Raw genomic sequence first — 57,671 nt, 5'->3', positions numbered from 1 at the left:
GCACGAACCCTGGAATCTGATCCGCGGCAGCGTGTCGGATCTGCTGGACGTCGACATGAACAACGCCGCGCTGCTGGAAGTGGCGCTGTCCGGTCGAGCACAACTGCTGGTGATCGATCGCCTGAAACCGCTGGTCGATTATCTCAATTCCGGCCGCTGCCGCATTACGGGGCGAGTCGGGTTTGTGTCGCTGGAAGACGCTCAGAAACCGGTCGGCACGAATCCCGCTGGCTCATCATCTCCGCCCGCGGAAACCGCTCCGCCGGCGGCCGACGCGGACGACCTGTCGCAGATCGGGACCTGGTCGGGAGCACTCGCGCTGGGCGCGTTCGATGACAACTGGCTGGGTTCCGAGCCTGCCGGTTCCGTTGCCGACGAATTCGCTCCCGAACTGAACGTCACCTGGATCGATGGCAGCGAAGACGGTGCGATCACGCGTTCGGTGTTTTCGTCAGAAACCGCCGGCGCCGGTCTGCTCGCCGGCCGGCCCGGTGTGATTGGTCGAGCCGACAGCCTGGCGCGATCACCCGTTCGATTGCCCAACCTGGCGGCTCACCTGCTGGCTGACACCTGGATCGTCGAATCCCTGGCGGACGCGCTGCGACTGGCGGCCGAGGTCGGCGACGAAATCCGGTTCGTCACACTGCAGGGTGAGCTGATCGAAAAAGACGGCACGCTGTTCGCCGGAAATGTTCGTTCGGAATCCGCCGTGCTGTCGCGAAAGAGCGAACTGCGACGCCTGCGGAATGAACTGCATCGCATCGAACACCTGATTTCCGAACGAGACCTGCGTCTGCAGACACTCGTCACGTCCATTGAATCAACCGACAGCGAACTTCGCGACCGCCGGGCCGCCGTGGAATCCTGCGCGGGCGAACTGCGCGGCTGCGAGCGGCAGCATTCCGACACGCTGCGAGAACTCAAGGCAGCCGACCAGCAGTCCGAAAAGCTGGTCGAACAGCTTCAGATGCTGGATACGCAATCGGCCATGCTGCGTCAAAGAATTCAGGAAACGGAAACGCGGCGGCAGGCCGGCGATGAACAGCTCGGAACACTTCAGCAGTTGATCGAAGACGCCGGGACAGCACTGCAGACTGATCGGCAACAGATCGAGACTCTGGAAAAGGAACGGACGGACAAGAGTCTGGAACTGACACGTTCCGAAGAACGCGTATCCGGAATTCTGGAGGCACTGCAGCGGCTGAAGGAAGACCTGCAGCAGCGCCTGCTGCAGCAACAGGAAGCTCAGCGGCGCCTGACCAGCGGACAGGAACGGCTGGCGGAACTGAATCTCAGCACGCTGAATGTGCGCGCGGAAATGGCCGAACTGCAGGTGTTCGATGAGCAGCTTCATCACCAGATCCTGCGCCGCAGCGATGCCCGCAGCATTCTGAAACGCCGCCGTCAGGAAGCCACTCAGGCCGAACAACAGGCGCGAGACGTCTGTCGTCGCCACGAGACTCAATTTCACGAACTGGAACTGAAGATTCGCGACATCGATCATCAACTGGAAACCGCCGCCGAACGCATCCGCGAGGAATTCCAGGTGGAAGTCGAAGAAGCGGTCGCCGCTGGGCGTTCGGCCGTCGCGATCTGGCTGCGGGAACACGAATCAGCCGCCACAGCAGATTCGTCCGGCGAAGTGAGCGACGAAATCCCTGCGACTGACTTCCCGGAACAGCACGGCGCCGACGAGGCGGCAGGCGAAGACTCGGCGATCGACGAAGAACGGCCGTCGGATTCTGCGTGGCGGTTTGCTCCGGGACAGAACCCGGACTCAAGCGACGCCATTCTGCGCGACGAACAGCAGTACGCGGAAATCCGCGACGCCATCGATCAGCGCGTGAACCGCCTGCGACGTCAGCTCCGGAAGATCGGCAACGTCGGCATGGAAAGTCTCGATAACCTGACAGAACTCGAAACACGTTTCCAACGGCTGCACACTCAACTGAAGGACCTGGAAGCCGCGCGCGATACGCTGCGGGAGATGGTCCGGAAAATCAACGTCGAAAGCCGCCGCATGTTTCTGGAATCCTTTGAGTGCATTCGCGGCCACTTTCGGGAACTCTTCCGGCGACTGTTCGGCGGCGGCGAAGCCGACGTGATTCTGGAAGATCCGGACGACGTTCTGGAATGTGCCATCGATGTCGTTGCGCGTCCGCCGGGGAAGGAACTGCGCAGCATCTCCCTGCTAAGCGGCGGTGAAAAGACGATGACCGCCGTGGCGCTGCTGCTGTCGATCTTCCGCAGCCGGCCGAGTCCCTTCTGCATTCTGGACGAAGTCGACGCGGCTCTCGACGACGCCAACATCGGGAGATTTGTGGGAGTGCTGAAGGATTTTCAGAACGAAACTCAGTTCATCATGATTACTCACCGCAAGCCGACCATGGCGGTGACCGACGTGCTGTACGGCGTCACGATGGAAGAAAGCGGCATCAGCAAGCGGCTGTCGGTTCGGTTCGAAGAAATCGACGAACACGGCAACTTCGTTCCTCGCGGCCAGGAACGATCCCGCGCGGCGTAACTCTTTGCGACTTGCAGCGAGCCACAATTCGCAGCGAGCGGCGCCAGCAGCTCCATTAGCCCCGCACGGGAGAAATCCGTTGCCCCGATGAAGGGATGGGCAGCGAAACTATACCGCGAGCGGGGTGGAATGAGACATTCGGGCTCGCGGGAGTAAGAAGAGCGAAAAATATCGGCGTCCGCCGCGGCGAGTATAAGCGGTGAATTGACGCATCCCCTTGTGGTCTGCCGCGCTTGTATCACTTCGGCGAAATGGGAAAACGAGCCTTGAAAACGTCGTTTCACGGATAGACTATCGGCTTGTTCGGTACCAGGGGCCGCGGCGTTACGCCTGCTTCGCGCGGTGAGTGCTCCCTCCTTTGCTTTTGACACCTTCTTGACTTGCATTCTTCACACGGAACCAGCGAAGCGCGGATTCGCGTATCCCCGATTTTCGCAGCAGCCTGATTGTGCATCAGCGCGATTCGATCAGGGCTGACTCACGATTCGGAGCGGCGAATTCCTGGTCCGGTGACGTTTCCGTCTCACGATTCGGGAAGGATGTTTGTCATGGTGTTCAAACTTTGCAGAAGTCTCGCGTCCTGGCGTGGCACTGCGAAACGGTGTTGCCTGGCCGTGATCGCCGTCGTCCTGGTTGCAGGTCAGGCTGCCGAATCGCAGGCCGCCGGTAAGTCCAAGCGCCGTCCGACAGTCGATCAGCAGTTGCGGCGACTGCTGCAGCGGCAGGACGTTGGTCCGCTTGATCCCGGACCCGCGCAGGATCCGGCGCAGGTGGCGCTGGGTCAGGCACTGTTCTTCGACTGGGAACTGAGCGGCAATCGTGACACAGCCTGCGCGACATGCCATCACCCGACACTGGCTACCGGCGACGCGCTGTCGGTGCCGATCGGGACGGCCGCCGTCGTGGCCGGCGCACTGGGGCCGAACCGTCAGATCGGCGACGGTCGCAATTTCGTGCCGCGGAATGCTCCGGAGATCTTCAATCGCGGTTCCGGCGAGTGGACTTCGCAGTTCTGGGACAGCCGTGTTCTGAAGACGGACAGCGGCTTCGTCAGTCCGGCCGGCGGCAATCTTCCTCCCGGGCTTCCAAATGTGCTGGCCGTGCAGGCCATGTTTCCCGTGACGTCCCGGGATGAAATGCGGGGCAACGCCGGAGACGTCGGGTTCACGGGTGAAGTCAACGAGATCGCCCTTATCGATGACGCTGACCTGCCGGCGATGTGGGATGCTCTGATGGCCAGACTGCTGGCGATTCCCGGATACCAGGACCTGTTTTCCGCCGCGTATCCGGGTGTTGATCCTCAGGACCTGGGATTTGAACACGCGGCGAAAGCGATTGGTGCGTTCGAAGCGGAAGCCTACACATTTTCTGACAGCCCGTGGGATCGTTACCTGAACGGAGACAACCGGGCGCTGACGGCCGCCCAAAAGCGCGGAGCCCTGCTGTTCTACGGTCGAGCGAACTGTTCGCGCTGCCATGCCGGTTCGCTGATGACTGACCAGCAGCACTACAACATCGGCGTTCCTCAGCTTGGTCCGGGAAAAGGGGCTGAGGCTCCGCTGGATCACGGCCGGGGCCGCGAAACCGGTCTGCGGCGCGATTACTTCCGCTTCCGGACTCCGCCGCTGCGGAACTGTGAAGTGACGGGACCGTACACGCACAACGGAGCGTATCGCGATTTGCAAAGCGTGATTCGGCACCATTCGTTCCCGCTGATTTCTGTGATCCTTTACAACCCGGCGGAACATCTCGATCAGTTGGAAATCCAGTCGACGTATTCGCTGTGGAATCAGATCGAAATGCTGTCGAACATCGATTACCGCAAATTGCCGGGCTACCTCTCGAACCGTGACGTCCGCGACCTGGTCAGCTTCCTTCAGTCGCTGACGGCTCCGAACCTGCAGGAACGACTGAACGCCACGATTCCCGATTCCGTCCCCAGCGGTCTGCCGCTGGATCAATAGCCGAACCGGTGACCGCACCGTTTCGCGGCAGCGTCGGAAAGGTCATCATGCACACTGCGAAGGAACGGGTGACGGCGATTCCGGCCGACGGATGCCTGCAGTTCAGGCAGATCGCGGTCCGGAATCCCGTCTGCGGCGAGTCTATCCGCAAACAGGACAGATAGCGTGACACTGGACCCGATCGAGTTTCGACAAACAACGCCTGCCCGCTGCCCGGAAGCTGCATCTGGTGGAATGCAGACCAGCGGCATCGAACGTTGGCTGTTTCCGGCACGCCGGGTGCGAGCCTGGCTGTTTCTTCCTGCCGCGATGGCCGTATGTTGCTTCGGCAGCGCCGCGGCACAGGAGTTCGACCTGCAGCCACCGGGCGACCGGGAATTCATCAGCGACCACGCCGACCTGATCGCTGAGTCCTCCGAAGCGAAAATCCGCAAGGTCTGCCAACAACTGCTGAGCGACAAGGCCACACCGATCCTTGTTGTCACAATTGAATCGATGGGTCAGCACGGGGGAGCGAACATGTCGATCGAAGCATTCGCTGCCGTTCTGTTCAATAAGTGGCAGATCGGCCATGCGACGCTGAATGGCCGGAACTGGAATACTGGAATCCTGCTGCTGGTTTCCAAAGGCGACCGCCGGGCACGGATCGAATTGGGAGCCGGCTGGGATCTGTCGGAGAACGACACCTGCCAGCGGATCATGGATGAGTACATCATTCCGCAGTTCCGCGCAGGCGACTACTCCGGCGGCATCGTGGCCGGAGTCGAAGCGCTGGACAAGATGGCTCGCAAGCTGGAACTTCCGAGTCGCCCGCGCCCGGCGTCGCATTATGTCCTGATGGCCGTGTTTGTCGGACTGGCGATCTTTACGGCCGTGTCGCTTTACCGGCGAGGTTCCAGCGGCTGGGCCTGGGTGTTTTGGGGCGTTGTGTTCACCGTTGTCGGAACCGTCCTGTATCACGCGTTGCGCAGTCGCGGCGGCAGCAGCAGCGGCGGGTTCGGCGGCGGATCGTTCGGTGGCGGATTCTCCGGAGGTGGCGGGGCGAGCGGTTCCTGGTGAGGTTAAACGTTATGCAATCCGCGTCGGAATTCTTTTCTGCCGAACAGCGGGCTCAGGTGGCTGCGTGTGTGACGTCCGCTGAGTCCAAAACCGCGTGCGAGATTGTTCCGGTCGTTGCGTCTGCGTCCGGACGGTACGACCGAGCGGAGGACATTGCGGGCCTCTGGCTGGCTATCGTTTCCGCGATTGCGTACTGGTGGATGATGCCGCGCACGATCGACACCGGTCGCTGGGGTGGTCTGTCCACGACAGCTCAGACCGCCATTCTGATTGTTGTCATGGTGGCCTCGTTCGTGGCCGGTGTCATCGCCGCCAGCCACATCGGCTGGCTGCGAAGGCTGTTCACACCTCGCCGGCATATTCAGGAAGAAGTCAATCTGCGAGCCCGGCAGTTGTTCTTTGACCGTCGCGTTCACCACACGGCGGGTGCGACCGGAATCCTGATCTACATTTCGCTGTGGGAACACAGGGCAGCGGTGCTTGGCGACAAAAACGTTGTCGACACACTGGGACAGCCGTTTCTGGACGACCTTTGTCGACAGCTCACTGAACTGTTGCGCCGTGAACATCCGACCGACGCAATTTGCCAGGTTGTCAGCGCAGCAGCCGTTCAACTCGCCGAAAAAATCCCCCGCACTGATGACGACGTGAACGAGCTGGCCGATGCACTGGTGCTGATCGACTGATGCGAGTTCTCTGGTCACCGCAAAGCCGTTTCCTGCGACATTGGCACCGCTGCTGGCTGTCACATGCCGGCACCCGACGTGACCACGCATAGCGGTAGTTGTTCTGTCCGTCGGGAGTTCGGAACACCGCAGTGTGGGGAACGTCGCGTCGGTTGTGACCCATCCGCTCCAGCAGTACGATCACGCCCAAATTTCGTTGATCCGTCGCTGAAACTCTGTCGTTGGCTGTTCGGCTGGCCGGAGTCCGCCGGTTCGCGCATCCGGCATTCTCAGAAATCCTCGATCAGGAAGTTCATCATGATCATTGGCAAAATCTGGCGGTCCATCGCGGCTCAGTTCAACAAGCTGGCCAACTTCTTCTGGACGGCAGATCCGATCGCGCAGATGCAGTACGAGTACGATCAGGCCATCGAACAGCTGAAATCCGGCAAGGACGGTCTGGCTCAGTATCGGGCACTTGTGGAACGTGTCGCCCGCCAGGTGGACGGCGACAAGAAGCACGTGGCTCAACTGGAAGCCAAGGTCAAAGCCTACCTGCAGGCCGGTGACCGCGAAACGGCTTCAAAGTTTGCTCTGGAACTGCAAAAGGCCAAAAACGAAATGGCCGAAAACGTGACGCAGCTTGAGATGCACGAAAAGGCGTATGACAACAACGTCCGCAAGATCAAAAACGCCACGAAGAAAGTGCAGGAGATCAAGGACAAGATCAAGAAGTACGACGCAGAACTGAAACTCAGCCGCGCCGAAGCGGAACTCGCCGATCTGGCAACCAGTTTCAATTTCGACGTCACCACCGACCTGGGTCAGATCGAATCCGTGCTGCAGGACAAGATCGACAAAAACCGCGCCAAGGCACGCGTCGCGGCCGACCTGTCGGACGAGGGCATCGCGGAAATCGAACGCGAAGCCGCCATGGAATCCGCTCTGGCCGAAGACGCGCTGAAGCAGTTCGAAATGGACATGGGCCTGATCACGCCGCAAACCGCAAACGTCGGCGAAGAATCCAAGGATCTGGGGCCGGCTCAGAGGCAAACGGAAGTGAACTAAGTGCCGTCGTACCGAATTCGACGACCCAGGAAGGCCGTTGTACTGAAAAACCAATGACCGATCCCTCGCAACCCGCAGCACTCTCGCCTTCCGCGGACCTGCCGGACTGGTACCCGGCCTGGGCACGAGAAATCGCGGAACAGTATTTTTCCGGCAACTCGTGCTTTTTCGTCCTGCACGGAAACGTCCACGATCTGGTTCCGTGCGAAAACGACGGCAAGACCGAATTCCTGAGTCTGACGTCGTTTCTGGGAGAATATCTGTTTGGCCGCTGGGACATTGTCCTGCAGCATAACCTGAGCAAAGGTCTGCAGGCGCTGGCGGGAAGAAACTCTGACCGCCACCAGACCATGATGCGGGAACTGACCGGGCTGTTCGGGCATTACAGCAACTGGTCTCGCAAACCGGACGACATCCTGCTGACGCTGGATCAGATGATCGAGCGTTACCTGATCGAATCCGATTCGGCGAAACGCAGACGTCTGGCGGTGGTGTTTGACTTCGGTCAGTATCTCGTGCCTCCCGGGGATCCGATGCAGATTTCCGGGACGATCGCGTCGCGAGTCGTGCGGTTTCTGGACTGGGCTCGCAACCCGTACATCCGCCGAGTGAACATGGCCTTTTGCCTGGTGTGCGAAAGTCTGTCCGAAGTGAATGAGCGGCTGACTCAAAGCCCGTACGTCACGACGATCGAAGTGCCGATGCCCGATCGTGACGCTCGGCAGCGCTTCGTGGATGCTCATTCCGACAAGGTCAGCTCCGGCGGCGACGATGAAAAACTGACGGCCGCTCAACTCGTCAGCAACTCAAACGGCCTGAGTCTGTTGAGCCTGGAACAGTTGCTGTCCCAGACGGCTCGCACAGGCGGAGCGACCAGCCGACAGTTTCGAGCGCTCAAGAAGGTGGCCATCGAGCGGCAGTGCGGCGGCTTTCTGGAATTCGTCGAACCGAAACACACACTCGATCTGGTCGTCGGCCACGAAGCGGCGTGCAGTCGGCTGAAGCAGGACGCGAAACTCATCGGCGACGGTCACGAAGACGCGGCCCCGATGGGCTACCTGATCTGCGGCCCGGTCGGCACGGGAAAGACGTTTCTGGCGGAATGCTATGCCGGGTCGATTGGGATTCCGTGCGTGAAGCTGAAAAATTTTCGATCGAAGTACGTCGGCGAATCAGAAGGCAACCTACAGCGAGTTCTGACGGTGCTGCGAAGTCTCGGCCCGGTCATCGTCATCATCGACGAAGCCGACGCGGCTTTGGGAGACCGCAATCAGGAAGGCGATTCGGGCACCAGCGGCCGAATATTTTCGATGATTGCTCAACAGATGGGCGACACTCGCTATAGGGGTCGCATCATGTGGATGCTGCTGACCTGCCGTCCGGATCTGCTGCCGATCGATCTGAAACGCCAGGGCCGGGCCGAAGTTCACATCCCGCTGTTCTACCCGGACAACGAAGACGAAATCCGCAGCATGTTCCAGGTGATGGCTCGCAAAAGCAGCGTGAATCTGAATGCAAAAGACCTGAAGCTGGATGACCGCCACAAAGAACTCAGCGGAGCCGACATCGAGAGCGTCGTCCTGACGGCAAGACGCGTCGCTCTGCTGGATGGTCGCAACGCCGTGAACCAGGCGGATCTGGAAAAGGCTCTGTCCGAATTCATCCCGTCTGCTCAGGGACTGGAAAAAGACATGCAGGAGCTGGCCGCCGTACTGGAATGTACACAGATGGATTTCCTGAACGCAGAATGGAAGGAAGCTCTGGAATCGGACGGCGGACGGTCGCAGTTGCAGCAGCAGTTGACGAAGATGCGTGAGATTGTGGAGAGTCTGTGAGTCTGACGCTTAACCCGCGTTCGTTCTGGATCCCAAACTCCTGTCTGGTTCTCGGTCCCAAACTCCAGTCTGGGACCGCATATCCCCGAAGCTCCGCTTCGCCGAATATGGGTGACCGCCCAAACGCTCATCGGCAAAGCGGAGCTTTGAGGACAGGAGTTCCCAGGCTGGAGCCTGGGAACAAGTATGAACGAGCCAAGAACCGCGATTGAACTCCCCTGATGTAGCAGGCGAACGATTTCTGATTCGAGTCCGCACGAGACAGATTTCCGACGGCTTCGCCGCACAACCTGCTGAACGCAGGATGTGGTACCCGATTCGAGAACCTCAACGAAAGTCATCTCATGGCCCGTCAAAGCTGGATCGATCCCGATACCAACGAACCTTTGATCGACGATTATGCCAAACACCTGGACGGTTTCCTGCGAGCGTTCCAGGACGGTGTGATTTCCGATCAGGAAATCAGCGAACAGGAAGCACGACTGCTGGACCTGATGAAGGAAGTCGAACCGACGCTGGACGACGCGACTCACGGCAGAGTCACGAAGCTGCTGTGCGAACTGACCGCGTACAACATCATGCAGTTGACCTACGAAATGCAGCAGGCCCGCGCGACGATGTTCCGCGGCTGACGCAGTCACCCACAGGTCGCTGGCGTCGAATGTCAGCACGACGTCACCCGGTCTGAACCATCGGCGGCCGCGCTGATCGCACGCGATTCAGGCATTTGCATTACGCGCCTGCGTCGTCCGGACCGTCCGAGTCGCTGGACCGCTCGGCGTTCCTGTCGAGAATCTGTCTGCAACCGATCGGCGGCGCTTCAGGTCGTCGGTGGCCGGCATTTCGGGAAGATTTGTACAGCATTCTGAATGCGGGAACGTAGTTTCGGGCACCGACGGGGGAGACTCCCGGCCAGGAACGGTCGCCCGTCCACCTGGCAGACTTTTCATCGCTCGTTTTTCGCGTCTTCGCGTCGTGCGGTCCGAGAATTCTGCGATTTTCCGAAATTTCCAGGCGGGCCGGGGCTATGCACTTCGCTACTCTGCCTGGAGGAGGTTGTTATTGCATCCGGGCCAAACATCTGAGCGTCACAGTTAATCGCTTCCAGACATTCGTATCCATTACTCCCACAGGTTTGGCCAAATGGCACTTCGTCAGAAACTCAGTCTGTTCCACGCAAAGGTACGCCGCCGACGCACCGCTCACCTGCCGATGGCTACGTTGTCGGCGTCCGAGGTTCTGGAGGTGCGTCAGTTGCTGACGGCTCAGGTATGGGACGCCCCGACCGAAGTCACGTTCAGTGTTGCTCCTGACGGGACGGAAATCTCCGGGAAGCTGAGTTCGTTCCACGCGGCGTTTGCCGGAGTCGGTACCCCCGAGGAACTGAACGCCGTGATTTTCGAGGCGTTCCAGACCTGGACTCAGCACGCCAACGTGAACGTCGGCCGCGTGTCTGACGCGGGCCAGGCGTTTGGAGTTCCCGGTCCGGCCCAGCACGACGACCGGTTCGGGGATATCCGGATCGGTGCCATTCCGATGTCGTCCGAAGTGCTGGCGGTGTCGGTGCCTCATGACGGGCTGACGGCCGGAACCTGGGGCGGTGACATCGTGCTGAATTCCGAATTTCAGCCGGAAAGTCTGCAGCAGTTTCGTGCTGTCGTGCTGCACGAAGTCGGACACGTGCTGGGACTGGAGCACAGCCTGGATCCGCAGTCGGTCATGTATGCTCACAACGACCCGACCATCTCGCAGCAGCCGACGGCCGACGACATCGCGAATCTGGTCGCTCTCTACGGACAACGCATTGGCGCCGAAGATGCCGCTCGGCCGAATGATGCAATCAATCGCGCGACGTCCATGCGTGACGGCAGCTTTGAGGGGACCTACCCGCTGGTCCGGTACGGCGACGTGTCCACCGACTCGGACATTGATTATTTTCGGCTGGATCCCGTCGATCTCTACAACGGTCCGGTGACGGTGCATCTGATCACCGATGGCGTCAGCCTGCTGCAGGGAAAACTGACGGTGGTCGATCGGGGAGGCAACCTGATCGCCACGGCGACTGCCAGTCAGCCTGGCGGCGACGTCACCATCTCCCTGCCAACACTCGGCGACAAACGCTGCTACCTTCGAGTCGAAGGCGCCGCGCCGGAATTCGCCACCGGGCGATACCTGCTGGTCGCTGTCTTTGACGGCGTGAGTACTGTCGGTATCGAAGCGATCGGACCAGAGGCCAAACGCGATCTGAGTTTCCTGACGACGGACGCAGTCGGTGAATTGCTGACGTCTCAGCAACTGCCCGTTTTTGAAGACGACCTGCACCTGAACGACACGCTCGGAACGGCCACGACTCTTCAGACAATTCCGGGACGCGTCGAATTCACCGCCTATGAATACCACGCGACAATTTCCGATCAGACGGACGCAGACTTCTATCGAATCAGAAGTCCGCGAGCCGAAGTCGGGGCCAGCGTGCTGACCGTCACCGTTCGCGTTTCTGAGCGGCAGACGCTGATCCCGGATTTGCAGGTGCTGAATGCAGCAGGAACCGTCCTTCGAAGTCAGGTGATCGCCAACGGAGGCGGATTGTACACGATTCAGGTTACAGGAATCGTCTCGGATCGGCGGTACTTCATTCGTGTCGGCGGAGCTGAAAATTCCGCGCGATATCGGACCGGGAACTACGAACTGAGTGCCGCGTTTGGAACCACAGAAGTTCAGCAATTCGAGTTCCTGAACGGGCGCGTCAGCGCGGAGAGTTCTGAACGGTACATGGAAATGGACCTTCAGCTCACAACGCTTGTCAGTTACGCGCTGAAGACGGAATTCGTATCGCCTCCGACGTCACCGGTTGCCACGCAACTGACGCTGTTCAATGCAGACGGTGAGGAGCTGCTGCGGATCGTGAACCTGGACGAAACCACGCGCACCGCGAATGCCGTGCTGCTGCCGGCAGGGCATTACTTTGTTCGCATCGCTTCCACAACACCGGATGGCAGCCCCATTCCGCTTGTGCGATTTCGGTTGCTCGGGCGAGCCATATCCGATGAAGTCGGCCCGATGGGAACCAGTCCGATCGATGTACCCCCGCCTCAGGTACCGGAGTCGGAATACCAGTTCTATATGAGCTATACGCCGCCGGTCACGCAGCCGCCGGATCCGCTGGTTCCTCAGCAGCAAAATCAGGATCCGTGGACCTATGTCCCAACTCCGCTGGATCCATTCATCGACTACGAAGACTGGTACTGGCAGTTCCTCTGAGAACCGTGCCGAAGCTACTGCTGCACGATCGTCTTCCGAGTCTCCGGCGTTTGAGCTTCGACGTCATCGGCCACGGCCCGTCGACAGGCACTTCCGGGACGCGGCCGGCGGTGCCTATCTGCCACCCATCGCCGGGCGGTTGTGGAACTGGCGCTTGTCGGCAGAAGGTGTCGGACAGCAATCGCCGTTGAGCGGCATGGCGTGGCGGTCACGGGGAAACGAAACGGCTTGCGGTAAACGGCCAGGCTCCGGTTCAGCGATTCGGCGCGGCCAGGATCTGCGTTGCCGTCAACAAGTTGCGGAACTGTGGCAACTCCTGAATGGCCTTCAGGTCGGTATCGGTTGCCGCCAGTCGGCCGAGAGCCGGGTCTGCGCGAAAGCTGTTGGCCAGATGACGAAGGCATAAGGCCTGATCGGCCGGTTCCTGAGTGGACGTCAGGGCGTAGATGCAGGCGACCTGGTATTCGACCATCGGTTCCGTTGATTTCTTCATCGCGTCGACAGCGTCCGCGACAGCTTCGTCGCGATTGTTGTTCCGAGCGTACAGGACACCGCGGCCGGACCAGAGATACGCGTCGTCGGGAAACGCGGTCATCGCTTCGGTCAGCACGTCGATCGCCTGCCGCGGTTCGTGCAGGTATTCCGACAGCACCATCGCCTTGTTGCGAAATGCGTCATGCGATCGGGGATCAATCTGCAGAGCAAGCTCCAGATCGGCGAGCGCCGCGGACGGGTCGTCCTTCAGCCGGTAGATCGCCCGTGCCGCGCAGCTGCGGGGATCGGTCGGTGCGGTACTCATGGCCGTCTCACGATCAGCCTTCGCCAGGTCGGCATGACCCAGCGACTCATGGACCTCAGCGCGAAGCAGATAGATGCGAGTTTCCGGAAAGCCGAGTTCCACGGCACGGTCAAGATCGGCAAGCGACTCTTCGTGCTTTTGAATCTTGCGGAAGCAGACTCCCCGGCTGAAAAACGCCGATGACGATTCCGGCCGCAGTTTCAGAAACCGGTCAAAGTCGTGGATCGCGTCGGAATATTTCTGCAGCAGCATGCGACAGACGCCGCGTTGGTAGTACAACTGCGGAGTCTCGGGCCGCAGGGCGATGCAGACCGACAGATACCGGTCGGCCTGGTCGTATTCTCCCGCCGCCCGCTGTGACAGCGACTGCAGCAGCATCAGGCCGAAGTTGTCCGGTCGATCCGGAGTCAGCGGCGCCACGATCTGCAGCGAACGTCGCGGCTGCCGATTCATCAGTGCCGCGACCGCGTCCAGATACTGAGTCCACTGTGACTCCGAAAGTTCTCCGTCAGCAATTTCTTTGCTCACTGCCGTTTCGGTGCTGTCGTCCGCTAATCGGGCGGCCAGAGATTCCGGTTCCAGAATCGCAGTGCGCAACAGCTTTAGTTCCGCCACGGCCCGCTTCAGCCGAACCTGTTCGGCCGGTTCCAGAGACTGCACCGCGTTCTCTTTCGACCAGTCGGAATTCGCGCTGTCAGGCTGGAATTGCTGCAGCGCCGCTTCGATGGCGGGCGCGGCATCGGCGTCAGACGCTTCTCCCAGCGCAGCCGCCATCGCGTCCGCTCGAATGCCGGGAAGGCTGTCCATGAATTCGTTGTACTTTAATCGGGATTCGGTCTTCAGAAACGTCTGTTCCCGCAGCGACCACGCCAGCAGAATGCCTGCGATCCCCACGCCCGCCACACCCGCGGCGGAGCTTGCTGACGTGAGTCGCGGGTGCCGCGTTCGCCATTTGCTGATGCGCTGCCGAAGTGACCGGTTGCGGGCATGTTTCAGGGGCAGCCAGGCCAGGTGCCGGTCCAGATCTTCGGTCAGATCGGCGGCCGTGGCGTAGCGTTTGTCGGGATCCGGCTGCATGCATTTCAGGATGATCGATTCCATGTCGGCGGAAATGCTGCGGACGTGTTCACGCACGTGCGGCTGCGTCGTCCATCGCTGTTCGATCATTTCGCGGCTGCTGACACCGGTAGTAGAAAACGGCAGTCGACCGGTGCAAAGTTGAAACAGGACAACTCCCAGCGAAAACACATCACTGCGGCCATCGATTTCGCGGAAGGAATCGAGCGCCGCGATCTGCTCCGGACTCATGTAGGGCAGCGTTCCGCCCACCATGCCGTCCTCGCGGCGGTCCGGGCCCGAATCGACCGAAAGGTTGAAGTCCAGGATCATCGGCTGGCCGTGTTCCGTCAGCAGCACATTGGCCGGCTTCAGGTCCCGATGAAGAATTCCCCGTGCGTGTGCGTGGGCAAGTCCTTCCGAAAGCTGCCGCGCGATCCATGCGACGGAGCGTTCGAAATCCATCGCGTTCAGCGGAGACTCACTGGCCGGATCGGTGCGAGCTGTGCCGCGGTCGGTCTCCGCGCTGCCGGCGGTGACGGTCGGCAGACGGCGCTTCAGGTCAAAACCCGCCAGAGTGCTGTCATCCAGCGCGTTCACGGTGCTCAGAAATTCGTGGCCGTCCGCTTTGCGAGCGGCGTCGGACGACAGCGCCTCAATCAGGTGACGCAGCGTCGTCGCGCCGAAATACGGCATGCAGATCACGGACGCGTCGTCCAGATAGTCGACGGAATAGACGGGCACGATGTTCGTATGCTGCAGTTGTGCCAGTCTCTCCGCTTCCCGAAGCCGCGCCGCGGACACTTTCAGCACGACCAGCCGATCGGACAAAGCACGCTGTTCCGCCAGAAACACGCGAGCAAACGCTCCGCGACCAAGTTCGCCAACCAGACGGAAATTCAGCACGTCCTGCCCGGCGGTCATTTCCACGGCACACTTCGGCATTCCGGCCGGTCCGTGCGAACCGCCGCGAATCGATTTGCGGGACGTCCGGGCCACCGAAGCCGGCCAGTCAGCGACATCGATTCCGTACTTTTGTGCGTATTCCTCCGGTGCTGCGGGGTTCGCGGAATGCAGCCGAAGTCGGTATTCCTCGAAAGCAATCGGTGCGATTTGCTGCGGTGACGCGAACGCTTCCGGAAACGCGTCACGGTAATCGTCCAGAGACGCCGGTTCCTGGTTCGCAAAGCGGAACTCCAGATCGACGCGAATCAGCTCCTCCAGAACCGCCGGATAGGCCGGGTCATCCCTGGCGGGAAGGAAATCTTCCAGCCGCGGCCGGTCGCCTTCGTGGAGCGCGTCTTCGAATGCTTCAACCGTCGTTTCGATGTCGCTGACGACACGTAGGTCCGGAGAATTCAACGGCCTGGCTCCTCATCAAGTTCTTTCTTCAGCAGTTCCCGGAACGCCTGCAGCGTGCGTTCCACGGACCGCTTGGAGCGTTTCGTGGCGTCCGCAATTTCCGCGACGGGAGTCCCGTCCAGCCGAAGCTGAATGATTTGCCGCTGACTGGCAGTCATGGCCGCGGTCAGATCTTCGATAACCAGCCGCAGTGTCGCTTCTTCAAACTGTTCTTCGGCGGCCGAATTCCCCGCGTCGGCGTGTGCCGGATTCAGCCGTTCGGTGCGACTCAGGTCCCGCTTGGCGGCTCGATGATAGACGGCGGCGTCGCGAATCTTGTACAGACTGATCACCAGCAGCAGTTTCCACAATTCGTCGTCGTCCGGAACCTGATAGTGACCTTCCTTCGCGCGGCGAAAAAACGTCCGGAAGACCGACTGCACGATATCTTCCGCGTCGACACGGGCTCCCAGTGCCTGCCCCGTCTGAGCTTTCGCAAGTCCCTGAAGCCGCTTCGCGTAACGAACATACAGCCGGGTGGCCGCGTCCTGTTCACCGGACTGAAACCGTCGCAGCAACGACTGATCGGACGGTTCGTGGGACGTTGAATCACTCAACTGGTCAGCCTCTTTCATCATGCCAGCAAGGACAGAACTCATTCGCGGGACATCCCATCTGCCGGAAGCAATTGATTCTCGCGGGACAGACGCGCGGCATGCCGCCTCTCTTCCGCTGTCGCGGTGCCACCGGGAATGAGCACATGACATCATCCGGCACCGATCGAACCGTCTCAACCGTGAGCAGCGAATTTCAGTCGCTCCAGCCGCCACGGGAAATGTCAGAAAATTCCTCACCACACGAGACATCCGAGTCTGTTCACGTCGACGGAACAAACCGAAAAATTTCTGGCGGACACCGAGGGCTGATTCGGCTCTACCGGTCGCCGGCGAAGAGTTTCGCCGCAACTGTCTTGTCAAATTCAGACGTGAGGAGTATCTCGGTGACCAGTTTCAAGATCGCAGGAATCGTTTGTGCATTGGCTTGTATGACTTTGGTTTCGCCGAACCCGGCAACGGCAGGCGCAGCTGGTATCAAGCTTTCCGTCCAGTTGACTCGCACTGCCGACGCGCCCCGGCTGGCGTCCGCAAAGGCAACTTACGAAAGCCGCGGCACGCGATCAAAATTCAGCGTCGAAGCGGAAGACCTGACCGGGCTGGACGGTCAGACGGCTTCGATCTTCGTCGACGGACGGCTGGTGGGTAGCCGTCGCATCCGACTGGGTGGCTTCGATCTGAACCGGGACACGCGCAACGGCCAGGCGGTGCCTGTCATCGCAGCCGGCTCGTCCGTCAGCGTTGCCGTGGGCGGAAAGACAATTTTCACCGGCACCTTCTGAATCCGACTGGAACGTGCAGATCCGTCGTGCGGCCGGCGTTCGTCCTCGGTTTTCCCCCCGGCAAAGACCGACACGAGGCCGGCTGCAGGCGGAGCTTCTCCGGTCGCGGCGTCCGTTCCATTCCCGCGAATGCGACGCTGACGCGTGCTGTGACGACCGCACGGATTGCAGCGGTTGGATCAGACTGTAGTTCCGGTGGCGACCAGGCTGCACGGCGGGTCGCCGGGCGTCGTCACGGCGTCACACATTGACCCCGCTAAAAAGAATCTGGCTGTCGCACCTGAAAGTTCCTCGGGAATTCCCCAGGCTTTGCGGCAGGCGACACATACTTCCGGGCAGTGGGCCGACAGACTCCTGCGACGCTACCGGAACGAATGATGATCGCCTTAAGCTCCACAGCAACCGACCGAATTCCAGCATCCGCATCGGCGGACGACTGTCAGAATCCGACTCCGCATCCCTTTTTTGTCGTCGGCGTCGGACGGTCAGGCACAACACTGCTGCGGCTGATGCTGAATAGTCATCCGCGGCTGGCCATCCCGTACGAAGGGCACTTCATTCCTCGTTACATCGCGGAAAGCAGCCGGTTCGGAGCACTGACGGAAAAGGCCAATCGCCGTCGCCTGCTGGAAGAGATTCTGAACGAACCCATGGTCCGCAAGTGGGATCATGTCTGGGACGCCGACGACCTGCTGGAACGATCCGAACACAACCCGACGCTGTCCGGAATCGTGGCCGCGCTTTACGAACAGTATGCCGATGCGAAGGGCAAGCCGCGCTGGGGTGACAAGTCCGAATACATCGACGGCATTCCCGGAATCAGCCGATTGTTTCCCACGGCAAAGTTCATCCACATTGTGCGCGACGGTCGCGACGTCGCGAATTCCGTGCTCAGGCTGCCGTGGGGGCCAAATGATCTGATTGCAGCCGCCACGTGGTGGAACGATTACGTCTGGGTCTGCCGCAGAATGGGTCAGATACTCGGACCGGACAGGTACATGGAAGTCCGATTCGAAGATCTTCTCAGCGACCCGGAAGCGATTCTGTCAGAAGTCTGCCTGTTTCTGGGCGAGGACTTCTCGCGAGAGATGCTGGAATACCACCGCCGACAGAAGTCAGAGATTCCAGACGATCGCAAGTGGCAGCACCAGAATTCCAACGTGCCGCCAACGACCGCGCGGGCATTCGCATGGAAGCAGGAAATGAAGCCGGTCGACGTCGCCATCTTTCAGCGGTACGGCGGACGCATGCTGGCCGAGCTGGGCTACGACCCGCCGGAAACTCCCTGCAGCAAACTTCGCATGGGATTCCGGTACGCCGGCATCGTGGCTCACAAACTGCTGGCGTCGCGCAGCGGATAGTCGTTCACGGCCGGTCGGCACCCCTGTCGTATCCGCGCAATGAGGCAGGCGTCCGGTGACCCGGAAGCAGCTTTGTTGTTTCGCATTGACGCTCGTTCGGTAAACTGAGTGTCATGTCGAAATCACCGGGCTTCTTCGAAATCGGGCGAATGATGCAGCGTTCTCGACCGGGCCGGCGGCTATTGTCCTGCGGACTTGCGCTGGTCATGACCGCCAGTGCCGCCTGCGCTCAAGGCAACAACGACAGCACGGCCTCCGCGGACGGACGTCAGGCAGCGTCGCAGGCCGTTTCCATTTATCAAGAGCACGTCAAACCTGTGCTGCGACAGCGGTGCTTTGCCTGTCACGGAGCACTCAGACAGGAAGCCGGGCTGCGGCTGGATTCCGCCGATCTGATCACCAGCGGCGGTGATTCCGGGCCAGCGGTTGTTCCCGGCGAGGCCGCTCAAAGTTTACTGCTGGACCGGATCTCGTCCGCAGAACCGGCCGAACGCATGCCGCCGGAACACGAAGGCGAGCCCCTTTCGCGCGAACAGATCCGCTTTGTGGAAGCGTGGATTGCAGCCGGAGCATTCGGTCCGGCGGACGAAGTGCCGGAAGCGGATCCGACCGAACACTGGGCGTTTCAGACGGTCGTTCGTCCCGACGTCCCGCAGGTGTCACCGGACTGGGCGATGAATCCCGTGGATGCATTTCTTGCGGCCAGCCAGCAGCAGCACGGCCTGCATCCTCAGCCCGAAGCGGAACGCATTGTTCTTCTGCGCAGGCTGCACCTGGACCTGATTGGCATTCCTCCGACGGCCGAACCGATCGCGCAGTTCGAAAACGACCGTTCGGCTGAGTGGTACCAAGCCGCTGTCGACCGGCTGCTGAACGATCCGCGACACGGCGAACGCTGGGCACGACACTGGATGGATGTCTGGCGCTACAGCGACTGGTGGGGACTGGGTGAACAGCTTCGTAACAGTCAGAAACACATCTGGCACTGGCGAGACTGGATCATTGAGTCGCTGAACAGCGACGTTCCTTACGACGAAATGCTGCGGCTGATGCTGGCAGCCGATGAACTGTATCCGGACGATCCCGACAAGCTGCGTGCCACCGGGTTCCTCGCCAGGAACTACTTTCTGTTCAACCGCGTTCAGTGGATGGACGAAACGGTGGAACACGTCAGCAAGGGCTTTCTGGGTCTGACGATGAACTGCACTCGGTGCCACGACCACAAGTACGATCCCTTCGAACAGCTCGATTACTACCGGATGCGAGCGTTCTTCGAACCGTATCACGTCCGTCTGGATGTTGTGCCGGGAGAACCCGATTTGCAGCGGGACGGACTGCCCCGCGTCTTTGATGCGTGGCCCGATGTTCCGACGCATCGCTACATTCGCGGCGACGAAAAGAACTCGGATACATCGGTTGGTATTCCTCCCGGCGTTCCGGAGCTGCTGGCCTTTCGTGAACTCGACATCGCCCCCGTGGACTTGCCGGTGGAAGCGTGGCAGCCGCAGCGACAGCCGTGGGTCATCGATAACCTGATCGCCGCTGCTCAGCAGGAAGTCGTCGCCGCCGAACAGGCCCTGGACGCGATCGCGCCCGCAGCGACCTCCGGCGCAGAAACATCCGGCGCGACCACCGGGGCGGCCGCCGACAGCATGGACCGTCGAGTCGCAGAAGCGGCTTTGGTCCTGTCGCAGGCGAAACTGAAGGAAGTCCAGTGCCGAGCCGCCGCGTGGCGCGCTGTCTGGAACGAAGCGTCTCCGGATGTGCAACAGGCGACGCACAACGAAGCCGTCCGCGCCGCGCGAGAGTTCGCGGTGGCGCAGGCTCAACACGGTCTGGCGGTCGCAGAACGAAATGCTAAGCAGGCCGCCGAGGACAAGAAGCCTGCTGCCGTGACCGCCGCGGAGACCGCTCGCGCAACGCTGGAAGCAGCCCGTCAGGCAGCAGCGGCTGATCCAGTGCCAACAGACGCACTTCAGGAATTCGTGGGCGCGAAATGGACGGCGACGCGGTTCCTGAATTCCGGTGCCGACGATCCGGCACCGTCGTTTCTGCCGCAAAGCACCGGACGACGATCGGCGCTGGCGCGCTGGATCACCGACCGCAGAAATCCGCTGACCGCGCGCGTGGCCGTTAACCACATCTGGATGCGACACATGGGTGAGCCGCTTGTGCCGGCCGTCTTTGATTTCGGACGAAAGTCAGCGGCGCCGACTCACCGGAAACTGCTGGACTGGCTGGCTGCCGAATTCATGGACCACGACTGGGACATGAAGCATCTTCACCGGATCATCGTCAGTTCGGCCGCATACCGAATGAGTTCATCGACCGCCGGCGCGAAACACAACCTTTCCATCGACCCGGAGAACCGCTACTGGTGGCGACGCACGCCCGTTCGGCTGGAGTCTCAGGTTGTGCGCGATTCGCTGCTTTCACTGGCGGGAACGCTGGACCCCACAATCGGCGGACCTCCGGTGGAAAACTCCGCGCAGGACACCTCCACCCGCCGCGGCTTGTATTTCTTCCATTCCAATAACGACCGCAATCTGTTTCTCACAACATTCGACGAAGCGCTCGTGAAGGATTGCTACCGGCGAGAACAGAGCATTGTTCCGCAGCAGGCACTGGCTCTGACGAACAGCCGGCTGGCTCTTGACGCCGCGCAGAACATCGCGGCCCGATTGTCCGCGACGTCCCCGGACGATGCAGCGTTCGTGAAAAATGCGTTTCGAGTTCTCGTCGGCATCAATCCCGATGACCAGGAAATGTCAGCCAGTCTGGACGCTCTGAAATCCTGGCGAAGCCTGCCGGACGGTTCTGCGGACGCCGCTCGGACCAGCTTTGTCCATGTTTTGATCAACCACAACGACTTTGTGACTCTTCGGTAAATTCACGGGGGGAACAGACACAATGCAGTTTACGGATTCACCACACGGCCGCCGGTGCCGGCGAGCGTTTCTGTGCGACACCGGACTTGGCTTCGGCAGCCTGGCCCTCGCCGCGATGTTGCAGCGAGACGGCTACGGACGCGACGGAAGCCAAACGGATCCCTCGGGCCTGCCACATTTCACGCCGAAAGCCAAAAGCGTGATCTGGCTGTTCATGAACGGAGGCGTCAGTCATGTCGAGTCCTTCGACCCGAAACCGATGCTGACTCGCTACGCCGGAAAGACGATCGCTGAAACGCCGTTCGCCGATACTCAGGATCCGAAACGGCTGGCCATCGAACGCCTGGTCGTTCCCGATGGAAACGGCAATCAGCGAAACACGCTGTATCCGCTGCAGGTCGGTTTTCGAAAGCACGGCCAAAGCGGAATCGAAGTCAGCGACTGGTTTCCGCACACCGCGCGACACGTCGACCGGCTGGCCATCGTGCGATCGATGTGGACCACCGACAGCAATCACGGCGCGCAGACACAGTTTCATTCCGGCCGGCATCAGAACGACGGCGATTTCCCGACGCTCGGCGCCTGGGTGCATTACGGGCTTGGGTCTCTGAACGACAACCTGCCGCAGTTCGTTTCCATCGGGAACCGCGAATACTGGAACAAGCGCGACGGGCACTATCTGGGACCAGCGCATGATGCCGTGCCGCTGCGCATCGACCCTGACAACCCGCTGGATTTCAGTCGTCCGGCGCAAGCTGTGTCGCCTGCGGGCCGGCAGATCAGCAGAGACCTGCTTGACCGCCTTAACACACTGCGCGGACACGACTTTCCCGATGACCCGGCACTTTCTGCACGCATGGCGTCGTACGAACTGGCGTTTCGGATGCAGCAATCGGTTCCCGATGTCGTCGACTTCAGCCGCGAAACGCAACAGACGCAGGCTCTTTACGGACTCGATCAGCCGCACAGCCGCGATTTCGGAATGAAGCTGCTGGCCGCGCGGCGAATGGTCGAACGCGGAGTGCGATTCATTCAGATTCAGCACGGTGCCGGAGGTGCGGGAGCCTGGGACGCTCACGGTGCACTTCGCGCCAATCACCAGCAGAATTCACTCGCGGTCGATCAGCCTGTCGCGGCTCTGCTGGAGGACCTGGACATTCGCGGATTGCTGGACGAAACGCTGGTGCTGTTCGCCACCGAATTCGGACGCACACCCGGGTCGCAGGGTTCGGACGGCCGGGATCATCATATCTTCGGGTTCACCGTCTGGATGGCCGGCGGCGGCCTGAAACGTGGTGTTGTTCACGGCGCGACGGATGAGATCGGCTTTCATGCCGTGGAAGACCGACACTACGTGACCGATATCCATGCGACGATCCTGCGCCAGCTTGGCCTGGACTCACGGCAACTGGAAATCCCCGGCCGCAAGCGTCTTGACATCGACCACGGTTCCGCGATTGAAGAGATCATTGCGTAGTGGTCTGTCACGCGTCATTTGATCGATGCGAATGCGCGACCGACGCGCGGGAGGGCGAGGCTCCTGCCGAGCCGCGTGTGCCAATGGGCGCCCGTTGCGGCAGCGGCTCGGCGGGAGCGTGGTCCCGATTGGCACTTCCTCCCGATCACAGTGTCCGTCCGTTCCATCGGAATTCGGCTGAAAAGTCGCTCGCCCGTTCGACTGCGCCGCTGCCGACTTTGGTCAAATCCGTTTCCACCGCTTCGACGTCGCAGATATTGCTGCGCCACGGCAGCACGGACGGTACTCGTGCCGCGGCCAGCGTGCTTTGATGTGTGGCACTGGCTGTGCCAGTGCGACTGCGCTCGGAAACCGCTGACACAGCCAGTGCCAGGCAACTCATCAATTCAGTGCTGACAAGGCACTAGATCTGAGCGGCGTATTGTTCGGCGAATTCCAGGACCAGGCCGTCGATGACCTCGCGGAAGCCTTCCACTGTGGCTTCGTTCAGAAACCGGAAGTTGCTGCGGTTCAGGGACTCCCGATTACGAATGGTTCCCTTGGTGCTCAGTTCCAGAATGTGGGCGTCGGAGAATGGCTTGATCAGCATTTCCAGCCGGCTGTACAGGTTGCGATTGATCCCCTGATTCAGGTTGATGTCATCGCGGGAAATGCGAGCACCCCAGCCGGTTTCATTCACGACCGTCGAGTATTCGAATCCGGGAAAGTGATCGCACAGCCGCCGCAGACATTCTTCGATGTGCTCGCTGAGTGCCAGACGCAGGCTCGAATGGCGGCTGCGCAGTTCTTCTTCGCTGGCCTGTTGTTTTCCGGCAGCACGACCTTCGTCTTCACGAGCCTGGCGGCCCCGGTCGATGGCTTTCTGCAGACGCTGGTCGAATTCTGACATGCTGAGTTCTCTGCGAATCGCTGACGGCGACTCGATCGTCGCTTTGTGCTTCGCTGCCGAATTGTGGTGATGGTGCAAAAGGAAAGATAGAGCTGAAACCGTATCCACACAAACGAGCAACTGCATTCGAATTGTGGGAAACCTGCAAAAGCGGGTTTGAATCATTCCGGGAAAATCGCAACAGTCCGCCTGCCCAATCGACCTGCATCACCCGACTACGCACCGATCACGAAAGAGCTGTATTCATGGCAAAGAAGTCCATCGCCAACGTCGACGTCGCCGGAAAGACTGTTCTGATGCGGGTTGATTTCAACGTTCCGCTGGATGGCACCAACGTGACCGATGACCGGCGAGTCCGCATGGCTCTGCCGTCGATCAGGTCCGTGATTGACCGCGGCGGAAAGCTGGTTCTGATCAGCCACCTGGGCCGACCGGAACCCGGTCAGGATAACTCCGAATTCAGCCTGAAACCCGCTGCCGATGTGCTGGCGAAGCTGCTCGGAAAGGCTGTGATTTTCGCGACCGATACCGTCGGTCCCGATGCTGACGGCAAGGTCAAAGCCCTGCACGACGGTGATGTACTGGTCCTGGAAAATCTTCGCTTCGAAGCCGGTGAGAAGAAGGGCTCGTCTGAATTCGCAAACAAGCTGGCTGCCTTTGCCGACATCTACTGCAACGATGCGTTCGGCACCTGCCACCGCACCGATGCGTCGATGGTCGCCGTTCCCGAAGCGATGGCCGGCAGACCGCGCGTTGTCGGGTTTCTCGTCGAAAAGGAAATCCAGTACCTGACCGACGCCATCGCCAGCCCGAAGCGCCCCTTTGTGGCAATCCTTGGCGGAGCAAAGGTGTCCGACAAGATCAAAGTGATCGAGAACCTGCTTTCGATCTGCGACAAGGTGCTGATCGGCGGAGCGATGGCGTACACATTCTCGCTGGCTCAGGGACGACAGGTCGGCAAGAGCCTGGTGGAACCCGACAAGGTGGAACTGGCGAAGGAACTGATCGAAGACGGCGGCACGAAACTGGTGCTGCCCGTCGATACTCACTGCGGCGATGCGTTCAGCGAAGACTGCAACAAGCTGGTTGTGAACTCCGGCGAAATCCCCGAAAACTACGAAGGACTCGACATCGGCCCTGGCACGGCCGCGTTGTATTCCGACATTATCGAAACCGCAGGGACGGTCGTGTGGAACGGCCCCATGGGCGTCTTTGAGATGCCGCCATTCGACGAAGGCACCCGCGCGGTCGCTCAGGCCATCGCCGACAGCAATGCCGTCAGCATCATCGGCGGAGGCGACAGCGCCGCGGCTATCCAGCAACTCGGTTTCGCCGATCAGGTGTCTCACGTCAGCACCGGCGGCGGAGCCAGTCTGGCGATGCTGGAAGGCAAGAAGTTCGCAGCCGTCGAACTGCTCGACGAAGCCTGAACCGCCGCACGAAGGATGTCTCAGATCCGGACAGTGTTCGTCTGCGAATTCGGAGGTGACCTGAGCAGATTTCCCGGAACTGTTCTTCAGATCTACTCTTTTTCCTCCCGAATGCGTGGTGCTGGATATACCCGCCAGTCGTCGGCATGACACTCTGCATAACCGCCTGTGATGCCCAGGAACACACGAAGATCCAGTGTGATATTCTCCGTGGATTATCAGGCGAACCGGAGAAGGTTCGGTGAAGCGGTCTGCGGCCACAGCAGCATCGAGGATCGTCGGCACTGGCAACTGGATGTGAGCCTCAGGAACGACCAGTGCCGCCTGCGAAATTGCTGCGGTGTCCGACCCTTGCGATCTCGTGAGGCCGAGGTCCCGTCGAGCTGCCTGGTCGTGCGAGCTCCTGCGTCGGAGCAGGCAGCAACGAAAAACCACCGAAGTGCATTGTCAGCTGTCACGCGATGGGTTGTTTGCCACATGTCGCGCCGGTCGTCGTACCGCGCCGGGGCAGTGGCACACATCATGCCACGGCTGACGGCCCTCTGTCGAACCGCGACTCTGGGTACAACATCTGCCAATCGCTTCATCGACGACCGGTCGAATGTTGATCGACGGACAGGCGAACCGGTATTGGCTTATCATTGGTCGTGGTTCCGGCGGGCGATTGTGTCACGGTGTGAATCGCGAATGTCTTCACGCGTGGTTCCCCTTCACGAATCTCGCAACTCAGCTCGAAATCATAACGGCGAATCAGGATTTGCTTTACTTTGTCCGTCCGCAGATCTTCAACCCCAAGCAGTGTAATGGACACGTCCTGACTGGTGGATGTCATTCCGCTGAGCCACTGTCCGGATGTTCCGATTCGCTCGCCGGTTTCGACGCTGAACTGGTGCGTTACGGGTTCATCGAAGGCTTCGGCGACTAACTGGATGGCGTCGGGGACGACGTTCACGAACGGTATCTGCACCGAAACGCCGGACATGTAGAATATGATCTCAGTTGGCGCAAGGGACGGACTCGTATGGACGGTTACGATCGACCGCTTCTTTCCATATGACGGCGGGCGGACGTAGAATCGAAGGGTGCGGCTTTCATCTTTTTGCAAAGGTTTCGGATCGAAAGGTTGCGCCACCGCGCAACTGCAGGTTGTTTCCAGATCGGCGATGGAAATTGGCTGGCGACCGGTGTTTGTTACCGTTACATCCACGGCCACCCGCCTGCCGATGGCGTTCTGGCCGCCGATGTCGTCAAGTGAGAGGTAGATTTCCTTCGGCTCGATACTCAACTCGAACGGCTGCCTCGCTGCGTCCTCGACAATGTAGTAGCCCCCGTAAATGGTGCAAGTCAGTCCGGCTGCAAGTAGGCACAGGGTGAATGTTTGACGCGGTCTAAAACTCACCGATGACCTCCTCTCCGTGAATCGTGCCGAGCGCGCGCCAAGTTCGCAGGTCGATTCTCTCATTGATGAATCTGACACTGCCGTCGGCCAGAGCAACGTATACGCCGCCTTCGTGCCAGCTGCGAGCTGTCATCGCGCCCGCAAACACACGGAACTCATTCCAACCCTGGCTGCAATCCGGGATAACGGAATTCGGCGGAAGGCAGTGGTTGTAGGTCGTCTGTGAGGAGTCATGAGACAACCATGTCCAGCCCGCATAGGACAGATGCGGCTCGCTGGAACTGACGGCCGCACAATTAACTGCCGGATCGTTCGGCCAGTAGTTTTCTTCCGCCGTCCTTAGCACATCGCGAACGGGATCATGGACACCCGGGTCTCCATCACCCACGACGCGTTCGCTGAACATTGCGGTGTTTGACGCCCCGTCCCTGAAATTCACCGACCGGCGTGAAAACAGAAAAAAGCCAGCCAGCGATTCCTCTTCCAGTGGCCCTCTTCGCGGCCTGCCGGGCACCCACGTGGCATGAAGCCCCGGTGTCGTGCCATAACAAGCACGATAGCTGTTTCCTCCGGAGGGAACCGAATCCGACGGGCACTTAAACACAGGAACCGAAACGTTCAGCGCGAAGCCATTTGTTGCGGATGCCGGTGCCTCGATTGTAGTCCAGCCATAACGATCAATCTGTTCATACAGCGTCTGCTGGTCGAGCATACTGAGCAGTTGAACGTGTATAGACGGGTGCAGATATTCTCCAACGTGTCCTGGCGAAACTCTATGCACGTATGGATATCGCCTTGTCGCACTGCGGACTCCTTCTGTGGCCTGTGCGAGCTGTTTCAGATGCGATTCACAAGAGATTCGGCGGGCGGATTCACGACTTGCCTGCAGGGCCGGCATGAGAATGCTGAGCAGCAGTCCGATGATGAAAATGACCACTACAACTTCGACGAGCGTAAATGCCTGACGGCGTGGAGCCGGAGGCCAGGCCGCCATGATCGCAGTTTGCATTGCAGGATCCTTTCATCGCCGGTGTTCATGAAGAACTCTGCCTGGGCTCCGGAGCTGTCGGCTGTGTTTTCTGGTGTGCCTGACGCCGCAACTCGGGACAATGGACAGACTGCCATCAGGATGAATTCTGTACGTAGCATCGACTTGCCACTTTGCTCCAAATATCGAACCAGAGTTATTGCCTCCTCCACCGGGAGGTGAATTCGCCTGCTCAGCGTCGCCGAAAAGCGGCCCAGGTGCCAACTAGCAAAAGCGCCAGACCGGTGACAAAAATGGCGGTCACGTTGAACATTGACGGTGATCTGTCGGCTGGAATTAGGGGAGACGGCAACGAAGCCATTTGAGTCGGACCTGCTTCGTTACGATCTTGTTTCTTCTTCATGACCTCCAGATACCGCTGTTGAACCTTGACCAGTCGGCGTTTCTCAGAGGGTCTCTCATCCAGCATGCGTTTGAAATCCGCCGCGTCGTCGCCGTTGTACGTTTTCATGCCGGGCGCTGCCAGAGGCGTGAAGTGTACTGACTTCGGGATCGCTCCGATCGTCACGTCATGCACCTGCAGCAGATCGTGCCCCCAGAGATGCTTGTAGTCGCACACCACCGGAAACCAGACCTGTTCGCCCGTTTCCGTCGTGACTTTGCGGAACTCCTTTACGAAGTAGTTGAGTTCAATGGGCCGTCGGCACTACCGGCGGTGAACCTCACTCGCCGTGGCAGAAAGCCGTGTTGTGGGTCGAACCATGCGGATACCGGTGATGTATGTGAATCGTCCACACTGGGATTCTGGCACTCGACGCGACAGCACTTCACGCCGTCTATGGATTCCACTCCCTCCAGCCATGCATCATCCCGTTCAAGGAGATCGAGCAGCGACATACCGTTCTGCGACGGACCATCGCCGTGAAATACAAGCCCAGGAACGTTCCGACGGCGTGCGTGGACCGAACCGATCCATCGGTGGCTGTCGCCAGTGAATAGTACAGGGCAGCGTATGCCTGGCCGGATTCGGCCAGGCGATCATAACGTTTTTCCAAACGCGATTGCCATCGTAGCTGTACCAACCCTGCATGACATTTGCGTCCGGACCGTCGAAATCAAATGTCAGCAACCATTTTGGGCCGTCGATCACCCATTCCACCGGGCTTCCGGAAAGTTCGTTCTGCTTCATGGAGGCTTCCGTGAGCGAACGGTGCAACGCCGACTTCGTCCAGACCGTCGTCATCGGAGCCAGCGTCGCGGCGTATTCATTGCGGATAGTCTGTAATGTGATGTCTGCCGACTGAGCGAGTACCGGTGCCGACGCACAAATCACCCAGCGCGGCACGAAGCGAGCAGGGCAAAGTTTCCTGCCATGATTCCGATGCGATTCATGCCACGCTCCATTCAAGCGTTCGAAGAGTAGGCCGCCAGTCGCAACGTGACTGTATTGAGGCTCAGTTTGCCGCAGGCAGCGGACGGGCGCACGGGAAGTTGCGAGTCGGCGATCGACGAATCAGCAGCCAGTTTGGCGCACACTGCCGCCGGTCGATCCAACGGACGGCACCGAACCTGAAGATTGGTTACGGTACAGGCTCGGTGACTGCAGTTCCGCCACGATGCGCGGACTGTGGCCGCGGTCAGCACCGCAAGCTCATCAGAAGTTGCTACCCAAGGCATCCGTCTACCTCCGCAAAGAGGAGCAGCCGTCAGCAGACCCGCCAGATCGGCGGACCTGCCATTATACACGGACGGGGGGGGCGTCAAGGTACCAGAGACATGTGTTCCGACATCATGGAGACCGCCGGCACTGCCGCATGAATGGTATTGTCGTGCAATCCGCCGCCCGGAGACCGCGCGCTGCGAGCAGCGCGACGTCAGTCCGCTTTCCGCGCAAGCCGTCGTGCGCTCGAATCCATCACGATTGCGGACTGACGTCCGGCAGCTCGCCAACACCCGCCGCTCACCACGACACGGCAACCAACGCCGCGCGCCTGAACCCGGCAACCAGTGCTGTGCGACAGCCGCTTCGTTCTCGGCGAGACCGAACTATCGACGCAGAACACGGCGACGTCACTTGACCAGCATGATGGAACAGGAACACAGCAGGGAGACCTTGTAGCTGACCGTCCCAAGGCTCTGGATCGGATTCCGCCGATCGACAGTGTGGGACGTCATGACGATCAGGTCCACGTTGTGTTCGTCGGCGAATTCAGAAATCACGTGAGCGCGCTTGCCGGTTCTGACCTTCTGGTCGATGGCTTGCCCCGCCTGAGTGAATCGCTGAGCCAGGGCATCCATTTCCGTCCATGCCCGAGTTTCCATTCGATCATAGAACGCCCGCAATTCCTCGTCCGGCTCATCGCCCGTGTCGATGGCTTCGATCACATGCAGCAGAGACACGCGGGCCTTGTTGTCCACCGATAGTTCGAACGCAACGTCCAGAGCGGATCGGTTGCCGGGTGAAAAGTCGACGGGAACCAGGATGTGAGTAAAGCGAGGCTGCACGATTCTTTCGCTTTGCGTTTAGGGTTGTCGACAATGATGGCCGATCGACGATTCTTTCACCGGCGACCGGTGGTCTCGCTGAATCCGCCCCAACTCAATCGGTCGACTGCGGAAACGATCCTGGCGGCCGGTTACCTGAGCTGTCAGGCCGGAACTCGACCTTCGGCGGCGGTTTCGATGTCGTCGGAGGAAAAAGACTCGGTGGTGTAGCGATAGACGTGAATGTCGGATGACCAGAAGTCCTCCGGCAGTCCGGCCTTCAGTTTCAGATGGCGAAGGAACCGATCCGGACTGCTGACACTCTTCCAGACAGATGGCAGCAGCGTGCCGCGCATTGGTCCGCATTTCAGAATCAGTCCATCAATTCCGGGCCGGATCATTCTCAGCAATTCGCTCTCGTCCGAACACGGAATCCGTTCCGGCGGGCTGAGAATCGAAATATGAATATCAAGCAGGTGAGCTTCGTCCGGCCCAAGCCTGTTGAAGCGGGGATCGCGAAATGCTGCGGAAAACGCGTTCTCCGCGATGTCCACCGCCAGCGGACTCGTCGCGATGAGGCGTCCCATGCAGCCGCGCAGCTGGCCGTCTATCCGCAGTGTGACAAACGTGGCTCGCGGTTCCGCCAGCCGGCCTGGCAACTCGTCCGAACGGATCTTCAGCGGCTGCCCTGTGCTCAGACCATGATCGATCGACGCGGCTGCGATTTCCAGAAGAATGGTTCGTTCGCGTTGCGTCAGTGTTGTGTCGTTACTCGATAACATAGGCCCCGTATCCCACGACCTGACTTCGCGGTCCGGCGGTGTCGCCCGAGTTTCTCAGGTCCACCGTGCGTACGGTCAGACGATGCGTCCTCGCAACCGTCAGCAGTCCGCAGATGCCCACATATCCACAAGCGCGACTGCCGCTCAGATTGTCAGTTTGGCATCCTTCGATCATTGCCGACGTCTGTTGATCGAGTTCTCTGGCGGTTTCGTAGTCGTGGTAATGGCTAAGATCGGAACTCACCACGATCAGAGTTTCCGAACCGCCCCAGAGCACCGATAAGACCTCCGCAACATCCACCGCAGACGCAGACCCGACGCAGAACGGGACAAGCGAAAACGAATCCAGGACACATTGCAGAAACGGCAGGTGAACCTCCAGGCTGTGTTCCCGGTTGTGCGGTTCATCGCCGATCACCACCTGTGGCAGATCCCGGACCGCATCCAATGTGGCAGCGTCGATTGGAACACTTCCCAGCGGCGTCACGAATGTATCGAATTCGGGAAACGCCATTCCGCGGAACGCCACATGGTGAGACGGTCCCAGCAGAACGACGCGCCGAATTGTCTCGTGAACATGCGTCAGTTGTGCATATCCGCTCGCGGCAACCGGCCCGGAATATTGGTAGCCCGCGTGAGGCACGATCAGCGCTTTCGGATGCCTGCTGATACATCGCGAAGCGGCATCACGCAGAAAACTGTGAACGTCACGTCGCAGCAAATCTTCGTCAGCAGGATAAAAGCGACCGGCGACGGCGGGTCGGCGAACGCTGACGGTTTTGGTCATCGTCCTGACTCCTTCGGATTCTCGACAATCTGAATTCTCTCCTCTGCACATGTGGTGCCGTTCTCCGCTTGAAACGGAATGACGTTTGCAGATTTGTCAGGAGACGAAGATTCCGTCCATGCAATTGTCGTGCGGCCCGGATGCTTTGTCGCCAGCAAGTGAGATCGCTCATGGTCACGCGAACTTCTCCTCCTGCAGCGTTTCCGACGAAATACTGGCACCGCCTGGACGATGGTCGCATTCAGTGCGACCTGTGCCCGCGATTCTGCAGGCTCCATGAAGGGCAGCGCGGTTTCTGTTTTGTGCGGGAATGCCAGGACGGACAAATCGTGCTGACGACGTACGGTCGTTCCAGCGGCTATTGTGTGGACCCCATTGAAAAGAAGCCGCTGAACCACTTTTTACCGGGAACGCCCGTGTTGTCGTTCGGAACAGCGGGCTGCAATCTGGGTTGCCGATACTGCCAGAACTGGGACATCAGCAAGTCACGGGAATTTGATACTCTGGCCGATGATGCTTCGCCGGAAACCATCGCTCGGGCAGCCAGGGAACTCGATTGCCCCAGTGTGGCATTCACGTACAACGACCCCGTCATCTTTCACGAATACGCCATCGACGTGGCTCGCGAATGTCACAAAGTCGGCGTGCGTTGCGTCGCCGTTACGGCCGGCGAAGTCTGCCCGGAACCGCGTGCAGAGTTCTATCACCATATGGATGCCGCCAACGTCGATCTCAAAGCCTTCACCGAAAGCTTTTACTCGAACATCTGTGCGGGTCACCTGCAGCCGGTGCTGGAAACACTGCTGTACCTGAAGCATGAAACCAGTGTTTGGTTTGAAACAACGACGCTGCTGATTCCGGGAGAGAATGATTCCGACGCAGAGCTTGATGAAATGACACGATGGGTCGTGAAGGAACTTGGCCCGGATGTTCCCATGCACTTCACGGCGTTTCATCCCGATTTCCGGATGCTGGACAAGCCCTCCACGCCTCCGTCAACACTGGCAAGAGCACGTCAGATCGCCATGAACAACGGCGTGCGCTATGCCTATACGGGAAACGTGCGGGATGCGGACGGTGCAGCCACCTGCTGCCACAACTGCGGCCGGATACTGATTGGCCGAATGGGCTACGACATCACGGAATGGCATTTGGCTGCGGACGGTACGTGCGACAACTGCGGGCAGCCGTGCGCCGGTGTCTTCCAGCCGCAACCCGGTCACTGGGGCTCCCGCCGCATGCCTGTCCGTCTGCACGACTATGTGTGACGCCGTCGCGCAAAAAAAGAGGCCGCTTCTTCTGTGGGAAGCAGCCTCTTGTGCGGTAACGCAGATTTCTGACGACTAATCGCGATTGCGGATCGGACGTCGTTTTCGGTTCAGAGAACCTCCCGCGACAATGGCCAGGCCAAGTCCGGCGAGCGATGCTTCGTGGCCGGGAGTTTCCTGAGCAGGCTCCGTCCACCAGGCGGCCGAGTCCCAGTTCGCCATCACGGCGTCAAAGTCTTCAGCCGGTGCTTCCTCTGAGCGATCGAGGACAACCGCAGTCGGGCTGACAGCAGCAGCGCGTGTTTCCGGCTGCGGAAATTCCGCCGTCTTTACAGAAGCCGCGTCGTCAGCGATCTTTGTCGCATGGCTGTCGGAAGCGGGTGCCGCGACGTTTGGCACAATTGCCGGAGCGTCGGATTGCTGGGCGACGGATACTTCGGTCAGTCCGGTCAGAATCGCCACGGGTGACGGAGTGGCACCGGCGTCGAAGACAGGAACGCTTGCGGCGGCAACCGTGAAGTCAACGGCAGCGCTCCATTCTGAAACCTCACCGGAATCGCTGAGTGCCCGCACCCACACACGATACTCACCCGCCGCCAGAGCGGTGGTGGCCGTATAGGAATTTGTGGTGACGGCATCGCTGTAGATCACCTGGCGTGTCGGGACGTCGACACGGTTGACCCAGATTTCGTAGCCATCGACGCCCGCGATCGGTGTCCAGGCAAACTCCGGACGACTGCCTGCGACACCGTTCTGAGACGGCGACGTGACAACGGGTCGTCCCAGTTCCGGATTTCCGCTGACGACAAAATTGGCAGCGGGCGACCATTGCGACACAAAGCCCATCTCCGAGACGGCTCGGACCCAGACGACATGCCGCTGATCAGAAAGGTCTGACAGCGGTTTGTATGTCGCTTCGGGCACGAAGCGGTCGCGAACGACAATCGCACCGGTGTCTCGGTTCGTGATCCAGACGTCATAATGATCGGCTCCGGAGACTGGATTCCATTCGATTGTCGGCGTGCGATTGGACGTTCCTGCGGACGGAGTAATGATCTGCGGGGTTGCGAGCACCCCGAATGTTCGGCCGGCGCTCCAGGAACTGGCTGCGTCCATTGGCCCGAAGGCTCGCACCCACGCTCGGTAGTCGCCGCCGGGCAGATCCTGAGTCGTCTGGAAGTTCGACGTCAGCAGGTTTTCCGCGCGAATGATCGGGTGCTCTCCGGTGGTCAGATTCGTGACCCACAGGTCGTAGCGAGTGATGTCGACGACGTCCGACCAGGTGATATCGGGGAAAGATGGCGACGCGGCATTTCCCGGTCCGCCGGGAGAAATAATCTGCGGTGGCGTCGTAACGACGAAGTCACGGCCGGCGCTCCAGAACCCCGCGACTTCCTGAGCATTGTAGGCTCGCACCCAAGCGCGATACCGGCCCAGACCAAGCTCGGCCGGAGGCGTGTATTCTGTGGTGACATCGCCGGCATTGTCTCGAACATCCTGAACACGAATGATCTGAGTGATTCCGCCGGAAACATAGTTGACCCACAGGTCGTACCGGACAGCGCCGGGCAGTGGATCCCACGTGATCGCAGGTGTCGCGTCGGGTGTTCGTGATTCCGGCCCGGTCAGCACCGGAGGCTCGTGATCCAGAACCGTGGCATTCGCGACGCCATCGATATATCCGGCGGCGACAGCGGTAAACGTAACGGGCTGATCACCGTCGATGTCCGGGTCGTTGATCGGTGTCACTGTGAACTGAGCCGACGTCGCATTGGCGGGAATCGTCACGGTCGCAGGTACCGTTGCCGCCGTCAGGTCGCTGCTGCTGAGAGTGACTGTCAGAGGCAGCGTTCGGTCGCCGGTATTGCTGACCGTAACTGTTCCCGTGACGGCACCGGTCCCGCCGTTTTCCAGAAAGCTGGAGTGATTCAGCGTGATGGTCAGCGTTTCGTGATCCTCGACGGTGATGTCCAGAGTGCCAGGGTTGATTCCCGCGCCCGTGCCATCCAGCGTGACGACCTGACTTCCATCCAGTAGTGCGTCGTCGTGAATGGTGACGGTCACCGGGGTGCTGGTGCTGTTGGCAGCGATTGTGACGGTCGTTGTGGCGGATCCGCCAAAGCTCAGTTCGGAAATGTCGCTGCTGGTCAGTGTCACAGTCACAGGGTTGCTGATATCCAGTGCATTGATTCGGCGAACCAGCAGTTGCAGCGTTCCGTCGTTTTCGACGACGGTCGTCGACGCTGTCTGCAGGACAATTGCCGGTTCATGATCCGTCACGGTCACGATCTGCGACGGCGAATTAAAGTATCCGGCTGCCGTGGCGGAAATCGTCACGGGAATGTCCCCGTCGAACAGAGCGTCGTCGACGGCCGAGATATCAAAATTGACCGATGCCTCACCGGCGGGAATCGTGACGGTTGCCAAAACGGTCAGTTCTGACGTATCGCTGCTCATCAGGTTGACGGTCAGCGGACTACTGAACGGAGCGTCGCCGGTGTTCAGCCGCGTTACGGTTCCGGTCAGTGCATTGCCGCCGGCGGATTCGGAAATGAAGTCCGTGCTGACGGACAGTTCCAGCAGTTCGACGTCCGTGACATCGACCACGTCGCTGCCCAGATCCAGAATGCTCAGGTCGATCGACGTGTCCGGAGACTGCACGGCGGTCGCGCTGATGGTCACCGTCTGCGTTCCGTCAAGCAATTGATCGTCCACAGCGTCCAGCGTCACCATGGCTTCGGACTGATTTGCCGGAATCAGCATTTCGATCGTGGACGACGGTCCGCCGGCGCCGCCGAAAGCGGCTTCCGTAATGTCGTCGCTGCTGAGCGTCACGGTCAGCGGCGCAAGCCCCACGGTATCAATGTGCAGTGACCAGTTCAGCAGCGTCCCGATGTCCTGCTGATTGTCATCGCGTACGACCAGCGTCCACGTGCCGGAGGGGTTCTCGCCGTCGAACAGGTTCATGCCGCGCGACGGGTATTGTTCCGGACGATAGCGGCCGGTAAACGGAGACGAACCATCGATGATTCGCACCAGGGCTTCGTCATCGATGATCAGGTCGGTCATTTCCGTCCCGTTACTGCCGACATCGGTAAACAGTTCCACCGTTGTTCCCGACGGACTGACAAGGAACACGTCCAGGTCCTGCAGCCAGGAATGCGTCAGTGAAAGCTGAACATTGATGTCACTGATCCGTGAGATCTGGCTGGGAACCACGATGTGTGATTCAAGGATCGCAAAGTCCGGGATCGGTGTTGGCTGCGAATTGGTGAACGTTTGCGAAACCGCGTACGTGAATGGTCCGTCGATGTAGGTCCGGGAAAGATGAACAGTCGTTGCGGCAATGCCGGCGTCTTCGCTGATTTCGGTTGCCGCCACATCGACCAGGACACCTTCGACGTCCAGCACGGTCACTGAATCCGAATTCAGTTCCGCATACTGCGAATTGGCCGGTGACACCGTGACCGACTGGCTGCCGTCAAGGATGTTGTCGTCCACCGCGGAAACGGGGAATGTCACGGACTGCTGTCCGACAGGAATAATCACCCGAGTCGGGACGGACAATTCCGAAGGGTCGCTGTTCGTGAGGTCAACGATGGCTTCGCCGCCGGTTTGAGTGAAGTGCCGGCCAAATGTGATGAACGTCTGGGACGCTCCGGCAGTAAACGTTGTCGGTGCTTCAAAGGCCAGCGACGTTCGGCCGACGATGCCGGACGACGACGAAAGCAGGATCTTTTCGCCAACGTTGACGTCAATGTCGATCAGTCCGGTGATGCCCGAATCCATCGACCGCAACAGGGAACCGGTGCCGTCGAATTCATGCACCATGCCATCGTCGGCAGCTCCGTAGATCCTGCCGTCAGAGAAAACAGTGATGGCCTGAACGGGGACATCCAGTTCGAAGAATTCTTCCAGTTGCAGGGTTGTGGCATCGTAACGGCCGACCGCTGTGCCGCCCTGATCCAGGACGTAGATCTTGCCGTCAAGACCGCCGGAAATGTCCCGATAACGATAGTTTGTCGTTGTCAGGCCCTGGATATCGTCGCCGCCCAGACCAAACACGCCGGGTGGCGGCGTCAGAGCAAGCGTGACCGTTCGCTGAAACACACCGTCGCGATTGAATACACGCAGATCGGCCGACTGAAACTCGCCGATGTAAACTTCGCCCGACAGAACTGCAACGCCGTATTCGGTCGTCGATGCGCCGCTGTTCCAGGTATTGCGCAGTGCTCCGTTGACCGGATTGATTTCGTAGATTTCGTCACCAAACGTCGATGTCGCGAACAGGGCATCCGGGTTCCGAATCGCCGCCAGACCGCCGGTAATGTCGATCCCGTTGCGGGCACCAACGTCCAGCGTATTGACAATCTGACGCAGGACCGGGTCGTAAACGGTGATCCGGTTCTGCAGGAAGTTATCCTGCAGGTACAGCAGGCCGTTCAGATAGGCCAGTCCGTCCCATTCGGTGGCGCCGCCAAGATTAAAGACGTCCAGAACCGTACCGGTATCCGCGTCGAGTTTGTAGATCTGGTCGTTGCCGATTGGTCCCGCCAGTAGCCACAAGTTGGTTCCATCGAAGGCGAGTCCCGTATTGAAACCAAAGGTATTCGTGGTCGGCATCGGGATCGTGTTGACCGTGGCCCCGGTCAGCGGATTCACTTCCTGAATCGTGTCGGCGAAAATGTCCTTCACAAACAGGCGATCGCCCAGCGACTTCGTCGCAAACCGAGTGACAGCGCCGGTCACCAGATCCAGGCGAACGGCACCGAACGGATTCGCGGGGGCTGACTGCATGTCCGTCAGGAACACAAAGTTGCCGATTGACGTGATGCCTCCGGAACCGTCCAGCGAATTCGTGGACAGGCCGGGCACCAGAAAGTCCTGCCACGTGCCGGCGGTCGGGTCATAGACCGAAACGTAGCCCACCGTCGTGCCGTTATAGACGGCGATCCTGCCGTTCTGCAGGAAGACGGCGTCGTGAGCATCCTCACCGGCCGGTCGCATTCCGGTCGGCCAGGGAATCGGCACGGTGTTGACAATCGTCCCGGTTGCGTCGTACTCAACCAGTTCGTTGTTGACCGTCACAAACACATTCGGGTCGTCCACATCGGTATTGCTGCGGGTGAGCGTTGCCGTTGCCGGGCCGTCCGCCCCGTCTTCGCGAAGCGTGCTCTTGTCAATTGTCAGCGTCAGAGTTTCGTAGTCGGTAACGTCCAGCGACGCGGAATCAATCGTTGTGCCGGCAATGTCCAGCGTGAAGACAACGGTCTGAGTTCCGTCCAGCAGCGTGTCATCAAGGATGTCGACGGGGATCGTGACCGACCGCTGGCCGGCCGGGATTGTGATTTGTCCGGACGTGGCACCGGCAAACAGCGGGACGGCAACTTCTGTGTCATCGCTGAAGGAAACGTCAACGACCAGATCCGTGCCGATGTCAAAGGCGACCTTGCGAACCGTAATCGTCGCTCCTCCCGCGCCGACGTTTTCACTGACGGAGCCGGGGGACACGAAAATCTCCGCAGCAGAAAGCTGCGCAATGGCGCCTGCCAGATTCAGCCGTCCACCGGTCGAAACGCGGCCATTCAGCGCGGCAATCTGGTCGGAACCGTCGTACAGCGCGCGGATGATTTCCGTATACGAAACTCCCGGAGCAATACTTCGCAGCAATCCCACAGCCCCTGTGACATGCGGGGACGCCATGGATGTACCGTCCGAAAAATCATAGTTCGGACCATAGAACAACGAACCGGCTCGCGGCGTCGTGCTCCAGATGTTGACGCCCGGAGCTCCGATATCGACGGTGTTGACGCCAAAGTTCGAGAAGAATGCGAGGTCGTCAACCTGATCCGTTGCCGCGACCGAAATCACGTTGTCATTCGCGAAATTGGCGGGGAATGACGGGAAGATGTCGTTGTTTGAACTGCTGTTCCCCGCCGCAGCCACGATGATATGGCCGTTCGCCTGCGCGAAGTTGACGGCGTTCTGCAGTGCGGCGGTACTGGGAACCGTATAGCTGTGGTTGGAAGCGACGGCTCCCATGCTGACAGCGTAATTGATCGCTCCGATGGCTCCGGCAACCGTCGGGCCGCCAAGATCCGTGCCGATCTTCAGTGCCATCACGCTGACGTCCCAGTTCACACCGGTCAGTCCAAGTGAATTGTCTCCGACAGCGCCGGCGGTGCCGCTGACGTGTGTACCGTGACCGACGAAGTCCATCGGGTCATTATCGTTGTCCGCGAAGTCCCAGCCGTTGACGTCGTCGATGAATCCGTTGCCGTCGTCGTCGATCCCGTTCCCGGCGATTTCGCCCGGGTTGACCCAAACATTGTCGATCAGGTCCGGATGCAGGTAGTCCATTCCGCTGTCAACGATGGCAATCATGACGTTGGAACTGCCGATGGATGCGTCCCAGGCCAGCTCCGCGCTGATGTCGGCACCAGCGAGTCCGGTCACACCGTTGACCGTTTGTCCCGTATTGTTCAGCGACCACTGCAGACCGGCATAGTCCGGATCGTTGGGAGCGGCGGTCCATTCTCCGATCCAGTCGGGCTCGGCTGATGCGACCCCGGGAAGTCCCCGCAGCGTGGGAATTATGTCAACTGCGTCGACACCTGCCGGCAGAGTCATCAGGTACAGGCCGTAATTGCCGAGCGGGCTGATCGCAGATCCGGGAATTACCAATTGAATGTCGTCTGGCTGGCTGACGTCGGGGCTGTCAGTGTCCCCCAGGCCCAGAATCACGTGGTTCGGCACGTACTCCGGTGTTGTTCCCGACAACAGAACTCGGTCTTCCAGAGATTCCAGTGAGAACACCGCAAAGCCGGTGCCTCGGTTGCGTCCCAGTCGTCTGCGGGTTTGCACGGTCGTCGAACGGGAAGCGCGAAACGTTGACAGCAGAGATTGCAGAACTGTCATGAATAAGAACCCTTCGAGGATCTGGACAGAACGAAGTGGCGGGAAAATCCGCTGACCGCTGGCCCGAAACGGCGCGGTGAGGGAAAAATACTGGCAATATCACAACTGCAAGCACAACCGGATGCCAGTTTGTTTTGCAGCGCAGAGTCCCTAAACGCCCAAAAAGCAGGAACCGCCAATCGTTTGAGACGACAAACGGCACGCGACCCAACAATTCCGCACAGACGTTCGAGTGTGACACCGCAAAAACCAGAACTTTTCGCCGGTTATCGAGTTCTCGACAGAAAGCGCAGTTCCGGTCGATGCCGCGTTTCGAAGAATCGCCGCCATTCGGCGACCGCGGGAGGAAGCAGGCGATTTTGCCGAAGCTGTCGACACCGGCCCGGAGGACTCTTCCGGTTGCATAAACCTTCCGTCGAGGCTGTCCGGTGCGTCGTTCGACCGGCGCGATCGTTCGCCGCGTCACGGTTTACCAAGCCGCCCCGGCGCCTCGCAACGCGGGATCCGCGCAGACGCCCGCAGTTCCGGCGAGTTGCTTTCGAAATCAGGATTCGCGCAGTCGCGTTCCAACCGCGAAAAGCACAATGCCCGCCAGCAGGCACGCGGGCATCACGATCAGTCGGATCCCGAAATACAACTGATACACAATCAGCACAGGCAGCACTGAAAGCACGAAAAGCTGCATCAGAAACCCAATACGCTGCGTCATGGAAGACTCACTCCGGATCACCGATGCAAAGCCGGCGATTATCAGATATCGCGTCGGCGGTCGTCACTGCACTTCAGCCGCCGGATGGCCTTCACGGGACGAACCCCGGCCTCGCCGAACTTGTCCCGCGTGCCCCGGGGATTCTGCCCCGGTGAGATTTCAGCCGGGCGCGCCGCTTTAATCAAAGCACGCTGCGCCGTCCACTATTCCAGAGTGAAGTAGGCCGGTTCCAGTTCCTGAGTCTCACCGGCCGTGACGGTGACGGAATACTTGCGGTCAAGCCAGCCCTTCTTTTCGTGCCAAATCCGAAACTCATGGTCGCCGGCGGGCAGATTGTTGATTTCAAAGCGGCCTTCTTTGTCCGTCACAGCGGCGTATGGATGGTCCAGAACCAGCCAGTGAGCCCGCATCCACGGATGAAAGTCGCATTTCACCGTGACCGGAAGTGACTCCCTGGACGTCGTGCTGAACCCCACGCCCGCACCCTTTGCGGTATTTGCCGGCACAATCACATTCGCTGGCTGATTGCGAATGAAGATCACATTCGTGTTGTGAGCGACCGGGTCGCTGTTCAGCACTTCCACCGTCTGTCCCGCCTGAACGAACAGCGCGTGCGGGATGAATTCACAGTTCTTCTGGTCAAAGGTCACCGTGTCTTCCTTCGCGGCCGCGTCCGGATGAATGTCGCCGGGGGCTTTCGCGAGAAACACGAATACGTTCGCGATTCCGTGAGTTTCCTTGTCGACGATCATTTCCGGATTGATCATATCGTGCGCGGCGCATACGGCGGCATCCTTGACGTCGGCACCCTTCTTATGCAGCAAAGCCTGCTCGGGAACATCACCTTTCAGGCAGATCTGCCCCTTGATGGATCCCCAGTCAGCGGCCGAACCGGCTGACGCGATGCACAGGCAGGTCAGGGCAAACGACAATATCTTCATTTTTGACATCAGGTTTCTTCCGGGATATTGAACTGGCGGGTTTCGAATGGAGGGAGCCCCGACGTTGTGGAAAGGCCGTCCATCCCACCGCCAGGGCTGCGGCTATCCTATGCGCAGGACGGGCGAAAGTCGACTTTTGAAGCCGCATCCCCGCATTTTTCCGGCCGATGTTCCCGGCGTCAGGAAGGCTGCCAGACGGTCCGGTGCCCGTCGATCGAAAGTCGCCCGGAACAGACTCGGCGGATGGCTTCCGGATAGGCGATCTTTTCCTGTTCGAACACCAGACGCGCCAGATCGTCAGCACCGGCGTTGTCGGGAACAACCGCCGTCCGCTGCAGGATGATCGGTCCGTGGTCGTATTCGTTGTCCGCGAAATGCACCGTACAGCCGCTGATCTTGACTCCACGGTCGATCGCCGCTTCATGCACTCGGTGACCGTAATAGCCCTTTCCGCAGAACGCCGGAATCAGCGACGGATGGATGTTCAGCACTCGATACCGAAAGTCGTCGGGGATTTTCAGCAGCGACAGAAATCCTGACAGAGTCACCAGATCCGCTTCGCACCGCCGCAGTTCGCTGAACACCGCTTCGCTGAAGGCAGCCGTCGAATCGAAATCCCTGCGAGGCAGCACGATGCACGGCAGGTCCGCCCGCGCGGCGCGCTCGATGCCGCCGCACCCCGCCTGATCGGCGATCACCAGCGGGATCCGGGCATTCAGTGTTCCGTCACCCATGCAGTTCACGAAATTCTGCAGAGTTGTGCCTCCGCCACTGATCAGAACTCCCAGACGAACCGGGCGGTCGGTGATGGCGGGCAGTGTTCTCAATGACGGTTCCCAGTGACTTTGATCTGACGGACGAACGGTGTCCCCGGCAATTCCTCGGCGTCCGGAACTTCAGGCGACCCGGCGGAACAGTGGTACCCTGCGACGCAAACCAGTGCGTTCCACTCGGCGGCCTTTCGTCGACGCAGCGGCCCGAAGCCGTCCATGTCTCACCGAACCGCCGCAGTCCGCAGCCGCACACGGAGCGACAGCCTACTCCTTTACAGCGGCAAGTGACGAATCGGCGGCCGGAGTATCGCGCGGCGTCGCAATCTGCCGTTTCGCTTCCTTCAGCACGAATTCCGGGTCCATGAACGGTTCGTAGCTGATGTCCTGCCAGCGGATCAGTCCCGCTGCGTCGATCACGAATGTGCCGTGCAGAGTCTTCTGTTCAAAGTCATCGAAGCACCGATACTTTTTAAACACGGTCAGGTCCGGGTCGGCCACCAGCGGAAATTTGAAGCCGCCATCGTAGTTCTCATACGCCTTGCTGAGATCTTCCTGGCGGTCCGTGCTGACAGCCACAAGCTCGAATCCCGCTTCGCGAAACTTGTCTGTTTCGGGATGAAACTTCTGCAACTGTTCCGCACAGTGCAGACATCCGTAGCCCAGATAGAAGATCACGACCACGGGTTTGCCGTGATAGTCACTCAGAGCCACCGGTTTGTTTTCGACGTTCGGCAGCGACCAGTCGGGAGCCCTGACCGGCTGCCAGCGAAACGGGCCCAGCGAATCCAGTTCCGGCTTCGCTCCCAGGTCATCCGGCAGTACCCGAGCAGTCCGCCAGTCGTGGGCGAAGCCAATTTCGTGAGCAATCGGCGCCAGCTTTGCGAAGACAGGGACCTCGGAATCGATCGTTGAAGAAATCGTTCTCAGCTCATCGAACGCCTTTCTTGCGTCGTCCTTTCTTCCCACCTGCCAAAGCGTTTCGATCTGAGCCACCAGCGGCAGAACTTCTCCCGGCCGTTTGCCAGCGTGATCCGCGATCTTTTCGACGGCGGCGTCATTCTTTCCGGCGGCCAGCATAGCGGCGACGTGTTCCTCCGCGGGAACCTGCTTCGCCCGTTCGAACAGTTCCAGTGCCCTGTCGAACTCTCCGCGATGAAGCGCCAGCCGTCCGTCGATTTCGTCAATGACCTGCCGCAGTTCCCTGATGCGATCATCGTGCCTGGCTTCGGCGTCCGTGCGAGCCTTATTCACGGCAGCATCGTCCTTCTTCTGTTCAGTGGCCTTCTCCGCAGCGTCGTCGCCGGCCTTCTTCTGCTCCGCTTCCGTCGCGGCCACCAGTGACCGCAGCTTTTGACGAATCGCCTCCGCTTCGGCCACACGACCGGTTGCGGCAAAGGCCGACCCCAGTGCCCGATCAAGAAGCAGGTCTTCCCGGTCGTTACCGGTTTCTTCCAGCCAGGGAGTTTCCGCAAGTCGAATGACTTCATCGTGCAGCCGATAGGCCCGCAGGACATCCAGCAGGCGCTGGCGACCGTATTTGTAACTGCCGGATTTTTCGATGTGGTTGTATTTCGGATGCCGCGGCATTTCGATCATGTTCTTCGCCAGCTCAATCGCGGCGTGAACCCGACCGATGTGGATCAGGTTGCGAATGCACCATTCGTTATTGTGAGCGAAGTTGTGGATCTGATCGGGAAGAACCAGGTTCTCCATCATGTGAGCGTGATCGACTCGAGCCGACGCTTCCTGCTGGTAAACGGCGTCGTGATAGCGATGCAGCTTCGAATAGATATGCCCCGGCATGTGCCACATGTGAGCGATCGCAGGAGCCGCCAGTCCGCAGCGAGCAGCGGATTCCAGAGCATTCTTCGGCTTTTTTCCGTCCCACAGGTGGATGCGATAGTGATGCGCGGGATGCAGAGGTTCGACGTCCAGGATTTCCTGAATCAGGGCATTCACGGCCAGGTAGCTGGAGATCTTCACGTCATCACCGCGCGCCGACCACAGGAACTCGCACAGGAACGCCTTCGCTTCGATATCATCGGGAAATTCGTCCAGCAGGTTCTCCAGATCATCGATGTATTTCTCCGCACGCTCGCGCTTCTTGTCCTTGCTGTCGGTCTCCGCATTGATGTAGCGATCGAAAGCTTCGATGTAGAGCTGCTCCCGCGGCGATGCGCTGTCCTTTCGGTCCATCGCTTCCTTGATAAACCCTTTTGCGCGATCCGCGTTCGCTCGATTGGACATGGCCATGCCCCAGTACGCGATGGCACAGCCGGGATCGATGGCGGCCGCCTGGCGGAATGACCGCTCCGATTCGAAATACCAGAACCCGTGTAACTGAGCGACGCCCTGAGTAACAAACGCGGCGGCCTCCGGTTTCTCCGTGGTGGCGGAAAAACGAACGCTGCCGACTCCGTCCATCCGATGCGCCGCCTGGCGAGGCCCTTCGTTGAAGACTTCGCCGTGGCTGGAATGACCTTCCGGCAGGTTTTCGCCGTCGCCCGCCGGCTCAGCGGATGTCTGTCCCGGCTGGTCTTCAGCGGCCGCAGCCGCGTTCGATATGGGTACCCCCGAAACAAGGATACCACTCAGTGCGCTGCCACACACCAACAGCAGGGCGATGAAGGAAACGGTGAAACGTCGAAGCATGGCGGGGACTCACGTCGAAAAAGGCGGCGGGACGAAGCACAGGCCCGGCCATTGTGCGCCCTGGATTCGACATGAGCAAGCGCGCGGAGGCGACGATTCCCTCAAAGTGTGCATCGATCCGCATTCACGCGACGCTGTCCGAACGGCGCGTCCGAATTCCGCTGCCGCGGAACCATCATCCGTTCGACAGCAATGCCGAAACCGGTTCAGAACCGTGATCCGACAGCGGGATCGGGCGGCCGATGTTGCTGAGGTTCATGGCGTGATGATCAAGCCCCAGCGCCGCGCAGATGGTTGCCATGAGATTCTGAACCGACATCGGGTTCTCCGCGATCTCCATACCGTCGTCGCTGGTGGAACCGTAAACCTGGCCGCCGCGAATGCCCGCTCCGCCAAGCACGGTGCTCCAGCTTCCCGGCCAGTGGTCGCGGCCGGAATTCTCGTTGATCTTCGGAGTCCGGCCGAATTCTCCCATCCAGATCACCAGAGTCACATCCAGCAATCCTCGCTGTTCCAGATCGTTCAGCAGGGCGGCCCAGGCAGGGTCCAGAACTCCGCACAGCGACTTGACCTGTTCGAAGTTATTCGCGTGAGTATCCCAGCCGGCTCCGTTGCCGCTGCCGTCGGCGCCGCTGAGATTGACTTCAACAAACGAGACACCTTCTTCAATCAGCCGTCGAGCCAGAAGGCAGCCCTGACCGAACGGATTGCGACCGTAAGCGTCCCGCAGAGTTTCGTCTTCCGCTTCCAGATTGAATGCTCCAACCGCCGACGACTTCATCATGCGCACGGCCTGCTGATAGCTCTGCACGTGGCTGCTGCCCGGTCCGCCGGGTCGCTGAGCCAGAAAATCGTGTTCCAGTGATGTCAGCAACTGCAGCCTCGCATCGGTCTGTTCCACGGTCACTTTCGGCGACGGTTTCAGGTTCTGCACGTCGAATGAAATCGTCCGGTTTTCGCCGTCGCCCGCCATCTGGCCTTCAACCACCAGCGGAGACCATGCCGGACCCAGAAACCCCGGACCGAATGCCCCCGGACTGAACGCTCGAAACGGATTCACGCTGACGTATGACGGCAGGTCGCAGTCTTCGTCGCGAAGCTGCTTACTCAGGAACGCACCCATCGACGGATACTGAATCGGGCCCTGAGGCAGATAGCCGGTTCGCAGAAAATACGTCGCCCGGGCGTGGTCGCCTTCCTTTGTCGACATCGACCGGATCGGCGCCAGATGGTCCATCACCTGAGCCACCTGCGGCAGGTGTTCGCTGATGCGGATGCCGGCCACACTGGTGTCGATGGCTTTGGTCGGCCCGCCGTTTTCGTGGCCGGGCTTCGGGTCGAACGTTTCCATCTGGCTGGGACCGCCGGACATCCACAGCAGAATGCACTTCCGGCGCAGCTTCACGTCAGCCTGAGCCGCCGACGCCGCTAAAGCCGGCAGCCATCCCGAAGCGGAGGCTCCCAGCAGGCTGAGTGCCGAATAACGATGAAACATCCGGCGAGTGAACGATGAACTCACAATTCAGGCTCCCGAACGGGCGATCTCGATCCGTCGAATGTTCACGGCGGAACTGCAATCCAGGCCGCCGGCAACAATCCGCGACGAAAAAAAAACGCGACGAAAAAACTGTCTGCCTGAAGGATAAACGCCTCTCCGAGATTTGTCTGCCAATATTCCCCGGATCGAAACGCCCGCACCCGGTGCGCGTCTTCCCGCTCGAAACCGCCATCGGCGATGCTCCCCCGGTTCCAATCAACAAGCAGCCAACCGCATGCCGACTGCCGAAGACACGTCGGGAAGCGGCGTCCCGTTAAGTGATCGGCAGAGGAGAATTGACCAATGCAGAGCGGCAATTGCTTCACCCTCCCGTTTCAACGGGAGGGTCGCCGATCGAATGCCGTTCTAGGCGTTCGATCGCGGGAGGTGACGCACGGGGAACTCTCGATGCTCGGACGCCCTCCCCTCGTTTGATCGCCTGCACGGCGATCAAACTTCGACCCTCCCGTTGAAACCGGAGAGTATGTTCTCATCTGCCGCAGGCCTTAGGTTCGGCGACCTTCGCGGCCACGGAAAAAATCCTCAGCCCTACGCTGAAGTCATCAGCCAGCACCGGGATGGGGAATCCAGCTTTTACCAGTTCGACGGCATCTACAACGTCCGGCAGCTCACGGACGATGCTCAGGCGATCACGGACGAGTACGACTTCGACGCGTGGGGAGACCTTCGCAGTTCGACGGGCAGCACGGCGAATTCGCAGTTGTACAAGGGCAAATATCTGGCCTACCACCGCGACCCGAATTCCGGTCCGGAAACCGAGTACGCCCTGCACTATCGCCACTACAACCCGAAAACCGGCCGCTTGAAGAGCGAAGATCCGGCTGAGGATGACCTGAACCTCTACCGCTACGTCCGCAACAACTGATCCAGTCAACGAGGCCAGATCCCAGCGGGCTGCGGGAACGTGAGCGAACCGATGACGAACTCTTCCGGGACGCGGAAGAATACGCTTCAACCATTGACGCGGCGATTCCTCATCTCCATCCGCTACGAGCGGAATACAGGAAAACGATTGTCGACGAGTTTCGTCGTTCCGCGGACATCGTGGACGCGTATCGGATCGTTGACTTCTATGAAAACAATGAGGCCCGGATTCTGGCCGCTGCAGACTACCGCGAGCGAAATAAACCGCACGAACTGCGGCAAGTTGCACATTACGCGGAACTTGAGCGGCGACACTGGAGAAAGCGAAGAAAAGGCATTCGCCGATCTTGCGTTTCGCCGCCTCGATACGACAGACCGCGCGTCTGGATGCTTGAGCAAGCCTTCGAGAAGGGAATGGTCGGTGCTGAAGTCGAATCGCAGCTACGGGAACTGACATCCGTCGAGGAATATGACAAAGATCGCTGTGTTTGTGGAGCCAACAGCGGTTCTGGGGTTTGCATCGGGAGCGATTGGTGGTCCTGTCGGGTGCCGCGGCTTTTACTACGGCTCTCATGGCGGCGTTGGGCCTGCTTAGCAATGCAAAAGACATTTGCGGCTCGCCCCGGCTATTCAGTCGGATTGAGCAGGCTCGCTCTTACGAAGAACTGGAGACCTTGCTTCCCGAGTACATCGAAGTGCTCACGGAGCTGGCGATTGGCGGAGCCGCTTGTCGATACTGCTCACACATCGGCGGCCAAAGCCGGCGGAAAGGTGGGCCGCAACTACGAACTTGATTACGATCCGGCGACCGCAAGGTCGGACCGGCATTCCGAAAACGCCACGGGGACGCTGATTCCGGCAGCCCAAGGCAAGACCCCGACATTCCAACAGTATCAGCAGTTCGGCTAATGCCCCAGCAAGGAGATTCGTGGATGAGCTTGCCCTCTCACCCGAAGAAGCCCAGCGAGCAGCTCCTTGCGGGATGCAATGCAATCTGCTGGAACAGGCAAGATCGCCCATCACCTGATTCCCCTTGAGGCAATAACTAAACATCGGGCATTGCTTGATAAGGCCGCGAAGGGGGGCTTCAACATCAATGGGAAGAACAACGGGATCCTGCTGCGCCAAGCGATCAACCACATCGACAATCACCCGATCTACAATCGGGATGTCATACGTCACTTGGACTCGGTTCCAAAGAATCTGAATCCAACAGATACGGCACGCATGCTGCAGAATGCTGCCGACAAGTTAAGGAAGGCGATTGAAGATGGGACCTACGGGCCTTGGGGATAGCGTGAGGTATCGACATGACTGGAAGTGAGACCGTGGCAGAAGCACTGGTCGTCTTTCGTTACGAGTGTTGGCGACGCGTTTAGTAAAGGGCTTGATGATTCGCAGGGTCACCGAACAATTCGCCGAACGCCCCGTTCTGTGGACCGGGATGGTCGCGGACAAGAACGACTCGACGATGACGACCCAGGAGTTCAGTTCGATATGCCCTCAACAGTGGTCGTGTTGTCGGACGGACGCAACGCTGTTGTCGACTATCTGTTCGTGCACCTCAAAGCGAATGAAGTTGACTCGTGGCGGGATGTTGTCGTTGGAACGACTGTTCGATTCTGCACATCGATTGCACGTGGCAACGGGCCGTTTCCGGGGATTCAATGGTCGGAGCTTGACGAGCAGCGGGGCGTGCTCCTATTGGCGACCGAACATGGAGAACTCGTTGAAAGGGAATGATGTTATTTCGCTGCTGCATCACGACCTTCGCAGGCTCTGCCAGTTTGAACGGTTGCAGCTTGTCCGGTTGAGCAGGCTTCCAAGGTTAGAACACCGGCACGGCTTACAGTAGCGGCTTGGGCTTTTTGCTCAAGCTTTTGTTGACCGCCGAATCTCTCGGTAACCGGCTCATCTTCGACAGCCCGACGACGTCGTGTTTTTCGTCAGGCCACAGGTCCTCGTATTGCCGCTGATTTTGCTCTGCCAGCCATTCGTGAGGCGTTTTCACTCCCGGACTTCTGCGCAGGAAATCGTCAGATGCACGATCGCCAGACTTCGGGCTTTTCAAATCGTGACGTGACCGGCGGCGATCTGGCGGAACTCAGTCTGCGGCTGGCGGTGGGGTTGCCGTGTTCGGGGACGATCGACGTTCCCGCTGTCGCAGAACCTTCGAGGACTGGGTGAAGTTTGCTCGCCACAGGACGGCCGTTTCGATGCGGCGGGACCGGCAGCGGTACCTGAATGACACGGAGGCACGGTTCCGGATGCTGGTGCTGGTCACACTGGTCATGCAGGAGCTGGGTGTGCGTTACAATCAGAAATTCATGGCAGGCGACTTCGACGCCCGCGATTCCGGCAACCTGCTGCTGCACGGGATTCTCACGGGCCGCGGCGGTACCTGCGTGACGATGCCCGTGCTGTACGCTGCCATCGGACGACGTCTGGGCTATCCGCTGTTCCTGTGCTACTCGAATGCTCACGTGTTCCTGCGGTGGGAGCAGCCCGCGGAGCGATTCAACATGGACGCCACCGCCTGGGGTTTTCTGGAGGAATCGGATGAGTACTTCCGGAATTTCGTCTGTCCGCTGCGGAAATCCGACACGACTCGCGGCTACCTGACGAACCTGACACCGCGTCAGGAACTCGCCTGCCTGCTGGCTCAGCGAGGCCGCTGCCTGCTGGATCACCTGAGATTCGCAGAATCGGCGAAGCACTTCATGCAGGTACACTGCGGGAGTTCTCCAGGGAGCAGCGAGACGAGCTGATCGCGAAGCTTGATATCGTCGAAGAGGCCTTCGCGACGGGAGTCGGATTCCTTCCGCTCGTCGGAGATATGGCGGATCTGGCGAACTTCATCGAAGGCAGGGACCTGATCACCGATGAGGACCTCGGAATCACCTCACGATTCGTGCTGGCGGTCGCTGTCATCCTGCCATTTGTTTCGGGCAATACGGTACGTAAAATCAAGGAACTGCTTGGTAAACTCACCGAACGACTTCGGCGTGCAGGTCGCAGTCCCGCTTCGGACAAGTTGCTTCAGGCAGCCGAATCGGCAGTACGAAAGTCGGACGACTTTGAGAATCTCGGCGCCCCAAGGGGAACAAATTGGTTAACTGATACAATGAAAGGCTGGAGAAACGGGGAGGTTATCCCGGACAATGTACTCAAGCGGCTTTCAAGCCGCCTGAACCGCAACAATGTCTCAATCATCAAAAATGACTGGGCAAAGAGCGTCCTCGACAAGACGGGCGATGCGGCACAGTTCGTACGATTCAGGGACGGCAGCGCTGGCATACTACTACGACCAAATGCCACACGGTATCAGTTGCTGCACGAGCTAAAGCATTATGAACACTGGCTGGCGAACAAGAAGCTTTACGGCCAGCTCAGCCGACTTGAGCGTGAAGAATTCGTTTTCAAGGCTCTTCAAGAAAGTCACTACTGGAAATCGCTTACCGCTGCCGAGCAGAAACACGCGATTGAGCATATTGAGTACTTCCGGCGATTGTTTAGAAGCAACTGACGATCAGGAGACAAACGACATGTCTACAACGACGACGGTAACCAGCATTTGCCACGTTGCCGAAGAATTTGCAAAGCTCCAGGGCCTCAAAGATTTTGAAATCGAACGCGTCGTCCGTTCCCGCGAAGATGGAAAAGATGAGTGGATTGTTCAGCTGGGATTCCAGGACATCGATCCATTGATCGAAGACGACGGGCAATGCGCAATCATCATCGTTGACGCTCAGTCGGAAGAACCACGTCTGTTGGAAGGTCTCTGATCACGGTGACGGAACACTGTCGCCCGATAGCGTTCAGCTTCTGCATCACGACTTTCGCAGGCTGTGCCGGTTCAGTGGATTGCAGCCTGGCCGGTTGAGCAGGCTTCCACGGCTTGCAGTGTTGTACTTTGGGGTGGCACGACTGTCGGTGCCGGCTTGGGCCTTTTTCTCAAGCTCTTGTTGACCGCTAAATCATCCTGCAACGGATTCACAGGCGACATGCCCTGGTGCCTGCTGTCAGCGTTGAGCAGCAAGCCTTCCTTCTGCTGCCGTTCTCGCAGCCATTTGTCAGACATTTTCGTGCCGTTACCTGCCTTCGGAGAATCCCTTTCGCATCGAGGCATCGCCGGGACCGCTCTGGAGGAACTCAGCTTTCGGCTGGCCGTCGAGTTGTCGTGTGTCGAACGAATCGACATTTCGTCGTGCCAGCGAACATTCGACGAAAGGGTCAACTTCGCTCGCAGCACAGTAACCGCCGCCCTGCGACGCGACCGGCACCGGTGCCTGATACGTTTGCAAAGTTATGAGGAACCGTCACTGGGACTCATGCGGCCGCCTGTTCCGCGTTCGGCGGCGTGATTGCGGACTGGCGTCGCGCGGTTCGCTTTGGCGGGAACGAGGGTTCGTCATCGGCGAACGGCGGGATGTACGAGCGCGACTGTTTGGTTCCGATGTGGCGGGCGTGGTTGTCGCGGGACTGCCTGGCTGGCTCGTCACGCGGAGCGTGACGGCTACAAAAGGTTCGTCATCGGCGAGCATCGGCGAGCGGCGATGTGCGAGCGCGGCTGTTTGGTTCCGATGTGGCGGGCGTGGTTGACGTAGGACCGTGTGAGCGAAATGCACGCACCCGGTGCCAATGTTCCCGGCTCGAAACGGATATCGGCGATGTTCCGGTGCGGCAACGCCCCTCCCGGAACTCAGAAGGACCAGACCTTGGCGACCTGTGTCGCGGCGTCCAGCAGCTTTGAGTACATCGTGTCGGCAGAGGACCGATACTGAATTCCGTCACCGGGATCGACGTAGATCACCGTCAGTTTGCCGTCTGCCTGGACTTCGTAGCCGGTAATTACGATCCAGTGGGTCCACGCTCCATAGGCCGACTGCAGCATCAGCATCTGCCCGCGCGACTTGATCGTACTCATCCAGTAGTCGTCCTGCAGGAAGTCGCCGGTTGCGTGAGGGCGCAGGCCGGCGTCTTTGGCCAGGCTGCGGAACGTCGGTCCGGTCATGTAGGATCCGGTCTCGTAAAGGAATCCCCACTGCAGGCCAATTTCCGTCAGTGCCTCGGTCACGCGCCGGCGAGGCTTCCGCTTCTTCCAGTCGTAGATATTCGCCACGGCCGCTCCCCAGCACACATTGCTGGTTTTCTGACGATATCGAGGATAGATGCCGGGCGTGTCGTACCGGTGCGCGGTCGGCTTTGGTTTTTCCGTCAGCCTGGTGTAGACCTGTCGCGGCAGCCAGATCAGTCCGGGATCGGCCGCATCGGAAAACGCGAAGTTCTGCTTCTTCGGCCCGTAGGCTTTGCACCCGACGCGATTCCGCAGGTACCAGTTCACTTCGCGCGGGTCGTGTGTTCCAAACGCATAGTCCATCACGAATTTCGCGCTGCGACCGCCGCGTGAAGCGATGTTGGCAATCGTATCCGTATTGGTGACCTTGTACTGAATGCCGTCAAATGGGGCATAGTTTTCGGGCAATGGCCGGGACGGCGCTCTTTCAAAACTCGAATCGAGCGGGGGCAGATGAGGGGGCATTGTTCTTACTTTCTTTCAATTTCGTGGAAACAGTCAGTTGTTGAGTGATCGCTGTCCGAGGTTGGAAGCGACACGTTCCGCCGGGCATCCGCCTGCCTTCGTTCACGTGTTGACGGCTGGCAGGTGTGACTACGGGAATGAAGCTCGCCTTCAGCGCTCGAACAGCAGCAGGCGGTTCGGCGCGATCAGTTCCGGACTGCCGATGATGCGTTCCGGAAACTGTGCACCGCTGTGCAATTCGGTGATGGCGTTCAGGCAGATCACCTGATTCCCGCCGGAATCTGCCACGTACAGTCGGTCCTGCGAGTCTGTCGCGGCAAAGGACGGCATCACCCGTCTTGTCGTACCCGTCACGGAAACCACAATGTCCGGTGTCGCCGGGCCGTCGGTTGTGACGCATTGTTGTAGATCATCCCTGGCCTGATGTTCGCGCGGCAACCAGCAGGCGTCCCGCTGAGTCCACGTCGATGCCTATTCGGTTATCGAAGTCCATGTGATTGATCGTTCGGTTCGGTGTTGCATCACCGGGAATTGCCCGGTGTGTCGAACACCGCGATGTCCGATGTATCTCCGCGAGCGTCGACAACGTGGCGAGCTCCGGCTGCAAACCGGATCTGCTCCGGACGGCGCACGGCTGATCGACGCGAAACACCCGCAACGGAGTGACGTCGCCGCTGAAGGCCTGTGACGAGCTGATGTCAAACACCAGAATGCCGGTCACTGCGTTCGACAGATACAAACGCTCGTTCTCCCGGTCGATAGCGATGCCGGTTGGACTTTTCGATATCTGCGTGTTCCTGCCAAACACCATCCGGTCGGGCTTCCGGCTTCCGTTCGCGGTCAGCGGATTTTCGTAGACGGCAACCGATCCGCCGTTCGCGCCGCTGATCAGATAGAGCGCTCCGTGCCGATCGATCGCTGCGTCACGGGGCCTGCTGACCGTGCGGGCGCCGTGCATTAGCTCCGTTGTCGGCGTAATTCTCGCCCCGTTCAGCGTCTCAGCGCTGTCAAAGCCGACCAGTCCCATATTTGGACCGATCGCGAACAGAGACAGCCCCGCGTTTTGTAAGCGGTCCTCGCTGTCCGATTTCGATGAATTCTCCTCACTGCCCTGGACGGATCCGGCCAGCAGTACGGCACACAGAGCAACCGCACGTTGAGTATTCGCAAATGCAATACCGGACATTTCAGTCTCCAAAGTGATATGACCAGGGACGCGGTTCATGCCCCGCCGGACCGCGGGCCGCCGCCGCCCTGTGTTTGTCGGATTGACGAAAGCGACTCAGGGCGATTGGGCAACCGCTGCCGTGCGGGCGTTTGGTTCAGAGGTTTTCGGTGGTACCGATATTCAATGTGTGGATATGCAGATTTCCGCGGACCGAATCCGGTTCGTCATCGGCGTCACCCAGCAGATCGACGGCACCAACAACATCGTCACCTGTCGGCGAGTTGTTATAGGTGGTTTCGGTCAGGTACTGGTACGAGGCCATTCCCCAACTGCCGCTGAAGACCGGGCGGGCATCGGAATCGGTTGAAGGAGGAAACTGCTTCAGGTTGTTCGAGGACTTCATTGGCGCCTCCGGTGCGCGGTCCTCCAGTTCTGTTTCGCCGAAGTCCAGGTCGGACGCGCCGGGTTCCTCAGCGACCGTGGACGTGCTGATGTCTTCCGGCGGACTCACAGCGGATGCGTCGCAGCACACGGCTGAGAGCAGATTGCGCGTTTCGAGCACTTCCGCCGAGGACGTCGAGCGAATCAGGCCGGCTCGGCGTCGGCGCCGGGTTGATCGAAAAACATTTCGAAAGTTCGTGGACAGCAACATTTGAGGGTACCTTTTGCTGAAAGCAGAGAAAGTGATCGTGTCTGAACTTCCTATGCCCGTTTGGAACCGCAGTCCTTCACGTTTTTTCTGAATGGACAAAACTCCGGCGGCGCCAAACCGCCGTCAGCACTTCGGCGGAAGTCCACCGTCGTGCCGGAATTGATCGCGTTCGCATAGTCGCCTCCGTTTTGGCGTGCGCCGTGCGGGCAGGTGACAGCTCATCTGCCGCTCGCCTTCCCGTCTGAATCATTTGCAGCGTCGTTTGTTGCTGATCCGATTTGGCAGCGGTAATATCGGCCGGGCCGTTCGAAATCCGCTGCGCGAGTCGACTGCAGACAGGTATGGCAATGGTGCATGGCGATAGTGTCACTGAATGGCTGGTCGATCTGCGAAATGGCGACCAGTCGGCCGCTCAGCAGCTGTGGGACCGGTACTTCCGGCACCTGGCGGCACTGGCGGACAAGCGTCTGCGAACTCGTCCCGTGCCGGCCGACGGAGAAGACATCGCGCTGAGTGCGATGCACAGTCTGTGGAAGGGAGTTCAGCGCGGACGATTCGCGGATCTTTCGGACCGTGAAGGCCTGTGGAAACTGCTGGTGGCGATCACGGTCCGCAAGGCCAATCACGCGGTGCGTGACGAATTCCGTCAGAAGCGCGGCGGCGGTCGAGTGATCGACCAGGCGGGATTGGCACAGAACTCCGCAGCGGACGACGGCGCGGGAGCACTGGAGTTGGCACTCGGTCGTGAACCCACACCCGAGTTCGCGGCTCAGATGGAAGAAGAGATGCAGCGTCTGCTGGACATCCTGCCGGACGATGAATTGCGCGACGTGGCGATCTGGAAAATGAACGGACTGACATCGGCCGAAATCGCCGACAAGATCGGGAAAGCGCTGACAACCGTCGAACGCCGCTTGCGGCTGATTCGCACGTATTGGGCCGAGTCGGTGCCGGAATAGGCCGGACAGCGACACGATTTTTCGTCACGGTGAACGGTACCGGTGAGTTCACGGACAGAAAGTGAAGTTTCCGGATGCGAGTCTTCGGCGGGATCAGTCGTACTCCAATCCGGTTCGCCGGATCAATCATAGGCCCTGCCGATGCCGCACATCACGCCCTCCGACCTGTCTGCCGGTCAGCTGCAAATCATCAACGACAAATGCGACGCGTTTGAGAACGAGTTTCTTGCCGGTCGCGCGCCCCGTGCGGAGGACTATCTTGGCGGGATCGACGAACCCCTGCGCGGCGTATTGATCACGGAACTGATTCAGCTTGAGCTGCATTACCGGTCGGACTGCACCGTCCGCGAACTGGCTGAGCGGTTTCCGGAACTGAGGCATCGCGCATTTGACTGCGTTCCCGGCGCCGGCGACTTGTATGAGTTTCCATCGATCCCCGGCTATTTCATCATCGAGGAACTCGGACGGGGCGGGATGGGAATTGTCTATCTGGCCGCTGACCTGACGCTGCACCGCCGAGTCGCGCTCAAGATGCTGAATCAGACGACCAGGAGCGGTGAAGAATACCGGCGGCGTTTTCTGGTGGAAGCTCGGGCCGCCGCTCAGTTGCAGCATCCCAATCTGGTTCGGATTTTTGATTCCGGAGAATTCGACGGGCACCCGTTTCTGGTCTTCGAATACGTTGAGGGAGGAACCCTGGCGTCCCGCATCAAAAACGCGCCTCCGGACTTTGCGGAAGCCGCCGACATTGTCGAAGCACTCGCCCTGGCGCTGCAGTACGCACACGATCGGCACATCATCCATCGAGACCTGAAACCGTCGAACGTATTGATGGGCGAAGACGGCATTCCGCGTATCAGTGACTTCGGCCTTGCGAAACGGCTGGATGACGACAGTGACCGAACAGCGTCGGGTCACGTTTTCGGCACGCCGTCTTATATGGCTCCCGAACAGGCCGGGGGACTCTCGCAGGCCGCTTCGCCAGCCGTCGACATCTATTCGCTGGGCGCCATCCTGTATGAACTGCTGACCGGTCGGCCACCATTCAAAGCGGCCACGGTGATGGAAACGCTTGACCAGGTCCGCACGATGGAACCGGTGGCTCCCGGAAAGATTCGGCCGGCAGTCCCTCGCGATCTGGAGACCATCTGCCTTTTGTGTCTGCAGAAGGATACGGCTCGCAGGTACCAGTCGGCGCAGTTGCTGGCCGACGAAATCGGTCGGTTCCGCCGGGGGGAGTCGATCATGGCAAGGCCCGTCAGTTCCATGGAAAGGGTTCAGCGATGGTGCCGACGACATCCTCTGCCGGCGTCGCTGGCGACAGCCGTGGTTGCCGTTTCGGTAATCGGGTTTGCCGGAATCTGGTGGCAGTGGCGCGAAGCGGTCGCGCAAAAGGAACAGGCGCAGCTCAACGCATTCAAGTTCCAGGCGGAACGCGATCGTGCGCGGGAAGCGACGGAACGGGCTGAGGCCAGCGCCGCCGAAGCCACCAGTCAGCAACGGCTGGCGGAAGGCTACCTGTCCGCTGCGGAAAGCCGCTTTGAAAAAGCTCAAAAGCCGATTCAGGAACTGATCATTCTGGGGACCGAACTTGTCCGTCAGTCGAGCCTGGAAGCGCGAGGACGCGAGGCTCTGGAAAAGGCGGCCGCGTTTCGTCAGGAACTGCTGGAAGAGAAGTCCGACGATCCGAAAGTCCTGTTCGACACGGCGCGAACGCTGCATGTCCTGGCATGGACACTGCTGGAGCACGGTGAGTTTGATGAAGCCGATACGACGTACCGCCAGGCAATCGGAGTCTTCAGTCAGCTTCACGAGCAGCAACCCGCCAGCGTCGACTATCTGCGGGCGCTGCGCGATGCGTCGCTGCAGCGCGGAGCCACGCTGCAGCAACTGTTGAGACCGGAGGAAGCTGAGGAATGCTGCCGCGCCAGTGTGAACTATGGCACCCGCATTCTGGAAATCGGAAGCGCGGCGCCGCATGACCGCATCGGTCTTGCCAACGCGCTGACAAACTGGTCCGGAAAGCTGGTCGGACTGAAACGACGCGATGAAGCTGAGCGGGACACTCAGCGATACGTCGAAATCCACCGCGAAGTCATTGCCGGGCATCCGGACGTCGCGTACTTCCGCGAAAGCCTTGCTCTGGCACTTTCCAGCAGCGCCGGTCTGCTTTGGTCAACCGACCGCGACGCGTCCATCGCTGCCACCGAAGAG

Annotated in this window: 43 protein-coding genes (1 of these 43 running past the window's edge); 23 read left to right on the top strand and 20 right to left on the bottom strand. The window is 59.7% G+C overall.

The window, feature by feature from the left end; all coding sequences use genetic code 11:
• The 8 genes from R3C19_24390 to R3C19_24355 form a co-directional block, all read left to right on the top strand.
• Positions 1–2,524 carry the 3' portion of an AAA family ATPase gene (locus tag R3C19_24390; GenBank protein MEZ6063500.1) on the top strand. 1,559 nt of this gene lie to the left of the window's left edge, so only the last 2,524 of its 4,083 coding nucleotides appear in the window; the start codon falls outside the window, past its left edge; its stop codon occupies positions 2,522–2,524.
• Positions 2,525–3,072: 548 nt separating this feature from the next.
• Positions 3,073–4,488 carry a cytochrome c peroxidase gene (locus R3C19_24385; protein MEZ6063499.1) on the top strand — a complete coding sequence of 472 codons (1,416 nt, stop codon included), beginning with the start codon at positions 3,073–3,075 and terminating at the stop codon, positions 4,486–4,488.
• Positions 4,489–4,653: 165 nt separating this feature from the next.
• Positions 4,654–5,547, top strand: coding sequence for a TPM domain-containing protein (locus R3C19_24380; protein MEZ6063498.1), 894 nt, complete (start codon positions 4,654–4,656; stop codon positions 5,545–5,547).
• Positions 5,548–5,558: 11 nt separating this feature from the next.
• Complete coding sequence (locus tag R3C19_24375; GenBank protein ID MEZ6063497.1) at positions 5,559–6,233, top strand: hypothetical protein; 675 nt, start codon at positions 5,559–5,561, stop codon at positions 6,231–6,233.
• Between the two features lie 297 nt (positions 6,234–6,530).
• Positions 6,531–7,280 (top strand): PspA/IM30 family protein, encoded by a 750-nt coding sequence (locus R3C19_24370; protein MEZ6063496.1) that lies wholly within the window; start codon positions 6,531–6,533, stop codon positions 7,278–7,280.
• 53 nt (positions 7,281–7,333) lie between these two features.
• Positions 7,334–9,115, top strand: coding sequence for an AAA family ATPase (locus tag R3C19_24365; protein ID MEZ6063495.1), 1,782 nt, complete (start codon positions 7,334–7,336; stop codon positions 9,113–9,115).
• A gap of 344 nt (positions 9,116–9,459) precedes the next feature.
• Positions 9,460–9,747: a hypothetical protein gene (locus R3C19_24360; GenBank protein ID MEZ6063494.1), complete on the top strand. Its 288-nt coding sequence runs from the start codon at positions 9,460–9,462 to the stop codon at positions 9,745–9,747.
• A gap of 511 nt (positions 9,748–10,258) precedes the next feature.
• Complete coding sequence (locus tag R3C19_24355; GenBank protein MEZ6063493.1) at positions 10,259–12,376, top strand: matrixin family metalloprotease; 2,118 nt, start codon at positions 10,259–10,261, stop codon at positions 12,374–12,376.
• 253 nt (positions 12,377–12,629) lie between these two features.
• On the opposite strand, the gene R3C19_24350 is transcribed toward R3C19_24355, so the two are convergent.
• Together R3C19_24350 and R3C19_24345 are read right to left on the bottom strand one after the other, a co-directional pair.
• Entirely contained in the window at positions 12,630–15,593 is a 2,964-nt protein-coding gene (locus R3C19_24350) for a protein kinase (protein ID MEZ6063492.1), read from the bottom strand.
• Positions 15,590–16,231 (bottom strand): sigma-70 family RNA polymerase sigma factor, encoded by a 642-nt coding sequence (locus tag R3C19_24345; protein MEZ6063491.1) that lies wholly within the window; start codon positions 16,229–16,231, stop codon positions 15,590–15,592. The genes R3C19_24350 and R3C19_24345 overlap by 4 nt, the downstream gene beginning before the upstream one ends.
• A 449-nt stretch (positions 16,232–16,680) precedes the next feature.
• On the opposite strand from R3C19_24345, the gene R3C19_24340 reads away from it, so the two are divergent.
• From R3C19_24340 to R3C19_24325, 4 genes are all read left to right on the top strand, one after another.
• Positions 16,681–16,968 (top strand): hypothetical protein, encoded by a 288-nt coding sequence (locus tag R3C19_24340; protein ID MEZ6063490.1) that lies wholly within the window; start codon positions 16,681–16,683, stop codon positions 16,966–16,968.
• A 374-nt stretch (positions 16,969–17,342) separates the two neighbouring features.
• Positions 17,343–18,329: a sulfotransferase gene (locus R3C19_24335; GenBank protein MEZ6063489.1), complete on the top strand. Its 987-nt coding sequence runs from the start codon at positions 17,343–17,345 to the stop codon at positions 18,327–18,329.
• Positions 18,330–18,442: 113 nt separating this feature from the next.
• Complete coding sequence (locus R3C19_24330) at positions 18,443–21,217, top strand: DUF1553 domain-containing protein (protein ID MEZ6063488.1); 2,775 nt, start codon at positions 18,443–18,445, stop codon at positions 21,215–21,217.
• A 22-nt stretch (positions 21,218–21,239) separates the two neighbouring features.
• Entirely contained in the window at positions 21,240–22,694 is a 1,455-nt protein-coding gene (locus tag R3C19_24325; GenBank protein ID MEZ6063487.1) for a DUF1501 domain-containing protein, read from the top strand.
• Between the two features lie 403 nt (positions 22,695–23,097).
• Here the strand turns inward: R3C19_24325 and R3C19_24320 are convergent, their stop codons facing one another.
• Positions 23,098–23,583: a hypothetical protein gene (locus R3C19_24320; GenBank protein ID MEZ6063486.1), complete on the bottom strand. Its 486-nt coding sequence runs from the start codon at positions 23,581–23,583 to the stop codon at positions 23,098–23,100.
• Between the two features lie 245 nt (positions 23,584–23,828).
• Here R3C19_24320 and R3C19_24315 point away from each other — a divergent pair, with 245 nt between their 5' ends.
• Positions 23,829–25,013 (top strand): phosphoglycerate kinase, encoded by a 1,185-nt coding sequence (locus tag R3C19_24315; GenBank protein MEZ6063485.1) that lies wholly within the window; start codon positions 23,829–23,831, stop codon positions 25,011–25,013.
• Between the two features lie 583 nt (positions 25,014–25,596).
• On the opposite strand, the gene R3C19_24310 is transcribed toward R3C19_24315, so the two are convergent.
• From R3C19_24310 to amrB, 6 genes are all read right to left on the bottom strand, one after another.
• The gene (locus tag R3C19_24310) at positions 25,597–26,412 is read right to left on the bottom strand and encodes a DUF1573 domain-containing protein (GenBank protein ID MEZ6063484.1); all 816 of its coding nucleotides are present in this window, start codon (positions 26,410–26,412) and stop codon (positions 25,597–25,599) included.
• Positions 26,402–27,421: a DUF1559 domain-containing protein gene (locus tag R3C19_24305; GenBank protein ID MEZ6063483.1), complete on the bottom strand. Its 1,020-nt coding sequence runs from the start codon at positions 27,419–27,421 to the stop codon at positions 26,402–26,404. Before R3C19_24305 ends, R3C19_24310 begins: the two co-directional genes overlap by 11 nt.
• 211 nt (positions 27,422–27,632) lie before the next feature.
• Positions 27,633–27,911, bottom strand: a complete 279-nt coding sequence (locus R3C19_24300; GenBank protein MEZ6063482.1) for a hypothetical protein — start codon at positions 27,909–27,911, stop codon at positions 27,633–27,635.
• A gap of 1,559 nt (positions 27,912–29,470) precedes the next feature.
• The gene (locus R3C19_24295; GenBank protein MEZ6063481.1) at positions 29,471–29,905 is read right to left on the bottom strand and encodes a universal stress protein; all 435 of its coding nucleotides are present in this window, start codon (positions 29,903–29,905) and stop codon (positions 29,471–29,473) included.
• A gap of 143 nt (positions 29,906–30,048) precedes the next feature.
• Positions 30,049–30,666: an AmmeMemoRadiSam system protein A gene (gene amrA / locus R3C19_24290; protein MEZ6063480.1), complete on the bottom strand. Its 618-nt coding sequence runs from the start codon at positions 30,664–30,666 to the stop codon at positions 30,049–30,051.
• On the bottom strand, positions 30,653–31,453 hold the full coding sequence (gene amrB / locus R3C19_24285; GenBank protein ID MEZ6063479.1) for an AmmeMemoRadiSam system protein B: 801 nt from the start codon (positions 31,451–31,453) through the stop codon (positions 30,653–30,655). The genes amrA and amrB overlap by 14 nt, the downstream gene beginning before the upstream one ends.
• 170 nt (positions 31,454–31,623) lie before the next feature.
• Here amrB and amrS point away from each other — a divergent pair, with 170 nt between their 5' ends.
• Positions 31,624–32,721: an AmmeMemoRadiSam system radical SAM enzyme gene (gene amrS / locus R3C19_24280; protein ID MEZ6063478.1), complete on the top strand. Its 1,098-nt coding sequence runs from the start codon at positions 31,624–31,626 to the stop codon at positions 32,719–32,721.
• A gap of 75 nt (positions 32,722–32,796) precedes the next feature.
• Here the strand turns inward: amrS and R3C19_24275 are convergent, their stop codons facing one another.
• The 6 genes from R3C19_24275 to R3C19_24250 all read right to left on the bottom strand — a co-directional run bounded on the left by R3C19_24275 (position 32,797) and on the right by R3C19_24250 (position 46,233).
• A complete protein-coding gene (locus R3C19_24275) occupies positions 32,797–39,639 on the bottom strand; it encodes a S8 family serine peptidase (protein MEZ6063477.1) in 6,843 nt (2,280 codons plus the stop codon).
• A gap of 544 nt (positions 39,640–40,183) precedes the next feature.
• Positions 40,184–40,348: a hypothetical protein gene (locus R3C19_24270; protein MEZ6063476.1), complete on the bottom strand. Its 165-nt coding sequence runs from the start codon at positions 40,346–40,348 to the stop codon at positions 40,184–40,186.
• Positions 40,349–40,551: 203 nt separating this feature from the next.
• On the bottom strand, positions 40,552–41,298 hold the full coding sequence (locus R3C19_24265) for a carboxypeptidase regulatory-like domain-containing protein (GenBank protein ID MEZ6063475.1): 747 nt from the start codon (positions 41,296–41,298) through the stop codon (positions 40,552–40,554).
• A 170-nt stretch (positions 41,299–41,468) separates the two neighbouring features.
• Positions 41,469–42,116, bottom strand: a complete 648-nt coding sequence (purN, locus tag R3C19_24260) for a phosphoribosylglycinamide formyltransferase (protein ID MEZ6063474.1) — start codon at positions 42,114–42,116, stop codon at positions 41,469–41,471.
• 210 nt (positions 42,117–42,326) lie between these two features.
• Positions 42,327–44,714, bottom strand: coding sequence for a redoxin domain-containing protein (locus R3C19_24255; GenBank protein ID MEZ6063473.1), 2,388 nt, complete (start codon positions 44,712–44,714; stop codon positions 42,327–42,329).
• A 175-nt stretch (positions 44,715–44,889) separates the two neighbouring features.
• Complete coding sequence (locus R3C19_24250; GenBank protein MEZ6063472.1) at positions 44,890–46,233, bottom strand: DUF1501 domain-containing protein; 1,344 nt, start codon at positions 46,231–46,233, stop codon at positions 44,890–44,892.
• A 502-nt stretch (positions 46,234–46,735) separates the two neighbouring features.
• Here R3C19_24250 and R3C19_24245 point away from each other — a divergent pair.
• The 6 genes from R3C19_24245 (at position 46,736) to R3C19_24220 (ending at position 50,921) form a co-directional block, all read left to right on the top strand.
• The gene (locus tag R3C19_24245; protein ID MEZ6063471.1) at positions 46,736–47,137 is read left to right on the top strand and encodes an RHS repeat-associated core domain-containing protein; all 402 of its coding nucleotides are present in this window, start codon (positions 46,736–46,738) and stop codon (positions 47,135–47,137) included.
• A gap of 713 nt (positions 47,138–47,850) precedes the next feature.
• Positions 47,851–48,045, top strand: a complete 195-nt coding sequence (locus tag R3C19_24240) for a hypothetical protein (GenBank protein MEZ6063470.1) — start codon at positions 47,851–47,853, stop codon at positions 48,043–48,045.
• 66 nt (positions 48,046–48,111) lie between these two features.
• Positions 48,112–48,432 carry an AHH domain-containing protein gene (locus tag R3C19_24235; GenBank protein MEZ6063469.1) on the top strand — a complete coding sequence of 107 codons (321 nt, stop codon included), beginning with the start codon at positions 48,112–48,114 and terminating at the stop codon, positions 48,430–48,432.
• Positions 48,433–49,319: 887 nt separating this feature from the next.
• Positions 49,320–49,904, top strand: coding sequence for a transglutaminase family protein (locus R3C19_24230; GenBank protein ID MEZ6063468.1), 585 nt, complete (start codon positions 49,320–49,322; stop codon positions 49,902–49,904).
• Positions 49,787–50,662 carry a zincin-like metallopeptidase toxin domain-containing protein gene (locus R3C19_24225; GenBank protein ID MEZ6063467.1) on the top strand — a complete coding sequence of 292 codons (876 nt, stop codon included), beginning with the start codon at positions 49,787–49,789 and terminating at the stop codon, positions 50,660–50,662. Before R3C19_24230 ends, R3C19_24225 begins: the two co-directional genes overlap by 118 nt.
• A 19-nt stretch (positions 50,663–50,681) precedes the next feature.
• The gene (locus R3C19_24220; protein MEZ6063466.1) at positions 50,682–50,921 is read left to right on the top strand and encodes a hypothetical protein; all 240 of its coding nucleotides are present in this window, start codon (positions 50,682–50,684) and stop codon (positions 50,919–50,921) included.
• Positions 50,922–50,992: 71 nt separating this feature from the next.
• On the opposite strand, the gene R3C19_24215 is transcribed toward R3C19_24220, so the two are convergent.
• Entirely contained in the window at positions 50,993–51,217 is a 225-nt protein-coding gene (locus R3C19_24215) for a hypothetical protein (protein ID MEZ6063465.1), read from the bottom strand.
• 4 nt (positions 51,218–51,221) lie between these two features.
• On the opposite strand from R3C19_24215, the gene R3C19_24210 reads away from it, so the two are divergent.
• On the top strand, positions 51,222–51,500 hold the full coding sequence (locus R3C19_24210) for a hypothetical protein (protein MEZ6063464.1): 279 nt from the start codon (positions 51,222–51,224) through the stop codon (positions 51,498–51,500).
• A gap of 338 nt (positions 51,501–51,838) precedes the next feature.
• Here the strand turns inward: R3C19_24210 and R3C19_24205 are convergent, their stop codons facing one another.
• The 4 genes from R3C19_24205 to R3C19_24190 form a co-directional block, all read right to left on the bottom strand.
• The gene (locus R3C19_24205) at positions 51,839–52,678 is read right to left on the bottom strand and encodes a papain-like cysteine protease family protein (protein ID MEZ6063463.1); all 840 of its coding nucleotides are present in this window, start codon (positions 52,676–52,678) and stop codon (positions 51,839–51,841) included.
• A gap of 150 nt (positions 52,679–52,828) precedes the next feature.
• Entirely contained in the window at positions 52,829–53,008 is a 180-nt protein-coding gene (locus tag R3C19_24200; protein ID MEZ6063462.1) for a hypothetical protein, read from the bottom strand.
• Between the two features lie 79 nt (positions 53,009–53,087).
• Positions 53,088–53,864, bottom strand: a complete 777-nt coding sequence (locus R3C19_24195) for a hypothetical protein (protein MEZ6063461.1) — start codon at positions 53,862–53,864, stop codon at positions 53,088–53,090.
• A gap of 136 nt (positions 53,865–54,000) precedes the next feature.
• Positions 54,001–54,498, bottom strand: coding sequence for a hypothetical protein (locus tag R3C19_24190; protein ID MEZ6063460.1), 498 nt, complete (start codon positions 54,496–54,498; stop codon positions 54,001–54,003).
• Positions 54,499–54,845: 347 nt separating this feature from the next.
• Here R3C19_24190 and R3C19_24185 point away from each other — a divergent pair, with 347 nt between their 5' ends.
• Both R3C19_24185 and R3C19_24180 read left to right on the top strand, forming a co-directional pair.
• On the top strand, positions 54,846–55,457 hold the full coding sequence (locus tag R3C19_24185; protein MEZ6063459.1) for an ECF-type sigma factor: 612 nt from the start codon (positions 54,846–54,848) through the stop codon (positions 55,455–55,457).
• Positions 55,458–55,598: 141 nt separating this feature from the next.
• A partial coding sequence (locus R3C19_24180) for a serine/threonine-protein kinase (protein MEZ6063458.1) occupies positions 55,599–57,671 on the top strand: 2,073 nt, incomplete at its 3' end.

The organism is Planctomycetaceae bacterium (assembly GCA_041398785.1).
Classification (GTDB): domain Bacteria; phylum Planctomycetota; class Planctomycetia; order Planctomycetales; family Planctomycetaceae; genus JAWKUA01.
This window is presented reverse-complemented; position numbering and strand designations above follow the sequence as displayed.

Excerpts from the sequence above, each read along its gene's own strand:
- R3C19_24385 (MEZ6063499.1), top strand. The coding sequence starts at position 3,073 with ATGGTGTTCAAACTTTGCAGAAGTCTCGCGTCCTGGCGTGGCACTGCG.
- R3C19_24375 (MEZ6063497.1), top strand. The coding sequence starts at position 5,559 with ATGCAATCCGCGTCGGAATTCTTTTCTGCCGAACAGCGGGCTCAGGTG.
- R3C19_24370 (MEZ6063496.1), top strand. The coding sequence starts at position 6,531 with ATGATCATTGGCAAAATCTGGCGGTCCATCGCGGCTCAGTTCAACAAG.
- R3C19_24365 (MEZ6063495.1), top strand. The coding sequence starts at position 7,334 with ATGACCGATCCCTCGCAACCCGCAGCACTCTCGCCTTCCGCGGACCTG.
- R3C19_24360 (MEZ6063494.1), top strand. The coding sequence starts at position 9,460 with ATGGCCCGTCAAAGCTGGATCGATCCCGATACCAACGAACCTTTGATC.
- R3C19_24355 (MEZ6063493.1), top strand. The coding sequence starts at position 10,259 with ATGGCACTTCGTCAGAAACTCAGTCTGTTCCACGCAAAGGTACGCCGC.
- R3C19_24345 (MEZ6063491.1), bottom strand. The coding sequence starts at position 16,231 with ATGAGTTCTGTCCTTGCTGGCATGATGAAAGAGGCTGACCAGTTGAGT.
- R3C19_24335 (MEZ6063489.1), top strand. The coding sequence starts at position 17,343 with ATGATGATCGCCTTAAGCTCCACAGCAACCGACCGAATTCCAGCATCC.
- R3C19_24330 (MEZ6063488.1), top strand. The coding sequence starts at position 18,443 with ATGTCGAAATCACCGGGCTTCTTCGAAATCGGGCGAATGATGCAGCGT.
- R3C19_24325 (MEZ6063487.1), top strand. The coding sequence starts at position 21,240 with ATGCAGTTTACGGATTCACCACACGGCCGCCGGTGCCGGCGAGCGTTT.
- R3C19_24320 (MEZ6063486.1), bottom strand. The coding sequence starts at position 23,583 with ATGTCAGAATTCGACCAGCGTCTGCAGAAAGCCATCGACCGGGGCCGC.
- R3C19_24315 (MEZ6063485.1), top strand. The coding sequence starts at position 23,829 with ATGGCAAAGAAGTCCATCGCCAACGTCGACGTCGCCGGAAAGACTGTT.
- R3C19_24305 (MEZ6063483.1), bottom strand. The coding sequence starts at position 27,421 with ATGCAAACTGCGATCATGGCGGCCTGGCCTCCGGCTCCACGCCGTCAG.
- R3C19_24300 (MEZ6063482.1), bottom strand. The coding sequence starts at position 27,911 with ATGAAAACGTACAACGGCGACGACGCGGCGGATTTCAAACGCATGCTG.
- amrA (MEZ6063480.1), bottom strand. The coding sequence starts at position 30,666 with ATGTTATCGAGTAACGACACAACACTGACGCAACGCGAACGAACCATT.
- amrB (MEZ6063479.1), bottom strand. The coding sequence starts at position 31,453 with ATGACCAAAACCGTCAGCGTTCGCCGACCCGCCGTCGCCGGTCGCTTT.
- amrS (MEZ6063478.1), top strand. The coding sequence starts at position 31,624 with ATGGTCACGCGAACTTCTCCTCCTGCAGCGTTTCCGACGAAATACTGG.
- R3C19_24275 (MEZ6063477.1), bottom strand. The coding sequence starts at position 39,639 with ATGACAGTTCTGCAATCTCTGCTGTCAACGTTTCGCGCTTCCCGTTCG.
- R3C19_24270 (MEZ6063476.1), bottom strand. The coding sequence starts at position 40,348 with ATGACGCAGCGTATTGGGTTTCTGATGCAGCTTTTCGTGCTTTCAGTG.
- R3C19_24265 (MEZ6063475.1), bottom strand. The coding sequence starts at position 41,298 with ATGTCAAAAATGAAGATATTGTCGTTTGCCCTGACCTGCCTGTGCATC.
- R3C19_24255 (MEZ6063473.1), bottom strand. The coding sequence starts at position 44,714 with ATGCTTCGACGTTTCACCGTTTCCTTCATCGCCCTGCTGTTGGTGTGT.
- R3C19_24245 (MEZ6063471.1), top strand. The coding sequence starts at position 46,736 with ATGTTCTCATCTGCCGCAGGCCTTAGGTTCGGCGACCTTCGCGGCCAC.
- R3C19_24220 (MEZ6063466.1), top strand. The coding sequence starts at position 50,682 with ATGTCTACAACGACGACGGTAACCAGCATTTGCCACGTTGCCGAAGAA.
- R3C19_24215 (MEZ6063465.1), bottom strand. The coding sequence starts at position 51,217 with ATGTCTGACAAATGGCTGCGAGAACGGCAGCAGAAGGAAGGCTTGCTG.
- R3C19_24205 (MEZ6063463.1), bottom strand. The coding sequence starts at position 52,678 with ATGCCCCCTCATCTGCCCCCGCTCGATTCGAGTTTTGAAAGAGCGCCG.
- R3C19_24200 (MEZ6063462.1), bottom strand. The coding sequence starts at position 53,008 with ATGCCGTCCTTTGCCGCGACAGACTCGCAGGACCGACTGTACGTGGCA.
- R3C19_24195 (MEZ6063461.1), bottom strand. The coding sequence starts at position 53,864 with ATGTCCGGTATTGCATTTGCGAATACTCAACGTGCGGTTGCTCTGTGT.
- R3C19_24190 (MEZ6063460.1), bottom strand. The coding sequence starts at position 54,498 with ATGTTGCTGTCCACGAACTTTCGAAATGTTTTTCGATCAACCCGGCGC.
- R3C19_24185 (MEZ6063459.1), top strand. The coding sequence starts at position 54,846 with ATGGTGCATGGCGATAGTGTCACTGAATGGCTGGTCGATCTGCGAAAT.